Consider the following 49,541-nt stretch of genomic DNA (forward strand, 5'->3'; position numbering starts at 1 on the left):
CAAGCGCCCAAATGCCTTTCGGCAATTTGCGGTAAAAGCCCTTGTTGGAACTTATCGATTCAGGATTACTTGGTTGTAATGAGGTCACAAGTGTCATTTCCTATGTTGCCCAATCGCCGCGGATCAGTCGCGAGCGAGTTGACAAGCTTGCTTGTCTGGCTCGTGTAGCCGACTGCAGCCGCGCCAACAACCGACGGGGAAATCAGCAAACGTTCTCGCGGTCTGGTTAACCGTCTGATTGGGCAGTGGCTTATGCTGTTATCTCAGTCCTGTGTCAAAACCTGATCCTTTATCTTTTCGCTAAACGACATCATTTTTTCCTGCTATGTTATTTTGAATAATGCTTCTTACCGCAATACGTCCGGAACTGAGAGCAAAACTGCTTGCAGAACCTTCCGCAAGAAGGTCATATGTACTGTCATAAAGACCGCCTATATCTTGGCCGGTTACATACAAACCCGGAATAATGTTATCCTTGTTGTCAAGAGCTTGCATATTCGTGTTTATCTTGACTCCACCCAGAGTCAGGAAAAAAGCACGTAGGCCTTTCAGGGCGAAGTAAGGACCATTCAGAGTATCAAATCTGACTAGGTGATCTGGTTTTCGGCTGAAATCCGGATCATTTTTCTGGTCAGCATAGCGATTGACCTTTTCAATTGTTTCACGCAATTTCGTTGGTTCTATGTGTATTTTATTTGCTAAAGCTTCAATTGTATCGGCCTTGAAGGCAAAGCCTGATTCAATACCCTTCTGAATACCTATATCAAGTGCTGTCATTTTTTGTCCCGGAACAACAATGTCGTTAAATGGTGTAAGAGGGCCATTCTCGACCATATATTGTTTCATGTGGCCGTCAAAAATAGACCACATCAAACCACCGTTTGAAGTCATTGCATTGTAGACATCGCTAAAAACCGAACCGAAGGACTCATTGTAGAAACGATCACCATGTCTGTTCACCCATAGAAATGGCTGGCTCAACGCACAACGCATTTGCTTCATATGGTCCGGTCCTCTGAATTGTCGAATTGCCGGCTCATTGTCAAGATAAGGGCTATTTCCTGCAAGAGTTCCCATGCCGGCAAGCGCGGCATTGACGCTTAACGCCAGATTAATTCCGTCACCTTCCCTACCATCAATAGCTGGCCCACGATACATGAGTTTTGCCATTCCCGGAGTACTGACATCCGGTACATATTTCTTCAACATCTCCTTGTTGCTGACAAAACCGCCAGTTGCCATGATGACAGCCTTCGCAGTAACGGTTAGCGTCTTACCCGAAACGTTCTCAGCTACTATTCCGATAACGGCTCCATCATCATTGATCAGTAATTTTTTTACTGGCGTATTGGTTAATATCAGTCCACCCTTCTTTTTTATGTTCTCAGACATTATCTTCACAACTCGAGATCCTGAGCCCTTAAAAATGTGCCACACATTCAGGCTTTTTTCAGGCGGAAACATTGTTCTAATTCCCTTAATTTCGACCCCATAATCCGTTAACCAGTCGATTGTTTTGCCAGACTCGTTGAGAAGCGTGCGAATGACCGATGCATTGCAGCGCCAATGGTGAAATTCCATTACTTTGGCAAAAACCTCAGCAGTCGTTGTCTGAATCTCATTTTTTTTCTGGTACCGAGTGCCGATTCCAAGAGAACCTTCCGGGAAAATGCCGGCACCGCCGAGAAAAGGCAATTTTTCAAGAACAATTGCCTTTACGCCACTTTCAGCTGCAGTTAGTGCTGCCGAAAGCCCGCTTAGCCCGCCACCTGCGATAACAATATCAGTATCATACTTCAGATCTTCTGTGGACGATACCGGAGACTTCTTTATGGATATCATTTACAGCCTCTAATGATATTTTGGCCAACGGCCGGTTTCAGCGGGCGCATGGTCCTCGCGATCCGCTGAAAACCGAGGTTAGAAACCATTTTATTTAAAAGGAGTTTTCAATTTATATTTAATCGTTTTTCTACCAATAGTAATATTTGAAACGCCCAATATGTGGTGGCCGAAGCCTGGTATTTCATTCCCGTCAGTATCGTATGTTTTATGAGATCTTAACGAAAGATTCTCTATATCCTGAGATCCAATGTTCCACATACACGATCCTTCGACTTTTCGAATGGCAGGTATGCCGGTCTTTTCGTTTAAGGGAATCACATTTGACAGGTCATATATAATACTAAAATCAACCGCTATCAAACTCGGGTTCTCTGTAAGATATAGCGCAACTTTTTTACCAGACATTCCTTCAAAAAAGGCACCCTTTTTCTCTATTTCTTCGATCACTTTAGGATAAATATATTCACTTATTTTAGAGGTAATAATTTCTCTATTTATTGGAGGTAGACTTTGGCTTATTTCATCTAAAAATGTTTTCGTTTGATAATAAACATATACCTTGTTTTTCAGACTATCTAATTCAGATATTAGTTCCTGAGCAATTCCTCTATTTGGACTTGTCTCCTTAAAAAATCCCTTGTCTTCAGTAATGAAATGAACGTCGCTTTTTTCAGAAAGGAATAGGATAGATTCCCATATAAGAGAATCCTTATATTGTTGATTTTTCATTCCATTTGGAGGCGTTCCATTGATCACTCGAACTAAGGCGTTTTTATACATGGAGAGAGTAGTCGGTATAGAAAAGCAATTAAGACCTAATTCAGATAACCTCTCTGAGAAGCGGTTTTTAAAAGAAGTTTCATCAGGAACTTTATAATCGTCACGCTTGCCCATAAGGGTTTCAATAATTTTATAGTTATCGTCGATTTTTTCTACTGCTTCTAGCCCATGTTTGACAACGTGTTTTTGTACTTCACCATTAACGACCTCAGGGATTGCTATCACATAGCTATTTCGCTTTATAGCTGAAGCTAAAGCTGCGCCAAGAGGGGATGCCATGAGCTTAGTGCTATAAACCCAAACATTAGTGTCTAATATGATGATATCGTCCATTAAAATATATCTTTCAGCTTTCTAACGCATGAATTCAGCGGCGTTTTAGGCGACGCCTGTTTTTGCGGAAGCAAAAATAGGTGGCGGGTCAAACGTCCGCTGCAATGAATTGTTATGTTGCGCTGGAAAGAACATTGATCTTCTCAATTTTGACCTCTTCCCACAGCCTAAAATAGGCTGGGATAAGACTGTCATGACACCTAACTAGATAGTCCATGACATTCACTTCAGGTGCTGTTTTCTGAGTCCTGCAAAAACCACCCTGACTATCGAGAGAGACACCTTCATAGGTTATTTCTTCAAACTCGAGGCGTCTCCAATTATTCTTCACACGCAGCAGGGTTCTATGCTTCATGGCATTCGTATAGCCCCGCAGCAGCTGAAATTCTTCATTTACACAAAAACTTTTAAGCGCTCCACCAAAGGAAAAACCGCGATACTTCGCCATGAACTTCTTGTTCCACGTCACATCAGAACTTTCAGGATCAGTAACTGGAAAGAATAAATTGAGTACGTAAGGAAAGGAATCTAGTAATGCATGCAGGTTTTGAATAAATGCGAAGATATTTGCTTCATAGACAAAGCGGACAGCCACAGTGTCGCCTGATCTCCGATATACCCCTAATCGGTCTAAAACGAGATTCTTTTCCGATACTATCTCTTCTAGAACGGAATAGTGATACTCACAAAACTGCGCCCGATGATAAATCGACTGAGTACTCAACTCTAGGCGCTTGAGCACGTCATTTTCTTCGCCGCCTATTTCCTGCCGCTTCAGAGCGACAACTTCAGCAATATCCAATTTGGATTCAGGCATTTATCGTTATCCTTGCTTAGCAACATAACAAGTTATTCTATGGTTTCCTGATATCTACTCAAACCAGCTAATCTTGACAAAGAAATATCGGTTGTGTCTCTTGTTTTATAACCGGATATCATTCATTAATGAGCGATATACGTTGAAAGATATCTACTGCCAAACTATACTTTCCGGTCAATCAGCAACTTGAACTATATCGTAAAACCTTTTATCTTGCCACGTCGTGGCTATCTCTATCTGTTCCTGCATCAATAAATCAACCACGCGCAAACCAGACGGCATTCTACAGGTGTTTGCCTCCTGCCGGCGAAGTGTGTCGGTTAATTCCTGCCGGGCATACGGCCATGCACTGCCAGCAGTTATATTGAAAACCGATAAACCCGGCTTGGTACAGTTCGAGAAAAACGGGCTCCTTGAGCAGGTTTTTCTGCTCTTCAGGCGATGCACTGATAAATGAGTGCAGATACGAAAGGGTTGCGCCAATGCCATACGGTTGGGAATTTTTCAGGCAACGCAGTTCGTGAAGCCATGGAGATGCGTTTATTAGGGCTTTCGACGGCGCCGTCATTTTCCCGATATCCGGTAACCACCAGGGACTGCACATCGGGCATGATGTTCTGCGGCGCCGGGGAGAGCGGCGAGTTGTAATCGGCAATAGCGGCAAATCCCACCACATCCGCACCGACATCCATGGCGTATTGGCGAATAAGTTCCTTACTCATACGGCATCTCATGGCATCCATAGTATTCTGGTAGTTGGCCTTGGTTCTCATTGGCCAAGATGGTAATTGTATTGTCTTATCCTGACATTATTTCTTTTTGCAGCAGCCTGACCTCCGGGGCATCAGGGTGGTGCTTCTGCAGTATCCCGAAGACGTTGCGGGCTTCTGAGTGCAGCCCCAGGTCCATCAACAGGCGGATTCGCTGCTCGGCAGATTCAAAAAAGCCGGGATGTAATTCGCTGCTCTTTGCAAATGCTTCAATAGCTCTGTCAAACTCCTGCAGGACTTTGTGTGCCAGACCTAAATTGTACCATGCCCGAAAGTTGCCTTCGTCCAGTTCTTTGGCCGAACGAAAATCGGCTTTGGCGGCGTTGTTTTCGCCCAGGGCAAAATAAGCCATTCCGCGATGGTTCAGCAAAATCGAGCGGATGTGTATTTCGGCGGGAAGTTTAAGGGCCCGGGAGTAGAGGCGGATTGCCCGGCTGAAATCTTCCTCGGCATGGGCCGTGAGTGCCTTGAGGATGATTTTTCCCAAGTCCACTTTGTCATCATCCCCCTGGGGCTCGCTGCCCAACTGTTGACGCAACTCATGTGAGGAGAGGATGCCTGTCCGGGCATTCTGGATGCTGCGTCGTTTATCCTGTTTGAGCACAATCTCCTTCTGGAAGTCACGCAACTCCTGGAAAATGATGTCGCTGAGGGTGAGATTGGCATTCAGCGCCGCAAGTTTCCTTCTGATCTGATCCGTTGGGATGGACCAGTCGGACTTGTAAATCAAATCATGCTCCACTTCGGCCCAGGCATCCTGGAGAAGAGTCCGCAGCTGGATTTCGCAGACCCCATCCACCATCGGCAGCGGATGGGGGACGGTTTGTCCCTGCAGGTCCAGGAGCAGATGAATGGAGTCGTAGCCAAACTCTCTGAAAGACTGACGTTCTCCCTTATGATCCACTTCCCGGATGGGAAAGTGTTCGAGCAGCGTTTTTTCCACCACGGTGAGATCATCGAGGAAGGGACAGATAATGCGCATGCCAAGAAAGTCAGTTATGCCTGCGGTATCCGCCGTCGATTTGGTGGATATTTTTTTAAAATAGCTGCTGAAATCCTTCACCCGGGCTTTGATCTGGTATTTCAGCGGTAAAGGATTCAGCTGTTCACTCAGGTCTGCAGCAAGCTTCATAAGCAGGGTTTGGTATTCCGCCTGGGCGAATGAGTTGTATAAATCCTGCAGCTTGCGTGCATCAAAAGATGACATGATCCCAACTCAGTTAAGGTGCAACTGCCGAAACAGTATTGCCAGGTGTCTTGACCAAAGTGATCCCCAAGGTGGAGATATTGCAGCATAGGGCAAGGGCATCATTTTTTTTCTTCCCACCTGTCTGCCAGGGAGGTAAGGTCTTTGGGGGTATCGATGCCCTTGCTATGGTATTCGGTGGTGACAACCTGAATACGGTAGCCGTTCTCCAGCCAGCGCAGCTGCTCCAGCTTTTCCATTTCTTCCAAAATGCCAGGTCGTAACGCTGGCAGCTGCTGAAGAAAAGAGCGGTGGAAGCCGTAAATCCCCACATGCTGCCGGCAGCAGGGGTTGGGGAATTTCAAATCTTTCCCGGCGAGATCCCGATGGTGGGGGATTGCCGAGCGGGAGAAGTAGAGGGCACGGCCGGCTTGATCGGTAACGACTTTGACGACATGGGGGGAGAGAAAATCATCAAGACAGGTGATGGGGGTGCAGGCGGTGACAATGGTTTCGGCGCTGCTTTTCTGAAGTTCTTCGGCCAGCCGGTCAATAAGTGCTGGGGCGATATCCGGTTCATCCCCCTGGACGTTGATCAACCATGATACGTCCGGATGACGGCCGGCTACCTCGGCAATCCGATCAGTACCGCTGGCGTGATCAGCTTTGGTCAGTTCCGCCTCACCCCCCATCTCCCTGACGGTCTGGACTATTCTTTCATCATCGGTGGCAACCAGCACCCGATCAGCAAGTCGGGCCTGACGGCAGCGTTCCACTACCCATTGGATCATCGGCCTGCCTTTGAGCAGCGCCAATGGTTTTCCCGGGAAGCGGGATGACTGATAACGAGCCGGGATAATGATCATCAGCATACTTGTCAACACTCCTCTTTGAAGCTGTGCTCAGCCTTTCTCTCCAATTAGTATCTGGCAGAAAAATCTTGACAAAGCAACAATTAATCATTTAGCTATACACTACGATTAACGCAAACACCTGCAATAAGGATTTTCAGGTTAGTGGGGGAGGGGTCATGGAAGACAGCGCAGCTCAGACCGGGAAATCGGTACTGGGAAAAATCAGCTTTGAAACCGGTAAACTCTGTCGGGTTGCTACCCGGCAGGTCAAGTTAACTTCCATCCGCCGCCAGCGGAAACATTATTTTCAGAATTTAGGTGAACGGCTCTACATCTTCAAGATGCTCCAGAAAGAAGAAAACGTCTGGGACAAGGAGGAGATATCCCAATTGCTCCTGACGCTGTCTGACCTTGATCAGGAGCAGGAGCTGCTGATTCAGGAAATCAACGAGATTAAGGCGGAGATGATGCCCGGAGAGCCGGAAGTCGTCGTGGGCGAGCCTGAAGTGTCTGAGCCGACGGTTGAGAAGGCTGCCGCTTCTCCGGTTGAACCTGTTTCCGATCCGACTGGCCAGGAAAAGAAGGCATCGAAAAGAAAGCCGGCGGCGAAACCAAAGGCAAAGCCGGCTGCCGCCGGCAAAACCGCCAAGAGCGGAACTCCCAAGACCGCAGCAAAGAAGGTTGCCCCTGAAGCTGAAACCGGCGAATCCAAGCCAGCGACCGAAAACTGATCTTTTCTGAAAAAACGACGGGTTGCGGTTCGGCAGCCCGTCGTTTTCTATTTCCCCCCCTTTTTTTGCACTTTCCCGACTTTTTCAAGTGATCCGGTTGCCGGTCCGTCTGTGGTGCTGCCCTCAGATGTGGGTTTGCAGAATCCTTTTAACCAGCTTCTTCAATTCGGTCAGATCCCCCGATTTTACCACATAATAATCGGAAGCCATGGCAGAGACATCACGTTTGAAGGAGCTGTAGGCTGACAGGAGAATTACCGGCAGGTCATAATATCGGTCACGGATGGTACTCAGCAGTTCTATCCCGCTTAGATGCGGCATCTTGATATCCAGGATGATGATGTCCGGCTGCTGTTGGGCGATGATCTCCATCGCCTGCAACGGATCGCCGAGACTGATGACCTCATAGCCCTCCTCCTCCAGTTCGCAGGCCAGCAGCAGCCGGATATTTTCCTCGTCGTCTATACAGAGAATTTTTTTCTGTTTTTCCATGGTTTTCTCCATTTCCTTCGATATTATTGCTGCTGCCAGCGCTCCAGCAGGTATGGTTTGCTGTCTTCAAAAACCTCGCAGAGCTTTTCCACCACCTCTTCCGCCTGGTAGTCATCGAGATTTTCAGTTTCATGAACGAAAGATGAGATGAAGCCGTAATACAACGGAATCAGCGACTCCAGCAGGGCGGCGCGCTCGGTGGTCGATTGGTAGAAAACGGCAAAATCATAGATAATCCTGACCCATAATGTTTTCGGAAAATCGATTGTTCTGCCGGCCATCTCAGCAACTTCGAGCAGCTTTGCAAAGGTTTCCGGGGTGAGGACCCGGCGGTAGAGATCTGTATGGGCCGAGACGCCGTCGGTAAATTTTGCCATCATGCGGGAGACGTTCACCTGCAGGGGGCGGGGAGCGGTTTCCGACTGGAAGCCGAGAATAGCGGTCGGGCGGCTGCCGATGACTTCCTGCCAGCGGGCTTTGTTGGCCGCCATGAGGGAGAAAATGGTTCCCACCACCTGGATGAACATCGGGCCGAGATCAGCACCCGGATCTTTGACATCATGGATTTTAGCGCCCATAAATGACTGGCAGATTTTAGTGTTTTCAACGATGGCAGTGGTCGTCATCCAGATATCGATGCCGAACCGGGTGACGTCGGTTTCCCACACATCCTGCTGCAGATAGAGGTCAATCAGGCTGCCGGCGAAACCGAAATCACCGCCAATTGGCTGACGCACCCGCCGGCCGTACAGAGCCCTGGTCAAGGGGTAGGCAATGCTGTTGGTAATGGTACCATCGTATTTGTAGCGCCGGTAAAAGGGGCAGACATAGCCATAGTCTTTGTGTAAGACGGGAGCCAGAAGCAGTTGGATCCACTCGGGAGTTACGCTGCGCAGGTCAGAATCCAAAACGGCACATGCCTTGACCTTGAGGAGCCGGGCGGCTTCGAAAATAGCCTTGAATGCGGATCCTTTGCCGGGGGAGCCGATGTAGGGAGTCGAAATGGCTGCCAGGGGGGTGTGTGGTTCGCTGACAAAGAACGTATCATAGGAATTGGTCTTGGCAACCCGTTCGAAGATGATGCTGGTCTGGTCGCTCGAACCGCCGTCGGAATTGAAAAGCACCGCCTTGGCGTCAGGATAGTATTTAGCCAATCCCAGCTTTGCTGCTTCGGCAACGTGACCGATGGTTTCCTCATTATTGTAGCTGGGAATGCCCACCAGGATGTCAGCATTTTTTATGGTTGCCACAGCCTTGCCGGCCTGATCATTGAGCGCGCTGGTTTTCATTATCCATGACCTCCTCTGTTTGGCGGCGCTTTTTGCTATAGACTAATCCTTGGCGCTGCAACTGTCAATAGGGTGGGGGATGCTTTTCAGGTAAGGATGAGAAGAAAGAAGAATAACGTCATCATAAAGTAGTGGCGTTGCAGAAAATAATAAAACGTTTTTTTATAAAAAATCACTGCCGGCAAAGGTGGCTGTGGCTCAGCATTCGTTATTGATTATTGTCAGTGACTATGGTATGGATGCCTACTGATTTTTCCGGTGCCAGCCGGTTTTTCACCGGATATTTTTACCGTGTGGTCGCTGGTATCTTGTTTGAAGCTTGCGGTTGGGAAAAAGGAAAGGGATTGACTGACAATGGCAAAGGGTCGCATTACGGTCAGGCGGGAATTGCGCCAGCCTGACGGTTTCATGAAAACCGCCACCATGGCGCTTGGTTATGTTAAGGGACACCGGCGGTCCGTCATCGTTGGTGCTGTGGTGCTGGCGATTTCTCTGGCGGGCGTTGTCGGCGTCTCCAGCTATTTCAACTATCAAAACCGCCGGGCATCGCAGGTGCTGACCACTGGTTTGCAGGCGTATGCCACAGCAGCCGGCAGCAGCAGTCAGGTTCAGGAGATGCTTGCGGAACTGAAAGCCGGGGCTGAAAATGCGCCACTGGCGGCATCATATCCTCTTTTATGTTATCTTCGCGGGAACGGCTACTATGACCTGCAGGACTATGACCAAGCCCGTCATGCTTATGAGGAGGCTTTGGTCAAAGCGGACGGCTATGTTGCTGATTTGTGCCGGCTTGGCCTTGCCTATGTTGCCTTTGCTGAGCAGGCATACGCCAAGAGTATAGAGATTCTCGAGGCGCTGCAGGCTGATAAAACATCGTTCCGCGAAGATGTGTACCTGCTCATGGGGATGAGTTTTGAACAACTGAACAAGGTCGATGATGCAGTGGCGGCCTATGAGAACATGATTCAGTTCGTACCCGATTCTCAATTGCTGCCATGGGTTGAAGGCCGGCTGGAGCGCCTGAAATTGATCGGCAGTTAATGCTTTTTATGAAAGCGCCAGATTTTGTGAATATGCTCATCTTTTCAGTTGCGGGTCATCAGTTATGAGCCGTGCGGTTACCTTGGGTGTGCTGGTCTGGCTCGTGCTGCTGTTCGGCTGTGCTGGCACCGGGGCTGATAAACCGTCCGCCCCCTCCCTGCCGGATGATGTTTATGAGGAGATTCTCCATCACTTCAGCAGCGGGAATTATGATCTTGTTAAACAGTATATCCAGCGTACCCACGACCGTGGTATCCGGGATAAGCGGCTCTATTTTTTAACCGGGGTGATGGCCTGGCAGGTGCAGGACTATGCCCAGGCAGAAACAGCCTTCCGCCAGGCCACCGAGCTTGATCCGGAGTATTCTGATGCCCATAATAATCTGGGGACCCTCTATCTTTTGTCCGGTGATGATGCCAAAGCGGAGGAGTCGTTCCGCACTGCATTGAAAAATCCCCTATACCGCACCCCGGAACTGGCTTTTAACAACTTGGGCAAGGTTTTGGAAAAACGGGGTGAGCGTCAGGGTGCCGAACAGTGCTATCGTCGGGCAATCTCCCTGAAACAGAACTTCCCCCTCGCCTATTACAACCTGGGGTTGCTGCTCTATCAGGATGGCAGATTTGATGATGCGCGGGTATGCCTTGAGAAGACAACAACATTGTCGCCCCGTCAGGTTGATGCCTGGTGGTGGTACGGCATGGCATCTGTCCAGCTTGGTGACCATGAGAAGGCCAGGGAAGCTTTTTCCCAGGTGCTGACCATGGGACAGGGAACGGAATGGGCCGAACAGGCCAGCGAACAATTGCAGCGGCTTGATGATGCCGGACTGCCTAAGGCAGGGACCCTTCATTAAACGATGCAACGAAATGGTTGCGGTTGAGTTGCCGCTTTTGACGGTTTATGTACCGGTGACTGCTGAGAAGGAAATAATGGTGATAACCTGATGGGGATTACGCAGGAAAAACAGACGTTGCGGGATCAGCGACTCGAAAAGATTGAAAAGCTCCAGGCTTTGGGGGTTAATCCCTTTGCGAATGATTTCATTCCCGGAGATACAGCCGCCGCCGTTCTCGGCCGCTATGGCGATGTTGATGACAAAGAGCTGGGAGAATTTCCGCCCCGGGCTTCCGTGGCTGGCCGGCTCATGTCGCTGCGTTTTTTTGGCAAGGCGGCATTCGGTCATCTGAAAGATCGAACGGGCAGGATTCAGGTGTACGTCCGCAAAGATAAAATTGGTGATGATTTCTTTGAGGTTTTTAAACTGTTTGATATCGGTGATTTTATCGGTGTGGAGGGGGAGGTTTTTCGCACCCGGACCGGAGAATTGACCATTCTGGCCAACCGGGTCTGCCTGTTGACCAAAGCCATCCGGCCTTTGCCGGAAAAATGGCACGGGCTGAAGGATGTTGAAACCCGCTACCGGCAGCGCTATGTCGATTTGCTGGCTAATGATCAAGTGGCGGAAACGTTTGTGAAGCGGGTAAAAATCATCGACGGCATGCGTGATTTTTTTAAACAGCGTGAGTTCCTTGAGGTTGAGACGCCGATGATGCAGCCGGTTGCCGGCGGCGCAACCGCTCGGCCATTCACCACCCATCACAACGCCTTGAATATGGAGCTTTTTCTCCGGGTTGCCCCGGAACTCTACCTGAAGCGCCTGGTGGTCGGCGGATTTGAACGGGTGTTTGAAATCAACCGGAATTTTCGCAATGAGGGCATCTCCATCCAGCATAATCCTGAGTTTACCATGCTGGAGTTTTATCAGGCCTATGCCACCTATCTTGACCTTATGCAACTTACGGAGGAGTTGTTTGCCCACCTGGCCGTATTGGTATGTGGTGACACCAGGATCATCTACCAGGGTCAGGATATCGATCTGACCCCCCCGTGGGATCATCTGACGGTAGTTGAGGCAATTGAAAAATATGGTAACATCCCGCAGGCGCAGCTCCTGGATTTCGCATCGGTCCGGCAAGTGGCGGATGAACAGCACATCGAGGTGGCTGAAGCGGACAGCAGCTACGGCAAGCTGTTACTGAAAATTTTTGATGAGAAGGTTGAACATCAGCTGATTCAGCCGACGTTTATTACCGATTATCCTGTCGAAGTCTCTCCCCTTTCCCGGAGAAATGAGACCAACCCCGCAGTTACCGATCGCTTCGAACTGTTTATCGGCGGTCGTGAAATGGCTAATGCTTTTTCCGAGTTGAACGATCCCCTTGACCAGCGGGAGCGCTTCATTCAGCAGGTAAAGGAGAAAGCCGCCGGTGATGAGGAAGCGCATCAGTATGATGCCGATTACATCAGAGCACTGGAATACGGTCTGCCCCCGACGGCCGGAGAGGGAATCGGTATCGACCGCCTGGTTATGCTGCTGACCGATTCGCCCTCCATCCGTGATGTCATCTTTTTTCCGTTGTTGAAGCCCGAGCAAAAAGAGTCCTGAGGTGTTTCTTGAGTTTTTCATTGCTTTTCGGTATTTGGTTGCCAAGCGAAAGCAGATATTCATCTCCCTGATAACCTTTATTTCCATTGGCGGGGTTGCCGTTGGCGTGGCCGCCCTGATTGTGGTGATGGCGGTTATGAGCGGTTTTGAAAGTGAGCTGAAAAGCAGGATTTTGGGGAATAATGCCCACGTGGTGGTCATGCGTTATGGCGGGGCGGTGGCCAACTATCACCAGGTCATGGCGCAGGCAGCCACCGTTGCCGGGGTTCAGGATGTTGCCCCGTTTATTCTCAATCAGGTGATGATCGCCCACGGCCGAACGGTAAGCGGGGTGGTTTTCAGGGGGATTGACCCTGATCGGGACCCCATGGGCATGTCATTGCGATCGCATCTGACTGCCGGTTCCTTCCTGGATGGCGGCAATGATGCCGCTGCATCCGCAAAAGCCTATCCTGCCATTGTTGTCGGGGTGGAACTGGCTAAGAATCTTGGCGTTTCGGTGGGCGGCCTGGTCAGGGTAATCTCTCCTGTCGGTTCGCCAACCCCGCTGGGGATGGTGCCGCGGATGAAGCTGTTCCAGGTTGAGGGAATTTTCTCATCCGGGATGTACGAATATGATACATCGCTGGTTTATGTCGAACTGGCTGCCGCTCAGCGACTGTTTGGACTGGAGGATAAGGTATCAGGTATTGCCGTTCAGGTTGATAATGTGTATCAGGCCCGGGCTGTCGGTGAACAGATTCAGCAGCTCCTTGGTTACCCTTTCTGGTCACGCGACTGGATGGACATGAATCGCAACCTGTTCTCGGCCCTCAAACTTGAGCGGGTGACGATGTTTGTCATTCTCATGCTTATTATTCTGGTAGCTGCATTCAATATTATTTCTACTCTCTTCATGGTGGTCATGGAGAAACATAAGGATATTGCCATTCTCAAGGCCCTCGGGATGCCTTCCCGCCGGATCATGAGAATATTTATCTGGGAGGGGATGATTGTCGGTCTGGTGGGTACCTCCATGGGTCTGCTGGCCGGCATCGGTATCTGCTACCTGTTGAAAACCTATCATTTTATCAATCTCCCCAGTGACATATACTACATCACCACCTTGCCGGTTAATCTGAAGCCGTTTTATGTGTTTCTGATCTGTCTGGTCTCTCTGGTGATTTCGTTTTTAGCAACTATTTTTCCATCATACAGGGCATCCAAGATGCTGCCCGCTGAAGCCTTACGATATGAGTAGCTTATGAGTGCCATGTTTTTTGCAAAAAAGGACAGGGGAGAAAATCTCTCTACTCGCATTCGCCGCCTGCAGGATCAACTCCAGAAGAATCCCGACAGCTTTCATCTGCGGGTAAAACTGGCTGAGGCCTATATCCAGAGCGGCGACCAGGATACCGGCATCTCCCAGCTGATGAAAATAGCTGAAAGGGATTCCCGTGAAGGGTCGGTTGATAAAGCTATCGCCGTCTATAAGCTAATTCTTCGATATGACCCAGGGAACCTCAAAGTCAAGGATGTACTCTCGACGGTCTACAGTTATAAAGGGCTTAGTGCCGAAGCGGCTGAGCTTGGTGATCTGCTGAAAAATGAGATTGAGCCGGAGCCTATTGATGCCGGTTTTCTGCCACAGATTTCGGTGGCTGAACTGGAGCGTTTAAGCGCCATCTCAACCCTCCTGCCGGTCAAAACCGGAGATGCCATTATCACCCAGGGCGAATATGGCGATACCCTCTATATCATTCTTGAAGGGGAGGTCGAGGTCTACAGTCCTGATTCTGATAACCAGGACTATGAGGCGATGCACCTCAAGGCGGGAAATTTCTTCGGCGAAATGAGTGTCCTGGGTGGCGGACCCCGGGTTGCAACGGTTCGGGCCGTATCCGACTGCCGGCTGCTGGCGATTAAAAAAGAGCAGTTCAGTGTGATTGAAGAGCAGTTTCCCCAGTTGCAGCAGCAGATTATTGAAGGATACCACCAGCGAATGATTGATGTGGTGCTTGCCTCCTTGATCTTTTTTCAGCGCATTCCTGCCCAGCGGCGCAAAGAGATTGTGTCGCGGCTCCATATCCGGCCGATGGTCAAGGGTGACACTATCGTCAGAGAAGGGCAGCAGAACAAATCTCTCTATATTATTCTTGTCGGCGAGGTGGAGGTCTATTTGCACTCCAATGAGCATGCTGTCCATCTGGCTGATCTCGGCAGGGGTAATTTTTTTGGCGAAATATCAATGATTACCGGGCGTCTGGCAATTGCCAGTGTGGTGGCTAAAAGTGATGGTCTGCTGGCGGCGATGGACAGAACCCTGCTGGATGAAATTGCCATGCAGTTTCCCCATTTTCTGCGTAAAGTTATGGATCGTCTCAAACAGCGCAATCAGGATACCATGATCCGGATGATAGAGCATTATCATCATTGATGTTCAGCGCAATAGTGTGTTTTCCGGTGAACATCCTTACCGGGCAGTGGACGGTCAGCGATCAGGTGGAGCGTCAGGGCCTTCTCAAGGCTTCGTGCGATCTTCTTCAGCCAATCACCTGTCTGCTGATGCCTGAGAGAAATTGTGGGGATCATGGCTGATAATCTGCTGAGAGTTGAAAAGCTTACCAAAGAATTTGTTTTGGACGGCGCTCTTGTCCCCGTACTCCGGGGGGTTGATATCGGTGTCGCTCCCGGAGAGCGGCTGGCCATTTGCGGCGAATCAGGGGCTGGCAAAACGACCCTTCTGCAGATCATGGGCACCCTGGATCATCCCAGTAGCGGTCAGGTGTACTTTGACGGCCATGATGTGTTTTCCTGGACGGCGGAGAAGCTTGCCTCCTGGCGTAATGCCAAAATCGGTTTTGTCTTTCAATTTCATCATCTTTTGCCGGAATTTACCGCTTTGGAGAATGTTATGGTTCCGCCCTTGGTACAGGGGGTGTCGCGAAAATCGGCGACAACCATGGCCGGTGATATGCTTGCCCGGGTGGGCCTGACTCCGCGCCTGCACCATAAGCCGGGGGAACTATCTGGTGGTGAACAGCAGCGGGTGGCCCTGGCCCGGGCATTGGTGTTGCGCCCAGTCCTGGTTCTGGCAGATGAGCCGACCGGTAACCTGGATTTGAGGAATAGCCTGGAAGTGGAAAAGCTTCTTTTGGAACTTAACGATGAGTTTGGCATGGCGCTGGTGGTGGTGACCCACAGCCGGCGCCTGGCAGAATCTATGAGTCGGACTGTCTATCTAGAAGACGGGTTGGTGAGAAAGGATGCAACTCAGTGATTCGTCGATCCCTGTTGTTCACGTGTGTCAGTTTGTTTTGTTTTTTTGCTTTTCTGCTGATTCCGGGTGTCACTGGTGCTGCCGATGTTGACTATAATGGTCTGGTGGTCGCCGATGTCGTGGTCTTGGGGAATCAGAAAGTTGCCAAAAATACCATCCTTGACAAGATGAAAACCCGTCCCGGAGAGCAGTTCTCCGATGCTCAGCTCGATGCGGATTTGAAAGTCATCTATGCGCTTGGTTTTTTTGACAATATTATCATGAATCTGAAGCCGGTCAACGGCCGGGTTGAAGTAGCTGTCGTCGTCGTGGAAAAACCTTCGGTTGCCTCAATTGATATCAACGGCAACCGGAAGATCAAACGCAAGGACCTGCTGAAAGAGATAACCGTCCGCACCTTCGCCATCTTAAGCCAGGAGAGAATCAGTGAAAGTGAGGAGAAAATTCGCACCTTCTACCATGACAAGGGCTTTTACTCGGTCACTGTGCGTTCGAAAACGGTTGCTGCCGGCAAGAATCGGGTAAAGGTTGTTTTTACCATCAACGAGGGGCGTAAAAGTTATATCAAAAAAATCAGGTTTAATGGCAATGATGCTTTCAGCGACTGGCGGTTGCGGCGCGAGATCCAGACAAAAACCTATTCATTCTTTTTAACCTGGGCTACTGACTCCGGTATTTTGAAGCAGGAAATGCTGGACCAGGATGTCCGGATGTTGAAATCCTATTATTTGAGCAAAGGCTATGTTCAGGCAAAAATAAGCAAGCCGAAAATCACCCTGAGCGACAATAAAAAATGGATCTATCTTGATTTTGATGTCGAGGAAGGGAAAATCTTCACCCTCGGTGCCATTGATATCGATGACGCTGATCTCGCCCAGGAGATGAAGGAGAAAATTCTCAAGGTTCTCAAGGGAAAACAAGGGGAGGTTTTCAGCAACCTCAATCTGCATGATGATATCGAAACGCTGACTACCTATTATGCTGATCAGGGATATGCTTTTGTCGATGTCAACCCGCTGACCAAGGTTGACGGTGAAAGCCGTAAGGTGGATATTACCTATGCCATCGACCGGGGTAAACAGTTTCGTTTCGGCCGGATTGAGATCAACGGCAATGACAAAACCAGGGATAAAGTGATTCGTCGGGAATTGCGCTTTGCCGAAGGAGAGCTGTTCAGTTCATCCCGGTTGAAACGAAGCCGTGAGCGGTTGACCAATACCCAGTTTTTTTCCGAGGCGGATATCAAGACCGAGCCGGCCGACAATGATTTGATGGATGTGGAGGTCAGTGTTATCGAGGGGCAGACCGGCTCCTTCAGTGTTGGTCTTGGTTACAGCACGGTCGACTCAATCATCGGCATGGCCGGCATCACCAAGAAAAATTTTCTTGGCAAAGGCTGGGACATGGCGTTCAATATGGAAATTGCCGGCAGTCGAAGCCGTTATAGCATCAGTCTGACAGATCCCTACTTCCTTGATATTCCTCTCCAGGCCGGATTCTCGATCTACAACGAGGAGATTGAGTATGATGCCTATGATACCAAGCAGCAGGGGATGAGTGTTCATTTCGGCAAACCCATTGATGAGTATACCAGCTGGAGCGCCGGCTACCGCTGGGAAAAGGTGGATATCTTTAACATCAATTATTATGCTTCTGATTATATCCGCGACGAGGAGGGGAAGACGACCACCAGCCAGGTCTTTTTGAGCCTTATTCGTGACAAGCGTGACAACTATTTCTTTCCCCGACGCGGCTACCGGTTGAAAGGTACTGCAGTATTGGCCGGAGGGCCGCTGGGCTTTGACAACCAGTATTATAAGTTTATTCTTGAAGCGCATAAGTTCTTTCCCCTCCATTGGGACAGTGCCCTGCACCTGCGCAGCATTCTGGGCTATGCTGATGGTTACGGCGGCGAAGACCTGCCCCTTTATGAACGATTTTATGTCGGCGGCATGAATTCGGTTCGGGGGTTTGATTTCGGTGAAGCGGGACCTGAGGACAGGCTGGGAGATGTGATTGGCGGCACCAAGGAGCTGATTCTCGGGGTTGAATGGATTTTCCCTCTGGTTAAAAGTATGGGGTTGAATGGCTTGATTTTTTATGATGCCGGCAAAGCCTATGACGATAATGAGATGTATGATTTTGATTTGCGCCATAGTGTCGGGTTTGGGATTCGCTGGAAATCTCCCATGGGACCGCTGCGCATCGAGTGGGGTTTCAACCTGAGTCCTGAAGATGATGAAAAGGATCATGTCTGGGATTTTTCAGTGGGGGCGTTCTTCTAAAGGTTTCAGCTTGGCTGAAACATAATCAAGGTGGTTTTTTTATCAACAGGGGAGTTGAAAGGAGTAGGTAGATGGTGCGTCATAAGATATTGACAGTGATGCTGGTAGTGGGCTTTATCCTGACTGTTTGTCCTTTCGTCGGTGCTACTGATAATGAGCATGTGACGAAAATAGCCTATATTGATCTGCAGAAGGTTATGGCTTTGTCTGAAGAGGGGAAGCAGGCCCGGGAATCGCTGGAGAAAAAGCGGGCGGAGATGGGCAAGTTGATTCAAGAGAAAAAAAATCAGCTTGATCAGGTGAAGGAAGAACTTGAACGCCAGGGAATGATGCTCAGCAAGGAAGCCCGGGCAGAGAAAGAGGCTGAGTACCAGAAAGAGGTGCGGGATTTTAAACGGTATGTCGCCGACTCTGAGGAAGAGCTGAAGAAGACCTATGAAGAGCTGACCAAGGCAATTCTCCAGGATCTGGAAAAGGTTGTGGTCCAGGTGGGTCAGGAAGGCAAGTATACCATGATCCTTGGCCGGCAGGAGAGTGCAATTTTCTATGCTGACAAAAAGGTTGATATTTCCCAGCAGGTTATTGATGCCTACAATGCCTGGAAACAGCAGCCTGCACCGAAAAAATAGGAAGATGACGTGCCGGCAAAGCAAACAAACTTTTCCGTTACCCTGGCTGAACTCGCTGCCCATGTCGACGGGGAACTGCTGTCTGCCGACCCCGGTTGGCGGGTTACCGGTATTGCCCCGCTGCAGGAGGCCGGGCCGCAGGATGTAACGTTTTTCCACGACCGCAAGCTGGCTGCGTTGCTGCCGGCATGCCGGGCCGGGGTGGTTATTGTTGCGGAACAGTGCCCTGCGTGCGGGCGGCCGCAGATCATTGTTCCCCGCCCTGATCTGACCATGATCTGCATTCTTGAACTGTTTTACCCCCCCAAGGTCTACGGTTCAGGGGTAGCCAGGGGAGCTTTTGTTGCCGCCAGTGCCAAACTGGGGGAACAGGTATTCGTAGCTCCGGGGGCATATGTCGGTGAGGGAACAATTATTCATGACGGCGTCGTTCTCTGCCCAGGTGTGGTGGTTGGTGATCGCTGTGTTGTCGGTGCCGGCTCCATTCTCTATCCCAATGTGACCATGTATGACGGCTGCCGCATCGGCCAACGGTGCCGGATTCATGCCGGTACTGTCATTGGCAGTGATGGCTATGCTTTTACCCGTGATGGCGAACAGCACCGTAAAATTCCCCAGGTGGGGATTGTGGAAATCGGCGATGATGTGGAACTCGGGGCTAATAATACCATTGACCGGGCGGCGTTGACGGTAACCCGCATCGCCAACGGTGTGAAGACGGACAACCTGGTCCATATTGCCCATAATGTGGAGATCGGCGAACACTCCCTGTTGGTTGCCCAGGTGGGCATTGCCGGCAGCACCAAGATTGGCAGAAGTGTTATTCTGGCCGGCCAGGCCGGGATAACCGGGCATGTTACCATTGGCGATAGTGCCATCGTTGGTCCCCAGGCCGGAGTCAGCCGGGATATTGCCCCCGGAGAGGTGGTTTCCGGGTCGCCGCAGATGCCGCACCGCGATTGGCTGAAAGCCGCAGGATTGTATGCCAAACTGCCGGAGATGCGAAAAAAAATGCGTCAACTCGAGCACGAAATGGCCGTATTGAAACAACGGCTATCCCTGATGGATGGTGATGACAATGATTGATATTGTAAAGATCATGAGCTACCTGCCGCACCGTTACCCTTTTTTGCTCATTGACCGGGTTTTGGAGATGGTGCCGGATAAAACCATAACCGCCTTGAAAAATGTAACCATCAATGAGCCGTTTTTCGTCGGTCATTTTCCCGGCAACCCGGTGATGCCCGGGGTGTTGATTGTTGAGGCCATGGCCCAGGCCGGCGGTCTGCTGGCGTTGTACAGTGAGGGAATAGAGTTGGGCAGCGACACGGATGCCAAAGTCTATTTTCTCGGTATTGATAAGGCGCGCTTTCGCAAGCCGGTAACTCCCGGTGATTCTCTCAGACTGGAAATAAGGATTCTCCAGCACCGGGGTAAAATCTGGAAAATTCATGGTGAAGCCAAGGTTGGGGAAACACTGATGGCCGAAGCTGAGATGATTGCCAGTATTGCCTAAAAACAGCTTCATTGTTCTCATATTTTGTGTAAGGAGTTTTTGTGGCTACAATTCATCCCACGGCCATCATCTCACCGGCGGCATCCCTTGCCGATGATGTGACCGTCGGACCGTATACCGTTATTGACGGTGAAGTGGTCATCGGTCAAGGTACGGTTGTTGACCATCACGTTACCATCGCCGGCCAAACGACCATCGGCAGCGGGTGTCGGATATACCCCTATGCCCTGGTAGGTACCGATCCCCAGGATCTTAAGTACCGGGGTGGTGACAGTGCGTTGACCATTGGTGACCAGACAGTCATCCGGGAGTATGTGACCGTCAGTCGGGGAACACCAACCGGTGGTGGAATTACCAGGGTTGGGAGTAACACTTTTTTTATGGCCTACTGTCATGTGGCCCATGACTGCCAAATCGGCAACCAGGTTATTATGGCCAACGGGGCGACCCTGGCGGGCCATATTCTGATTGAAGACCAGGCGATCATCGGCGGCTTGGCTGCTATTCATCAGTTTTGTCGCATTGGTTGTCATGCGATGATTGCCGGTATGGCCGGGGTCAGTCAGGATGTGCCGCCTTATTGTATGGCTTCCGGCAACCACTCCCGCCTCTATGGTTTAAATCTCATCGGCCTGCGGCGCCAGGGTTTTTCCCGCGAAACCATTTCAGCCTTGAAAAAAACCTTTCGCATTCTTTTCCGGACGTCGGGGTTGAATCTGAACAAAGCGATGGCGCAGGTGGAAAGCGAACTGCCTCCCTTGCCGGAGATTACCCATATGTTGGACTTTATTCGTGGTACTGAACGGGGTATTTGTCGAAAGTCATAATGTGCCGGCGTGGAAAGGGAAAATGACCGATAGCGAAAAAATTGTCAAAGTCGGCGTTGTTGGTGTTGGCCACCTGGGTCGTTACCATGTGCAGAAATATGCTGCTCTGCCGGGTGCTGAGCTGGTTGGCATCAGTGATCTCGATCAGCCGCGGGCCGCGGAGCTGGCCGGCCAGTATCATGCCAGGGTGTTTGCGGATCTGGATGAGTTGTGTTCCCAGGTTGATGCGGTATCGGTGGTGGTGCCGACCGTTGATCATTGCCGGGTGGCTTCCCGGTTTTTAGCTGCCGGTGTCCACGTGCTGCTGGAAAAACCCATTGCTGCTACGCTAGCTGAAGCCAGGGAACTCGTTGCCATGGCTGACAGCCGGCGGGTGGTTCTGCAGGTCGGTCATCTGGAGCGCTTCAACCCGGTGTTCACCGCCGCAGCAAAAAAGATTACCGCTCCCCGTTTTCTTGAAGTTCATCGATTGTCACCTTTTACCTTCCGCAGTGTTGATATTGATGTCATCCTTGACCTGATGATCCATGATATTGATCTGGTTCTCAGTCTGGTCAAAAGCCCCATTCGTGATATTTATGCCGTTGGCGTTCCCGTGTTGTCCCACCAGGTGGATATTGCCAACGTCAGAATCCATTTCGCCAATGGTGCAGTCTGTAATCTTACCGCCAGCCGGGTATCGGTGCAGCGGGAACGGAAAATCAGGCTGTTCCAGCAGGATACCTACTTTTCACTTGATTTGGGAAATTTTTCCCTCATTGAGTGTGCGAAAAAGGAGTTTGATTATTCTGCTCCCATTCCGGCTATTGATCTCCATAAGGAGGAGTTCCCCGACTCTGACTCCCTGATGCTGGAAATAGAATCATTTCTGCACGCAGTACGCCATCATGAGCAACCGGTAGTTTCCGGCAGGGATGGCCTGGCGGCACTGGAAGTGGCCTTTCTGGTGAAGGAGGCGATTGCCGGGCAGACTGCCGGTTCATGGCCGGGGTGAACACGATTTTACCAGGGGGCGGCAAGTAGGTATGAACCGCAATCCAGCAGTGAAAATATGTATCATTTCCGGCGAAGATTCAGGCGATTTTCATGGCGCCAGGCTGGCCAGGGCGATCAGGGAACTCCTTCCCGATGTACAACTGGACGGGGTCGGTGGTGCACAAATGGCTGCCGCCGGCGTTTCCCTGATATTTCCCTCTTCCCGGCTGGCTGTCGTCGGCATCACCGAGGTTATTGCCCGCTTGCCGGCTGTCTATGAAGGCTGGCGGGCGATAAAAACCTATCTGGCTCAGGAACGGCCAAATCTGGTTGTTCTGATTGACTTTCCCGACTTCAACCTCCAGCTTATCGCCCCGCAGGTGAAAAAGCTTCATCTTCCTCTGGTCTACTATATCAGCCCCCAAGTCTGGGCGTGGCGCCGGGGGCGGGTGAAGAAAATCCAGTCGCTGGTTGACCGGATGCTGGTTATTCTCCCCTTTGAAGAGGAATTTTACCGGCGCTACGGGGTGGAGGTGACCTATGTGGGTCATCCGTTGGTGGATGAATTTGCCCATTTTCAGCTCCTGCCCCGTCGCCAAAGGCCCTTTATTGCCTTGTTGCCCGGTAGTCGAACCACGGAAGTACGCCGCCTGCTGCCGGAGATGCTGGAAGCGGCACGGGTGATCCGAAGAACCCACTCCGGACAGCAGTTTATCCTTCCCCTGGCGCCATCAATGGATAAAAAACTGGTTGCCGCCCTGCTGCCGCCAGATGCTGATACATGGTTGACCTTGGTTCGTGAACCGCTGTCGACCTGCCTGCAGCATGTTTTTTTTGCCGTGGTTACTTCGGGAACTGCAACCCTGGAAACTGCCCTTGCCGGGGTGCCAATGGTGGTTGTCTACCGGGTTGGCAGGCTTTCGTACGAGATAGGTAAGCGGTTGATCTCTGTACCGCATATCAGTTTGGTGAATTTGGTAGCCGGCAATGAAGTGGTTCCGGAGCTGATTCAATCTGAGGTTCTGGGGCAGACGATCGCTGGCACCGCACTGGCAATTATTGATGATCCGGAGCGTTATGAGCAGATGGCCATGGCGTTGGCGAGCGTCCGGCAGAAACTTGGCGCTGCCGGTGGCAGCAGGAAGGCGGCAACTGAGGTTATTCGCTGCCTGCCTTCGGGGGCTCACTAGGAGATTACGTTATATGGTGCTGCCGGCGTCGGTAGCGGCTGGCTCAGGAGGCCAGCGAACCGGGTTGCCAATCGCTGATCCTGGGATGTGGTTTCCCATGGGGTATGCTTCTGCCGGATATGGCTGCCACATCTGCAAAGGTATCCCATGGCCTGTATAGTGTTTCTCTTTACCAGCTTTGTCCTGCTGGTGTTTGTCTTCCGTCTGTTTGCCTATCTGGTTCGCTGGCTGGAAATCAGCAACCGGCCAGACTTTCAGCTTCCTTGCCGGTCACCATCCGCCTGGCTGCCGGCCTCTCTTTCCGCTGCCCAGATTTTGGCCTTGGTGATGGAGTTGGCCAGCAGCTTTTACATGGTTGTTGCCTGGCTGATCGGCTTTCCCAAAAATTTCTGGCTGAAAAGCAGAAAACCCTGCCATTCCCTACTGCGCAAGAAGGAATCGCCTGTGGTGGTCCTGGTTCCCGGCTACCTGATGAATGGGACGACCTTGTGGGTACTCTCGCAGCGGTTGAAACGTGATGGTTTCCAGGTGCTGGTTTTTGAACCAGGAAACATCATGCACTCCATTGACCGGCATGCGCGGGATCTCGGTGATTTTGTCAAGGCAGTCGTGCCCAGAAATGGGTTGCTGGTGCTTATTGGCCACAGTATGGGGGGCTTGATCTGCCGCCAGTATGCCGCCCGGTATGCTGAAGATTACACTGTAACAAGCATCATCACCCTGGGCACTCCCCATCGGGGAACGATGCTCTGGTCGCTTGGTATTGGTGCTGCAGCTCATGATCTGCGTCCAGGTTCTACGTTTTTAAAGCAATTGAACTCACTTGGCAGTCCTGAACATCCCCGGCAATGGGTTTCCCTGGCTTCCGACTTTGATGAACTGGTGATTCCCAATGAATATGCCGATTTCCCCGGGGGTGAGCAGCTGCACGTTTCCCTGATTGGCCATTTCAGGCTGGTATTGAGTGCCGGTGTCTACCGCATTATCCGTGGCTATCTTCCCTGATGATCAATGATCAGTCAATTATCATTATGGTGCCTTTATTCCGCTGCTGGCTGACGACCGGGTCATTTTTATGACTTGCAATTTGCGTTTTGCCGGTTATAATTATGGTGATGGTGAAAAGCTCATTAATGCTTTTCTCATAGAAGGGGTGGAAGGATGAAGATTGGGGTTATCAGTGATACGCATGGCTCAGCATCTGCCTGGCAGCAAGCGGTGAACGGCCCTTTTAATGATGTTGATTTTGTTTTTCATGCCGGAGATGTCCTTTATCATGGCTCACGCAACCCGTTTCCTTTCGGCTATCAGACCAGTGAACTTGCCGATCTGCTGAACAGCAGTCCGGTGCCCATGCTCATAGCCAAGGGAAATTGTGATTCTGATGTGGATCAGACAGTGCTTAATTATCCTTTGCAGCCGGTTGTATTCGCCCAGCTGGAAGGGGTGAGGTTTTGTGTTATGCATGGGGATTCAGGGGGGCTGGCTGATTTGTTGCGCCAGGGACATCGATTCCAGGCGGATTTCCTGATTACCGGCCACTCCCACATCCGCCGGTTGGCAAAAGAAAATTCCCTGATCCATATCAACCCCGGTTCCGCAGCCCTGCCCAAGGACCATATCAACGGTTCGGTGGCAGTGGTGGACAGCCTGCAGCGTACCGTTGCCATTATTGACCTGGAAACCGGAGAATCGTTACAGCACCTTACCTTTTCCCCCCGCTGAATTTTTTTTGTTGCTTCCTGCAGCTTCCACCCTTGGATGTTTCTTCCGCTTGACTTTCCGTTTCAGCAGCTGTTGGTCATACAAGGGGGGCTCCCCTTCAGGCCGGCGCTTAAAGCGTCGATGGACCCAGAAATACTGTTCCGGCATCAGGCGAATGCCCTCTTCAATGGTTTGATTCATCAAGGTGGTGTCAGCCAGCAGGTCACCGGTGGGGAACGGATTAAGCGGTGGGCCAAAAATGATTTCCAATCCCCGGCCATAGGGCATAAATCTGGTGAAGCAGGGGATGACCACCGCGTCAGCCAGTTGGGCAAAACGACTGAGCATGGGGAAGGTCGCGGTCGGAATGCCGAAAAACGGCACAAAGAGTCCCTGGCCGCCGGGGCTCTGGTCCGGCAGATAATAAAAGGGCAACCCCTGGCGCAAAAGGCGAATCAAGGGTCGTAAAGGGGCGTTGCGCTCAAGCAATACGCCGCCGAAATGGGTACGTCCCCGGCGTACCAGGTGGTCAACCACCGGGTTGTGCAGTTTTTTATACAGACTGAGCGCTTCCCTTTCCATGCCGATGGCCAGCCCCCCGAGTTCAAGGCCGAGAAAATGGGGTGCCAGGAGGATGATGTTGCGTTTTTCAGCCAACGCCTGGTCATAATAACTGCGGTTGTAAAAGTGGACCAGTTTTTTGAGACGCCGGCGGGAGATTCCCCAGTTCATGCCGGTGGTTAACAACCCCAGTCCGAGACAGGAGAAGTGTTTTTTTGTCAGCTGGTCGATCTCTTTGGCTGAAAGTTCGGGAAAGCACAGCTCGATGTTCCGCCGGGCGATGCGCCGCCGACTGCCGGCCAGGTGATAGGCCAGGCGTCCCAATGCAGTTCCCAGGCCCCAGAGCACCGGCAAAGGCAGCAGCCCTGATGCCAGAATGCAGGGTACGGCGAACCAGATGGGCCAATAGCGAGGTTGGAAGAGCCGGTGGTCAGACATGACGGAGCGGCAGCAGGGTGATGATCATTGGTATGGAAACCCTCGGATTGTAGTAATGGTAGAGATATTCTATCAAAAAAAGTATTTACTGCGGGGGGAAAGTTCTTCTCCGGTCAGGGTGAGATACTCTCGATCAACCCGGTTGATCAGCTTGATGATCTGGTAGCGCATGGCATTTTTTGCCTCATCCAGCCGCCGCAATCCAGCTTCCCGGCATCGCCGACAGGCATCGACAGGAATTTCAATGCCAAGACAGCGCTGGTTTGCCGCTGCCTGTGATTCAATGAGCAGCAGGCCGGCACAGGAAGAACAGACCATTACCTTTTCCGTCTGTTCTTCAGAAATTCCGTCAGTATCATAGTAAATCGATTTGTGGCGGGCATCAAACTGACCATCCCTGCCGGTGGTTTGGTGTGATTGGCGGTAGCTGGTCATAATATCCCGGCAGAGATTTTTGATGTAGTTGTCGATCTGGGGTGATTGCCGCAGCTGTTCGGGGTTGTAGCCGGGCTCGCGTACATGGGAATAATCCGTCCCGGCCATGGCCAGCACAATACCCAGATTGACATAGGGCAGTGCCCCTTGGATGGCGTAACCCCCCTCAAGGACGGCAATATCCGGATTGAGCTTTTCATTCAATCGGGCATAGCCTTGGGCGGAAAAGTTCATATTGGTAATGGGATCGCTATAGTGGTTGTCCTGCCCGGCTGAATTGATGATTAAGTCCGGTTTGAAGTCCTCGAGTATCGGCAGGACAACCTCGTCAATGACGGTTAAAAAACCGGCATCAGAAGTTTGCGGCGGCAGGGGAATATTTATGGTTCTGCCGACGGCATTGGGGCCGCCCCGTTCGTGAATAAAGCCGGAACCGGGATAGAGGGTACGGCCATCCTGATGCAGAGAAATGAACAAGGTGTTGGGATCATGCCAGTAGATGTCCTGGGTGCCATCCCCATGGTGGCAGTCGGTGTCGACGATGGCAATTTTTTTTTGGCCATACTGTTCGCGGATAAACTCGATCATGACCGCTTCATTGTTGATGTTGCAGAAACCCCGGTTGCCGTGGACTACCTTCATGGCATGGTGCCCCGGCGGTCGTACCATGGCAAAGGCTTTGCTGACCTCGCCCTCCATCACCAGCTGGGCAGCCTTGATCGCGCCGCCGGCGGCAATCAGGTGGGATTCGGTGGTTACCGCGGCGACTGAGGGGAAGCAGAAATGGGTCCGTTCAATGGCTGCCGGTTTGGCAATTTCCGGCTTGTATTCCCTGACCCCCGGAAGGTCAAAAACTCCCTCCTCCCGCAGCTGATCCTGGGTGTAGAGCAATCTTTCTTCCCTTTCGGGGTGGGTGGCATCAATGGCCCAATCATAAGCCGGGAAAAAAATAATTCCCAATTTGTTGGCAGGTTCGCTCATCGGTTCCGCAGTCCCTCCCCGTATCCAGGTTGAATGCCCGGTTTCAACTGACAGCTGACCCGGATATTCTTCCCGACGGTAAAGTAGTTGCTGATCATGTTGAATGAATCGGCCTCGACGATATCGATATCATCTTTATGAACATCGGTAATCGCACATTGTTCGAGGAAATTTCCCAAATAGTTTTTACAGTCAGTCAGTGCTTCATCCAGTGAATACTGGAAAGGGATCTGTTTGACGATGTTAAGGTTGGGGAGCAGGAGGGTTTTCTTTTCCGTATCGGCAAACAGTTCAACCTCCATGGTGGTTCTGGTTAAAGCCGCGCCGATGGCGTTGGCGATCGAGTATTCTTCCGGAATAGTCGTCTCAAGATCAAAGGCCTTTGCCAGGGTGCATCCCAGAACCTTGGCCGGCCCGCCCATGATATAGAGATGTTCAGGAACCAGTTTCCTGGCTGCCAGCAGCTCATGGATAGTATAAACCGGCTGGTTGTTTAAATCGCTGATCAGTTTTCCGGCGGCTTCACAGATCTCTCCGACCGCATAGTCAATCGCCTGTTTGGCAACATCCGTCACGCCGGTTCCCCAACGCCCGGCCAGGTCAGCCATCCCGCTCATCGATGCCGATACCTCTCCCGCTTGGCAGAGATTCATGACATTGCAGGCATCAACCAGGGTTGGCTGCCGGCCGCCAAAAGCCATGGCCGGTCCCTGTCGCCGGGGGCCTACCTGGATATTCCCGGCTGTTTGATGAATCAGGGAATCGCCACCAATGCCGATGGACCTGGTGATGATTGCCCGTACCAGGGTTGGGCGACCGTCAATGGCAATGCCGTCATTTTCCAGTAATGGCGCCCCGGCGGCAAAAATGGCGATGTCGGTGGTTGTACCGCCAATGTCAAGAATGACCGCGTCCTCGCTAATGTTGCACAGGGCAACAATGCCCATGACGCTGGCCGCCGGACCGGAAAGAATTGACTGTACCGGAGAAAATCGTGAGGCGGCAAACGGCATAGTGCCGCCATCGGCTTTCAAAATATCAATGCGGGCCTTGAGGCCGAATTCAGCGATGCTGTGTTCTATGGCATCGGCAAAACAGTTGTATGATTGCCAGATGGCCGAATTGTAGAATGCCGTTGCAACCCGCCGGGGGAAATTAAGTCGACCCGACAGGCGATGGCCGATGCTGATGAAATCGGCCTGTGGTTCAAGCAGTTTGCTTAAGGCTATTTCGTGATCCGGGTTGCGGGGGGAAAACTTAGTGACAACGGCGTAGGCTCTGACATTATTATCGCGGCAATGCCGAGCGAACCCCGCAACCGCTGCCGGGTCAAAAGGTTGCTGCTCTTTGCCCCGGTGATCAATGGAACCGCTGCCGGTAAAAAAATAGCTGCCTACCCGGCAACGTTGCGGGTTGATCCCCGGACCGGCCAGCACCACCATGCCCACCGGATCCAGTTGCTGTTCGACAATGGCATTGGTGGTCAAGGTTGTACTCAGGTTTATTTTTTTGATCAACTCCGGGTTGGTGCCCTGCAGTACCTCCCGGAGTACCAGCTTCACTGAGCCGAGCAGGTGGTCATGATCGGTAGCCACTTTGGCGGCTTTGACAACCCCCTGGCGGTCAATGATTACCGCATCGGTATGGGTGCCGCCTACATCAATTCCCAGTAGCATCTTTTCTCCTCGGGCGTTGCCGCCAAGCTTGTTCTTTGCCTGGCGGTCGGCTTTTCTGCCAGCTGCCCTCTCTGCGGGAATGTATCATGGTGGTTTTGTCGTCGTCCAGCAAAAATCATCCGAAACCTGCTAGCCTGAAGTGATTTCCGCCCATATTTGTACCCGGCTCAAGTGGTCGCTTCAGGCCAGTCAGCATATAAAGCTGGCGGCTTCCTTCGGATATTAAACGTTAGACAACTTGAGGTGTAAGGGGTCCAGGCATGGATGTAATCGGGTTTGCCTCTGCTGTTATCTGTCACTTAGCCTCTGAGCTATAGCCGGTTTCTTTTCATGGTGTCAAGTGAGGGAATTTTTATCCAGACGGTCAAGATAATAATAAATTTTTTTATCAACGTGCCGAAAACGCAGATAATGTCATAGGTATGGAGGGGCGTGTGCAGAAAAAAATTCAGCAGTTAATTGATGAATTGTCAGAAACAATAGTTATCATGGAACCGGGTGATTTGTCCGGTTGCGGTCGGATGCTTAATATTATTGATCTCCTTGAGGGGCAGGAGATCCGTAATTCGTATGACTACCTTGGTAGTGAACTGCAAAAGATCAGAGAGATTCTGGTGGAAATTATTTATAATGAAACCGCTGATTCCACTAAAGATATCCCGGTTCTGACCGCAGCAGTTACCCGACTTCAGGAGCGTTTTATCAACGGTCCGGAGGTCCGAGAGCCAGATGGCGACGATGATGAGCATGGTGATCTGTTTTTTCAATTGGCGACCGGAGAAGAAGAGTCTGTGAGCGAAGCGCGTTCATCCCCGCCCGATACTGCTGCCCCGGAGATGACTGATGGTGAGGAAGAGTTGTTTGCCGGAGTTGATTTTTCCCAGGATCAGGATCTTTTTGAAGGCTTTATTGCCGAATCCCATGAACATCTGGATTCCATAGAAAACAATATTTTGAACCTCGAGCAGGATCAAGGCAATAGTGATACTATTAATTCCATCTTCCGCCCTTTTCACACCATAAAAGGGGTCTCCGGGTTTATGAACCTAAAGCAGATGAATGTTGTTGCCCATCATCTGGAAAATCTGTTGGATGATGCCAGGAACGGCAAGCTTGAACTGACAGGCATGGCAACGGATCTCATCCTTGACGGGGTTGATTTTATCAAGGGCATGCTTGATCAGGTACTGAATGCCCTCCAGGGGCAGCCAATGGAACCAATGCCGGTACATGCCTTTGTGTCAAGGATTGACCAGGTCCATGATCGTCTGCTGGCCGGGGAAGATGATGCGGAAGAACATGCTGCCGATGATTTCCAGGCAAAGCATGATAAAATTGGTGAAATTCTGCTTGAAGAACAGTTGATCAGTGAGGCGGACCTCCAGGAAGCTCTGAAAGAGCAGGCGCTGGCAAAAGCTGCCGGGGAATCAAAGAAGCTGGGGGAGGTCCTGCTTCACGACAAGAAAGTTAATCCGAAAAGCATGGTCCAAGCTTTGCGGCAGCAATCTGCTGCTAGGCTGAAAGAACCAGGCACTTCGGCAATCAAGGTTAATACGGAAAAGCTTGATAATCTCATTGATATGGTCGGGGAGCTGGTTATTGTCCAGGCAATGATCAGCCAGGATCCCGACATCACCGGCCTGAGCAGCAGAAAGCTGATCCAGAATCTTGCCCAGTTCAGCCGTATCACTTCGTCGCTGCAGAATATTGGCCTTTCCCTGCGGATGGTTGAAATCAAGCAGACATTCAATAAAATGGTTCGCCTGGTTCGGGATCTGGCTAAAAAAAGCGGTAAAGAGGTTGATCTGCAGATGTCTGGCGAAGAGACAGAAGTAGACAAGAATATGGTCGATCTTCTCTATGATCCCCTGGTACACATGATTCGCAATTCAGTCGATCATGGCATCGGTACCCCGGCTGAACGGCAGGCGGCAGGCAAGCCGGCAACCGGTACTGTTCAGTTGAAGGCCTATCATCGTGGCGGCAATATTATTATCGAGATCATTGATGACGGGAAGGGGCTTGACGCTGAAAAAATCAGACGTAAAGCTATTGAACGTGGCGTCATCAGCCAGGATGACCATCTTTCAGAACAGGAAATCTTTGCCCTTATTCTCCTGCCTGGTTTTTCCACTGCTGATCAAATTACTGATGTATCTGGCCGTGGGGTGGGGATGGATGTAGTCAAAAAATCCATCGAAAAACTCCGCGGGGTGATTGAACTGGATTCAGTGGCTGGCCAGAAGACGGTGGTGAGCATCAGAGTTCCGCTGACGCTGGCGATTATCGATGGCATGGTGGTGAATGTTCATAATGAACGCTATATCATTCCGACACTGAATGTGGTTGAGTCCTTGCGTCCTGCCAGGGAGCAATGTTTTACCGTCCAGCAGCAGGGCGAAGTTATCAAGGTCAGGAACCGGCTGGTACCTCTGGTGCGTCTGCATAAAGTTTTTTCCCTTTCCGATACGGGACCTCAGCCTTGGGAGTCGCTGGTCGTTGTAGTCGAGAACGAGGGGGAGCAGCGTTGTCTTCTGGTTGATGAGCTGGTGGGCAAACAGGAAATTGTTATCAAGAGTTTAGGTGAACAGTTGAAAAATATTCCCGGCCTTGCCGGTGGAGCAATTATGGGTGATGGTCGGGTTGGCCTGATTTTGGATGTTGCCGGTATGGTTGCCCACTGACGGCTGTTGCCTGGCTTATGGGTTTGCAGGTGGGCGGCAAGTGAACTCTTGGCATGTTCTAATGTGAATGAGGAGAAAATGTAATGAATGATGTGAATCAGGAAATTCAGCAAACAACATCCAGGGAGGGCAAGTATCTGACCTTTGTCCTGGCTGGCGAAGAGTACGGACTGGAGATCCTTAAAGTCAAAGAAATTATCGGCATGTTGGATGTTACGGCCATCCCCCGTACTCCCGATTATGTTAAAGGTGTGATCAACCTGCGGGGCAAGGTTATTCCCGTTATTGATTTGCGTTTGCGATTTGGGCTGCCGGCGCAGGACTATGATGAGCGTACCTGCATTGTGGTCATGGAAATTGCCGGCGAGGATAGCCAAATGTTGATGGGTATCGTGGTGGATGCTATCCATGAGGTTCTCAACATATCCGCTGATGAAATTGAACCGACTCCGGCTTTTGGGACGCAGGTGAAAACGGACTATATCCTCGGTATGGGAAAGATAAAGGATACGGTTAAAATTCTTCTGGACATCGACCGGGTGCTGACTTCGGAAGAGTTGCAGCTGGTAAGTTCAACCACATAATACCAGAGGGCGCAGGTTTTGAGCCAGGAGCTGGGCGGGACCATATCAACCAAGGATTTTCGACGCTTTTGTCAGTTTATCTACGGGCGATGCGGGATTAATCTTCATGAGGGCAAACGTGATCTGGTCCGTTCGCGACTGGCGAGGCGTTTGCGAGCGCTTGGCTTGTCATCCTATAAAGACTATTTCGATCGTGTTTTTGAGGATGATAATGATCAGGAGATAGTCTATCTGCTGGACGCCATTTCCACCAATGTCACCTATTTTTTTCGTGAGGAGAAACATTTTGACTTTCTGACGCAGGAAGTTTTGCCCGCACTGGTTGGCAAGCCCCGAACCGGTGCCAATGACTGCATCAAGGCCTGGTCGGCTGGTTGTTCCTCGGGAGAGGAACCCTATTCTCTGGCTATTACCCTGAGTGAATTCCTTGAGCCTCACAGCCAGGGGTGCAAGTTGCTGGGAACCGATCTTTCCACCAGTGTGCTGCAGAAAGCAAAACAGGGAGTCTATGAGGCCGGCAAACTGGAGAATATACCCCGGCCGCTGCTGCGCAAATACTTTAATCCTCATGGTGATGGTGTCTTCTATCAGGTCGCTCCCCGGGTGAAAAGCCTCCTCAGGTTTGCCCGACTCAATCTGATGCATACGTTTCCCTTCAAAGGCCGCTTTGATATTATTTTCTGCCGCAATGTTATGATCTATTTTGACAAGCCGACCCAGGAAACTTTGGTGAACAAGTTCAGCCATGTTCTCAACCCTGGCGGCTATCTGATGATTGGTCATTCTGAGAGTCTAACCAGTATCAAACACGATCTGCAATATATTCAGCCAGCGATTTACAGGAAGAAACGATAGTGGGTAACATCACCGTAGGCATCGCAGATATGAAAATCAGTGCTACTTCCACTGATACTTTGGTGACCTATTCCCTTGGATCATGTATCGGGGTGGCCATTTATGATCCGGTAGTCAAAGTTGGCGGTATGCTTCACTATATGTTGCCGGACGCCTCGATCAATAAGGATAAAGGGGTGAAAAATCCTTATATGTTTGCCAATACGGGCATTCCTTTGTTGTTTAAAACCTGCTATCAGCACGGTGCTGAAAAAAAACGGCTGGTGGTCAAGGTTGCCGGTGGCGGTCAGATTATGGATGAGAGCGGTGTTTTTAATATAGGCAAGCGGAATTATGCTATTCTGCGAAAGATGTTTTGGAAAAATAATATCTTGATAGATTCGGAAGATATTGGCGGCATGGTGAACAGGACCATGTATCTGCGACTGTCTGATGGTCAGCTAATGCTGAAGGTGTCAAAGAAAGGGCTGGTGGAGCTATGAAACATATGGATGAAATTCTTGCCAGCATCCAGGAAATTCCTCCCTTTCCCCAGGTTGTCCTGAAAGCAATGGATATTATCAGTGATCCTGAATACAGTGTGGAAAACCTGACTCGGGTGATCAGCCTTGATCAGGCAATTACCGCAAACGTGTTGAAAATTTGTAATTCTGCCTATTTTGGTTTATCCCGCGAGGTAGGATCTCTGAAAGAAGCCGTTGTTTATCTGGGGGCAACACAGTTGCGGCAGTTGCTACTGGCTGGCGGGGCTAAAAAAGTTTATGATCAACCACATGAAGGCTATACGTTTTTTGCCGGCGAATTGTGGCAGCATGCGGTAGCCTGTGCGGTTATGGCTCAGGTTGTTGTCGGGCATTTTAAAAAAAGTTCGCTTGATTCCCAGATGGTATTCACTGCGGCCCTGCTTCATGATGTGGGCAAGGTGGTGCTCAGTACCTATGTACAGCAGGAATTTGCCCATATAGAAGCGATGGTGGCCGGCAATAAATGTTCCTTTCAGGAAGCTGAGCGGGAAATCCTTGGCTATGATCATGCCGAAATCGGTGGTAAACTTACCGAGTTCTGGCAGTTTCCTGAACCTATTGTGGCGGCAATCCGCCACCACCATCAGCCTGAACAGGCCCCCAAAACCCATCGCTTGCTAACAGAACTGGTATCCTTTGCCGACAGCCTGGTAATTTTGGTCGGTTATGGTACCGCTGCTGATGGCCTTGCCTATCACATGCCCCATGCCTTGGCTGATAAAGCCAGTCTGCAAACTGTTGATGTTGAAATCCTGCTTGCAGAATTTCAACAGGAGATGGTGAAAACATCAGGGATGATTGGGGTTCAGGAGGAATAGGGATAGTGAAAATCCTGGACAACAGCTTGAGGAGGGAAGAGACTAATGGCGTTTAATCTGTTGGTTGTGGATGATTCGGTTTCCATGAGGCAGATCATCAAGCGGGTTATCTCACTATCCGGTTTTGATGTGGGGACTGTTTTTGAGGCTGGAAACGGCAAGGAAGCTCTCGCTGTTTTAGATGATCACTGGGTGGACATCATTGTCACTGATATTCATATGCCTGAGATGAATGGTATTGCGTTGCTTGAACAGGTAAAAAGTGATCAGTTGCTGCAAGCTATTCCGGTAGTCATGGTAACTACCGAAGCCCGCGAGCAGATTGTTGACCGGGCGACCGAACTTGGTGCTTCAGGGTATCTGAAGAAACCGTTTCATCCTGAAGAAATAAAACAGCTGCTACTGTCAGTGTTAGGAGTGGAAAATGTTGATGTCAGTAACGCAGAATCTGACGAATGTGATTTCTAATGTTCTGGAAAACATGTTTTTTACTTTTGTCAGGCCGGTTTCCTGTGCCGAGTGTGCTCAGTCTTTGGTCGGGGTTTTTTTCCACAAGGTGCAGGTCAGCCTGGCTGACCGTGATCATCGCTTGGATGTTGCCATTTTTTTTGCCAGTGATTTGGCGGAGCAGATGACTGCCAGCTTTCTTGGCGAGGAAAGAGGGCAGGTGTCCCTGAGTCAAATCAGCGATGTTCTTAAGGAAGCGGTGAACATGATTGGTGGCGGGTTGATCAATATATGTGACCCTGAGGGCATAATGGTCCTTGGAATTCCCGAAACTTTCGGGGTTGGTGAGGCGACGATCTCCGACGGGATGGTCTGCTATGATACTGACGGCAGTTATCTGCTGGTGGGCTGGACAGAAACATAATGTGTTCCGCATCCAGGGAGTACTACCTGAAACCCGGCTATATCTACTGTTCGCGCGAACCGGTAGTGGTGTATACCGTTTTGGGATCATGCGTTGCGGTAACCCTCTGGGATAGCAGGGGTCGTTTCAGTGCCATAAATCATTATTTGCTGCCCTCCTGTCCTGAGGGTGAAGCGCCTACGGCCCGATATGGTGAGGTTGCCATGTTTGCCTTGTATAAAATGATGCGGGAGCAGGGAGCAAAACCACATACGATGACCGCCCAGATTTTTGGCGGCGGTGATTTGCGCGGCAGCCGGATTGGCTCGGATAATATTGCTGTGGCCAGAGAATTTCTGCAGGCCAAGAAGGTCTACGTGTCTTCTGAGGATGTGGGAGGGACCCTGGGTCGTAAAGTTGTTTACCATGCCCACACCAATGAGACGGTGGTGCTGAAAGTCGAAAAACTCCGACGCTCGGACTGGTATCCTTATGAGTAACGGGAGGCAGAAGGATGCGCGGGAAAAACAGCCCATGGCTGACTGGGTGAAACGGATAGCGTAGGTTTATGTGCAGAATGGAATGTCGAGAAGGATAGCCGCCCATGATTAAAGTATTAATTGTCGATGACTCGGCTATTGTCCGCCAGATATTTTCCCGGGTTCTTGCCAAGGAGCCGGGGATTGAAGTGGTTGGCACTGCTCCTGATCCCTATGTTGCCAGGGATAAAATTGTCGCCCTGAAGCCGGATGTTATTACTCTGGATATAGAGATGCCGCGCATGGATGGTCTGACGTTTCTCCGGAAGCTGATGAAATACTATCCCATTCCAGTGATTATTGTCAGTTCACTGACCCAGCAGGGCAGCAGAATAGCCTTGGAGGCCATGGAGTCAGGCGCCCTTGAGGTGCTGGCCAAACCGGGCGAAGCGTATACCGTTGGTGATATGGGTCAGCAGCTGGCCCAGAAGATCAGGGCTGTGGCTGCCGTTGATATGAAACAGAGGGCCAGGTCGGTAAGTTATGTCGAATCAGGCCCTAAACAATTTAAAGCCCTGACCGCATCAACCAATAAGGTTATTGCCATTGGTTCTTCAACCGGCGGCACCGAAGCGCTGAAAGTTCTGCTGGCGCCGATGCCCCTTGACACTCCAGGGATTGTCATTGTTCAGCATATGCCGGCAAATTTTACCAAAGCCTTTGCCAACCGTCTTAATGATATTTGTCGTATCGATGTCAAGGAAGCAGAAGATGGTGACTCCATTCGGCCGGGCTTGGCATTGCTGTGTCCGGGGAATTTTCACATGCTGGTCAAACGAAGCGGGGCCCGCTACTATGTTACGGTCAAAGACGGTCCTTTGGTTCATCACCAGCGCCCGGCAGTGGATCCCTTGTTTCGCTCGGTAGCCCGTTACATTGGTCCCAATGCGGTTGGTGTGATTCTCACGGGCATGGGGGCTGATGGTGCCAAGGGAATGTTGGAGATGAAAGAGCAGGGGGCGACCACCTTTGCCCAGGATGAAGAGAGCTGCGTTGTTTTCGGCATGCCCAAAGAAGCAATTAAAGCAGGAGGGGTGGATCACATTGTGCCGCTTTCCCGGATGACCGAAAAAATTATTCACTATTTGAACTAAAGTTTTCTCTATTTTTGACGATAACCTATTGAAATAAAAAGCTAAAAATAGCCTTGCACCCAGGCGGGTGTGTCATTGTTGCAAATGGGGGGTGCGAGGCGGCCGGGAGATTTATACGATGATGAAGGGGATGGTTTTACCGTCTAGTGATGATCTTTCTGTGGGTGCCAGCATGTCATCTTTGCCGTTGTTGGCTAAGCTTGACAGCCACCTGAAAACAATGAATGACCGGGTTGAGCAACTGACAGCTTTGCTTAACCTGTATATGGAGTTTGAAGAGGTCGTTCGTAGTTTTATTCTCGATGACAACCCGAGTCTGGAGAAACAGCTGGAGGCCATAGAAGAATGCAAGGGAGAGACCGATCCAGAGGGTGCAGGGGAGGACTTAGCCTCCCTAGTTGAAGAATCGGTAAGCGTTATTGAACAGCTTAAAGTATTGCAGCAATAGTTCTTTGCTGTTGGTATGATGCTGAATAAATAAGGCGGCCTTTGGCCGCCTTATTTATTCGAGAAATGAAAATTCAACCGAAAAGCCGCCATAATCAGTGACAAAAGGCAGCACAATGATTGGTGATGACGTGATGTGGCGGACAGTGTGGTTGGTGCCGGCGATGATGGTTGGAATGCCGGCTTTCAAGTTGATGTTCACTGATTCGAGCTTGTTGCGGGCCTGGCCACAGATCATGTTGGTCAGCTCGCCCACCGCGTCGTTCACTTCCTCGTTAAGCTCGTCATGGATCTCACCCAGCATGTTTTCCAGGATGCCTTTGATGCAGGAAAAGGAGAAGGAGATCGACAGTGATCCTTCACGGTCACCGGACAGACCAATGATGCCCGTAATGTCTCCTGTTGCTGTTTGATCTTTTTTAACAAAGGGTTTTCCAGGCGTTGAGGTCACGAAGGCCATGGTTTTGAGAACATGAATGGTAGCCTCCAGAAAAGGGTTTATATAGCGAACATCCACAGAAATCTCCCACTCTGCTTCTTGGTTTCAGGTTGATTGTTCCAGTACTAACCATGCTTCAGATATCAAATCAAATGCCAATGTTCAAGTATTTTCTAGATTTTTTTCATTGTTATTGGTAGAGTAATCGACATATTTCATAATCGCTAGGTTTATGGATCTTTATGGTCGTCTGATCGCCATAGCCATAAACAAGCCCCTGGTCCACTGGAGAGTGCCTGTTGTCTTAACCGTCATTGTTCAGTGGCGTCAGGCTGATATTTTGATGACCGTATCGGTTTTGCCGGGCATGTCCAAGAGATAGATCGACAATGTTGTTGCTTTTTTTCCGCCGTTGCAGGCCGGCCGTCTGTCTGTTGACAACCGTACTGGTTGCTATGCTCATTGTTTTCCAAGGGTATGCCGCCCAGGATTCCCATGGCTTATTGCCCATGGATGGGCTGATTAACCGTTTGCAGGCCGAAAAGGATATTGATTCCCGACTCATTCATAAGTATCTGGTTGTCAACCCGGTTGTACTGGATCACGCTATTATCGCCAAAAATCTTAAACAGGTGGAAAAAAAGGCTTCCTACGACTATTTTCTTACCGACAAGCCCCTGCAGCTGGCGCGAAACTTTCTCGACCAGAACCATGATTGGCTGACCAAGATGGAGACCGGTTCACCGGTTCCCAAGGAGCTGGTGGTGGCTATTTTCCTGCTGGAGTCCCATTTTGGCCGGTATGACGGCCGTTATCCTCTGCTGCAGGTTTTTGCCTCGCTTTCTCTTTGCGACCAGGAACCTGTGTTGCAGCAAACCTATGACTTGCTGTGCCAATCCTATCCCCAACTTGATTACCAATGGCTGGTTAAGCGGGCCACCAGGAAATCTTCCTGGGCCTACGGCCAGTTGAAGGCCTTGCTGCAGATGGGGGAGAAGGTGGATGTCGCCGAGCTGAAAGGGTCATGGGCCGGTGCTTTCGGGATTCCTCAGTTTATTCCTGCCAGTCTGCTCTCATATGGCGTCGATGGCAACGGGGACGGTCGGATAGACCTGTATGATTATCATGATGCCGCTGCCAGTGTGGTCAATTATCTTGAACGCCACGGGTGGCAGCCGCACATGACTGCCGACCAGGAGGAAAAAATTATCTGGTCCTATAACCACAGTGCCTTGTATGTGAAAACTATTCTGGCAATTCGTAACCACTTGATCCAGCAGTAAATTATTTGCTGATAACATGCTGATTTCGTGATAGCCATCGGTCTGCTGCGCGGGTGGTTTTTTCATGTTTCTCTGGCAGGGAGGGGAAGATCCCTCCCTTGCTTGTTTGACCGACAGCTAAGGGAGAGCGGTTCTCCTGCTTTGCCGCGCATTTCCTGCCTTTTGCAACGCCTGAGTGTTGTAGCAGCGGTAATCGCCTGAGATGAGGTTGCCCCATGGAGCAACAAGACCCTGGAGTACTGATTTCCTTTGAAGGGATTGAAGGGTGTGGCAAGTCCACCCAGATAACGCTAGCGGCCGACTATCTGCAAGGGCAAGGGGTTGATGTGCTCCTGACCCGGGAGCCGGGGGCTTCAGTGATTGGAGCCGAAATCCGCCGTCTTCTCCTGTCTCCGGAATTTTCTCCCGAAGTCATGACCGAACTGTTTCTCTATCTGGCCGATCGCCGGGAGCATGTGATGAAGGTGGTCAGACCTCATTTGGAGCGCGGCGGTCTGGTGCTGATTGACCGCTACATTGATTCCACGTGGGTGTATCAGGGCTATGCCCGCAGTGGAGATTGTGACCTGATTGAAAAACTTAATGGCCTGGTTACTGAAGGCCTCGAACCACAATGCACCATCCTCTTCGATTGCCCGCCGGAAATGGGGATGCAGCGGGCCAGAGAGCGTAACCGGGTTGCCGGGATACAAGGGGCGGAGGATCGTTTTGACCAGTTGGCATTGGATTTTCATCAACGGGTGCGGGCCGGATTCATGGTGCTGGCCCGCCGGCATGCCGATCGTTTCAGGATCCTTGATGGCAGTCGGCCGATTCGGGATCTTCATCTCCGGGTGAAAACTATCCTGCAGGAGTTCCATGTCTTTTCGTGATGTTTTAGGCCAGTCTCTGGCTGTCTCCCGGTTGCAGGGTATGATCATGGCCGGTACTCTGCCGGCTGCCCTGCTGCTGACCGGAATGGAGGGGGTCGGTAAATGTTTCACCGCTTTCCAGGTGGCCAAGGCATTGAACTGCAGCCATGGTCACGGAGATGCCTGTGATGCTTGTGCCGATTGCGGCCAGATCAGCCGTCGGGTACATCCTGATGTCATGCTGGTGGCGGCGGAAAAAAATCAGATTAAAATCGACCAGATTCGGGAACTGCAGGGTTATCTCGGCTATGCTCCTTTAAGCGGCAGCTGGAAGGTGGCTATCATTGAAGATGTCCATTTGCTGAATACTGCCGCTGCCAACGCTCTCCTGAAAACCCTTGAGGAACCGCCTGATCAGAGCCTGATCATGCTGGTAACCCATCTGCCGCAGGTTTTGCTGCCCACCGTCCTTTCGCGTTGTGTGGTGATTCCTTTTCTGCCATTGTCAGCCAAAGATCTTGGACATATTGTGCAGCGTCTGGTGGGTGATGCTCTGAGTGGACCACAACAGTTGGCACAGGCCATTGCTTTAGGCGGCGGCAGCGTCTCCCGTTCCCTTTTTTTCCTTGAGGACAACCGGCTTCAGTGGCGTGATGAACTGCTTTTCCGCTTATGTTCTTTAACGCCGGAACGGCTGGATGAACTGTTTTCCTTGGCCGAGGAGCTGAGCCAGAAATCGGCCGAAGCCGAGCATGCCTGGTATGTGATCGATACCTTTATTCGCGACGCTTTACTGTTGGCTGCCTGCCGTTCAGCTGCCGATCTTTTCCATGTCGGGCATGAAAAGGCCATGAAAGACCTGCTTCAAAAGATTAAACCTGATGACTTGCTTGCCTGGCGGGACGAGCTTATTCGCTTGCAAAGCAACCGCCTTTTCAATATAAATGTCAGACTGGCTTGGGAGGCATTGCTGCTGCAGTTTGTTGGGCAGCAGGTTTCAGGCTGCGTGTGAAAACTATAAACCCTGTTATGCCAGCGTGGCTGGTGCTGTCGGGGATGACGAACGAGGGATAGTGTGAAACGGTTTGCCGGTATAAGTATTCGCGGTTCGAGGAAAATTTATTATTTTGAAGCTGGTGCGCTTCACCTTGAGATTGGCAATGATGTTATTGTTGAAACCGAACGGGGTGTCAATATTGGCAAGGTGATGGTTCTGCCGATCCATACGCTGCCTAAAAAAGCCATGGGCCACAAGGGTGAGGTGAAAAAGGTGATCCGGCTAGCCCGGGAGGATGATTTTGAAAAACTGGCCGAGCACCAGTTGAAAGAAAAAGCAGCCCTTGCTCTCTGTAATGAGTTTGTTAAAGAGCATGACCTGGAAATGAAACTGGTGCGGGTTGAATATCTCCATGATGGCAGTAAAGCGATTTTTTATTTTACGGCGGAAAATCGGGTTGATTTCCGGGAACTGGTAAAAAATCTCGCCCATCAGCTTCATATCCGCATTGAAATGCGGCAGATCGGGATCAGAGATGCATCCGGCATGCTTGGCGGCTTGGGCGTCTGCGGCCGGGAGCTCTGCTGTGCCTCTTTTCTCAACAGTTTTGAGCCGGTAACCGTTAAAATGGCCAAAGAACAAGGTTTGGCGCTCAATCCGGTAAAAATTTCAGGCCTGTGCGGCCGTTTAATGTGTTGTCTTGGATATGAGTATGAGAATTACATTAAAATGAGAAAAGACAAACGGCAGGTCGGAAAACAGCGCAAAGGGGACAAGAAAGAATGACCGATAAACCAAAATCCGTCTATTATATAACCACGCCCATCTATTACGTTAATGATGTTCCCCATATCGGCCATGCCTACACCACGGTGGCGGCTGATGTCATGGCCAGATACCAGCGTCTGTTGGGCCGGGAGGTTTTCTTCCTCACCGGAACTGATGAACATGGGGTGAAAATTGAAAAAACAGCCCAGCAGAAGGGCGTGACCCCCCGGGAATTGGTTGACCAGGTGGTGAAACGTTTTATCTATCTCTGGGAGGTGCTCAATATTTCCCATGATGACTTTATCCGCACGACCGAGGATCGCCACAGTCGGGCGGTGTTGACTTTTTTCAAGGCGGTCCAGGAGAACCAGGATATTTATCTGGGATCGTATGAAGACTGGTACTGTGTTCCTTGTGAAACTTTCTGGACAGATAAGCAGCTGGATAATGGAAATTGTCCGGAATGCGGCCGGCCGGCTGAGCGTCTTAAGGAGGAGAGCTATTTTTTCCGCATGTCCAAATATCAGCAGCGGCTGCTTGAGCATCTGGATGAACATCCCGATTTTATTCTACCACCGGCAAAACGCAATGAGATTTTAAGCTTTGTCAGGGAGGAATTGCGTGATTTAAGTATCAGTCGGACCAGCTTTACCTGGGGTATCCCGGTTCCCGACCATGAAAAGCACGTTATCTATGTCTGGTTCGATGCCCTGATCAACTATCTGACCGCCGCCGGTTATCCTGATGATCCCGAACGGTTTGCCCGCCTCTGGCCTGCTGATGTGCATCTTATCGGTAAGGATATCCTCCGCTTCCATGCGGTGTATTGGCCGACGTTCCTGTTTGCCGCCGGCCTTCCCCTGCCGAAAAAGGTGTTTGCCCACGGCTGGTGGACGGTTGAGGGGGAGAAGATGTCCAAGTCGCTGGGCAATGTGATTGATCCGGTGCAGGTGGCAGAAGAATATGGGGTTGATGCTTTTCGCTATTTTCTCCTGCGTGAGGTGCCTTTTGGCCTGGATGGTGATTTTTCTCAGGCGGCCATGAAAGGCCGTCTGAACAGTGAACTGGCCAACGATCTCGGCAACCTGTTCAGCCGTTCAATCTCCATGATCAGTAAATACCGCCAGGGGGTTATCCCCGTTCCTCAACCGGAGGATCAGCGATACAGAGAGTTTGCCGCACTGGCTGATGAGGTGTTTCACGAAGTTGCCGCCGGCATGGATGATCTGGCCTTTTCCCGGGTCTTGCAGTCCATCTGGAAGCTGGTGGTCAGGGGAAACAAGTTTATTGACCAGCAGGCTCCCTGGCAGCTGGCTAAAGATGAAAGCCAGTCAGCCTCCCTGGATCAGGTGCTGTATTGTATTGCCGAAGTTCTGCGCCTGCTGTCAGTGTATCTGTTGCCGTTTATGCCGGATAAAGCTGCCGCGATGGCTCGCCAGCTTGGGGTGACGGATCAGCCTGATCAGTGTGGCCCACAGTTGTTTTCCTGGGGACGCCTGGCAGCGGGGGTGGTGGTGGAGCCCGGGCAGGTTCTTTTTCCGCGTCTTGATTGATGGGGGAGAAAGTCACGATGGCAGCTGATAACCGCCAACGTGCGGGATGGAGCGGGATGGTCGGCGATCTGCTGCCCGGGGTTCTTGATCGCTATAAGTTGCGCAAAAAAATGGCTGTCTACCAGCTTTTTTCCCGCTGGCAGGAGGTGGTGGGCCCCCAACTGATGGAAAAATGTCAACCGTTGTTTATCCGGGGTAGAACCCTGCATATCAAGGTGGTTAACCACGGCTGGATGCACCAGCTGTATTTTTTTCAGGATAGGATTATTGAACGTTTCAATGCCTTGAGCAGACACAAGCCGGTGGTTACCCACCTTCATTTTGAACTTGGCGAACTTGCAGCTGAGCGATTGATGCCCTCTGCACCCCGGCGTCACTCTTCAGTGGAACTTATCAGTGATCGTGAAAAGCGGCAGATCAAAAAAGATATCTGCCGCTATGTAAAAGATCCAGAGCTTGCTGATATTATCTATACCGTGCGCCTCAAAGATCGGGTTCGCCAGCTGGTCAGTGATTAGTGATGGCTGCCCCTCCCGGAACCCTCTATATCATTCCCACGCCGATCGGCAATCTTGGCGACCTTACCCTGCGGGCCTTGGAGGTGCTGAAAGAGGTGGATCTGGTGGCTGCCGAAGATACCCGGACGGCGCGCAAACTTTTTTCCCGCTTTGCCATTTCCACTCCCCTTCTCTCCTTCCATGATCACAGCCCTGATCATAGAATAGAGCGCCTCCTTCAGGATTTGCTTGATGGTCTCAGTATCGGCCTGATCAGTGAAGCGGGCACTCCCGGCATTTCCGATCCCGGTTATCCCCTGATCAGGAAAGTTATCGATGCCGGGCTACCGCTGGTATCCTTGCCCGGTGCCTGTGCTGCGATCACCGCCCTGGCTGGTTCCGGGCTGCCTCTACATGAATATTATTTTGTCGGTTTCCTGCCGGTCAGGAAAGCTGCCCGGGAGAACCGCCTTCTAGCATTGCGGCAGATTCCAGCGACCCTGGTTTTTTATGAATCACCCCGCCGCCTGCCGGCGACGTTGGCAGCACTTGAAAAAGTTTTCGGCAACCGCCGCATCTGCATTGGCCGGGAATTGACCAAGATCCATGAAGAATATCTCCGTGGGCATCTTCGGGAGCTTATTGCCGCCAACGAGGATCGACACTGGCGCGGTGAAATTACCTTGATGGTTGAGGGGGCGACCGAGAAGGCTGATGCTCCTGCCGATGTCGGAATGGTGGGGGAGCGGCTACGTCAACTGCAGGATGAGGGTGTGCTTTCTGTGCGGGATATGGTGAACCAGCTTGCTGAAGAGTTTCCTGAATGGCGCAGAAAAGATATCTATGCCCTGGTTCTCCAAACAGGCTGACAGCAGGTGCCTGGATTTTGAAAAAGAGATGCCGCTTTTTAAAGCGGCATCTCTCGTTGGGGGAATCATCCTGCCTGACTATCTCTTAAGCGCATTCCGAATATCCGCAGGCGTGGCAGACCATGCAGCCGCCTTCATGCTCAACAACCCCGCCGCATTCTGGACAGGCACCAAACCCCGGATTCTCACTGTTGAGGGATTCATCCCTGCAGCCGTTGCATTGTTCCAGGTGCAGGCGGATCGCCTGGGCGATGGCGTCAGCGCAGGAGGTGACCTTGTTGTCACCGAACCCGAAAGGTTTATGACAGCTGATGCCGATCAGCTGTTTGACCATCGATTCCGCCGATAAGCCGCTGCGCCAGGCCAGAGACACCAGTCGACCGATGGCTTCACACTGGCTGGCGGCACAGCCGCCGGCCTTGCCGATGGTATTGAACAATTCAAACTGGCAGCCTTGCTCGTCAACATTGATGGTGACGTAGAGGGGGCCGCAGCCGGTGGTCATCTGGTAGGTATGGCCGGTCAAGACTCGTGGCCGATCCCGTTTGATGGGCGTCTCCGCCACTGGCATGACGGCTTGTTTGCGGTCGGTTTTGCCAATGTTGAGAACCTGGTTCTCGCGGCAGCCATCCCGGTAGATGGTTACCCCCTTGCAGCCCATTTTGTATGCCTGGATAAAGGCTTCCTCCACCTCTTCCACCGTGGCGTCATGGGCAAAATTGATCGTTTTGCTGACCGCATTGTTCGTGTACTTCTGGAACGCAGCCTGGGTGGCTATATGATCTTTCGGGCTGATATCATGGGCAGTTTCAAAAATTTGCCGGTATTTCACTGGCACGTCATCAATGCCATGGACACTGCCGTTGTGGGCGATTTTTTTAAGTATTTCCGGAGTATAAAAATTATGTTCTTTAGCCATCCGGGCAAAGATGGGGTTGACTTCAAAAAACTCGTCGTCATCCATAACCCGGCGGATAAAGGCAACGGCAAACAGCGGCTCAACGCCGCTGGAACAGCCGGCTATAATGCTGATGGTGCCGGTGGGGGCAATGGTTGTTCTGGTGGCGTTGCGTACCGGTACGGCGGGGTTGCGCTGTCCATAGATGCTTTCGGGGAAGTTGGGGAATGCACCGCGTTCTTCAGCCAGACGGATGGAGGCGGCCAACGCCCGTTCATCAATGAAAGCCATCAGCTGTTCCGCCGTCTGGCGGGCTTCCAGGGAGGAGTAGGGCAGCTCAAGTTGTAGGAGCAGGTCGGCATAACCCATGACTCCCAGGCCGATTTTTCGATTGTCCTTGGTGTTTTTTTCAATTTCCGGCAGGGGGTAGCAGTTGATATCCACCACATTATCAAGAAAATGTACTGCCAGGTCAACAGTTTTCCCCAGTTTCTCATAATCAATAGCACCGTCGGTGACCATATGAGCCAGGTTGATGGAGCCCAGGTTGCATGATTCATAGGGCAACAGGGGTTGTTCGCCGCAGGGGTTGGTGCTCTCAATCATGCCGACTTTTGGGGTGGGGTTGTCGGCATTGATCCGGTCAAGAAAAACAATACCCGGCTCGCCGGAAAGCCAGGCCTGTTTGACCAGCTGCCGAAAAATTTTCAACGCATTTTGCTTCCTGATGATTTGACCATCACGGGGATTCAGCAGATTGTAGTCGCTGTCGGTTTCCACCGCCTGCATGAACTCTTCCGTTATGGCCACCGAAAGATTAAAATTATGCAGCACAGACAAATCAGACTTAACTTTGATAAAGTCCATGATGTCGGGATGGTCAACCCGTAAAATGGCCATATTGGCCCCCCGGCGGGTGCCACCCTGCTTAATGGTTTCCGTGGCGCTGTCAAAGACGGTCATGAACGAGATGGGGCCGCTTGAAATACCTTTGGTGGAGTGGACCACATCGTTTTTAGGGCGGATGCGGGAGAAGGAAAAGCCAGTGCCGCCGCCGCTTTTATGAATCAGGGCGGTATGCTTTACGGCCTCAAAAATACTTTCCATGGAGTCATCAACCGGCAGCACAAAACAGGCGGAAAGCTGGCCAAGTTCACGGCCGGCATTCATCAGGGTAGGGGAGTTGGGGAGGAAATCCAGGTTGGCCATCAACTCATAAAAGGCCTTGGCCAGGGTATCGACATCAGCGGCTGGATTATATGTGCGCTCTCCGGCGGCGATCGTCCGGGCAACGCGCCAGAGCATGTCAGCCGCTTTCTCCAGGACTTTACCCTGATCGTCTTTTTTTAAATAGCGTCGTTCAAGAACTGTTTGGGCATTGTCGGCAAGCGTTGGCATGGTGGCCCCAGCCGGCAGGACAGTGCTGTTCGGTGAATTCTTTCTTGCCATGTGGTCTCCTGATCAGGTTAAGATGTTGAAATTATTGAAAGTTGATAAGATACTATATGTAGTGGTTGATAGTCATAAAGACACAACATGTAGTGCATGTCAAGGGGAAATTGTCTGGAAATGACCTGCTGTGGAATTTTTTATGAAACGCTAATAGTTCAGCGAAGTTAGCCTTACCTGATGTTGGTCATGCATGCTGCGGGGAATTGTCTCCAAAGCATTTATCTCGTCCATGGGGCTGCTGGTTGCCAGCCCGATAATTTTTCAGGCGTTCATGGGTGAACCACTGCAGCTTGGAGACACCTTTTTGGTCGGGAAGGTATGGATTGGGATTCCAGGCATTTTTCTGTCCTGGGTTCTTTGGCTGCTAAATAGTGAAGGCCGGCTTCTACGCCGGCCTTCACTATTAGAGGGGGAGAAATGGAAGTTTAAAAATCATCAAAATTTTCCTGGTCATCATCAAAAGGGATGATCTCTTCCGGGGTGATTGTTTTTGCTGTTTGATTATGAGCCCTGGGTGCCGGCGGCTGACTGTTCCCGGTTGTTGCCTGAAGACGTGGTTTGGATGATGGTTTTTTCTTGTTGAACAACATGGTGTCCGTCGAGGCCATGGTGCCGCTACTGCCGGTGACAATGACATCCAGAGTCTGGACAATACCTTTCATCTTATCAGCCTGGGCGTTCATCTCTTCAGCGGCCGCGGCCATCTCTTCAGAGTTTGCCGCGCTTTGCTGGGTGACCTTGTCAATTTCGGTAATGGCTTTATTAATCTGATCTATGCCTTCGGTCTGTTCTTTCGAGGCAGCGGAAATTTCAGCGATCAGGTTGCCTACCTTTGTGGTGCTTGTTGCCACCTGGATAAAAGCTTTGCTGGTCGTCGTGACCAGATTGGAACCCTGATGGATTTTGGTCACTGTATCGTCAATCAGTTCAGCCGTGTTTTTCGCCGCATCGGCGCTTCTTTTGGCCAGGTTCCTGACCTCTTCGGCGACCACAGCGAAACCGGCGCCGGCTTCTCCTGCCCGGGCGGCCTCCACCGCGGCATTGAGGGCCAGCAGGTTGGTCTGAAAGGCGATTTCATCAATAGTTTTGATGATTTTCTGCGTCTCTTCGCTTGATGATGAAATGTCCTCCATCGATTTTGTCAAATCGTTCATCGAAATATTGGCAGAATCCACCAGTTTGATGGCATCGCTGACCAGATTGTTGGCCTGCTGCGTATTATCGTTATTCTGCTTGGTCATGGCTGAAATTTCTTCAAAGGAGGCCGAGGTTTCCTCCAGTGACGATGCCTGGCTGGATGCCCCCTCAGCCTGACTTTGACTGGAGGCCGATACTTCGGAGGCTGCGGAGGCTACCTGATGCGCGCCTTCATTGAGCATCTGGGTTAATTTTTTCACCGGCTTGATGACAATGGTTGCAATCAGGAAGTAGAAAATCACAATGGCCAGCAGAATCCCCAGGCAACCGGTGCCAATATTGTTCAGGCGGGCGCTGCTGATGGCGGCATAGACATCGGAGACTTCATGCCTGACCAGCATGCCGCCGAGGACCTGACGGCTTTGACCATGACAGTGCCGGCAGCCGGGTTCATTATTGATGGGACAGATGATCGAAAGGTTTGGTTTGTCGTTGATCGTCTCCTCGTAAATTCTTTCCGTGTTCTGGCTGGTCAGCAGGGCTTTGATGCCGTTGTTGAGGTCGACTGAAGCGGAAATACTTTTTATTGCTGAACCCACTTTACTTTTTTCAGAAGCATATGTGACGCGCTCATCAGCATCAAAGATATAGACCTCCACTCCTTCCATATGTTCCTGAATGTCCTGCATCTGGCTCAAAATAGTTGCGGTATCATTGATGGCCATGGGATGACGGATGCCGTTCAACAGGGTGTCAGCGAGAATGGCGGAGGCGTGTTCAACCTAATGGAGAATATTTTTTTTCAGGTTAACCACATTAAGCGTGGTAAGACAGCCAAGAATGATAACGAAAAGAATGGCGAGACTGCAGGTGATTTTGAACTGTAATCCTTTTCCGTGGGTATTCATTAGTGCGCCCCTCCGTAAATCATTGGCTTATAGTCAAAAGTGGCAACCCGCTCGGCGTTATGGCAGGTTTCGCAGTCGGCTACCGAGAGCTTGCCCTTGATGTCATCGGGATCTTCACTTTCGATATGGACACTGCCGGGACCGTGGCAGGCCTCGCAGCCCAGGTTTTTTAACTGGGGTGTCTGGGCCAGCGAAACAAATCCGCCTGGCTGGCCATAGCCGGTGGTGTGGCAGGTGAAGCAGCCTTGAAACTCGGTTTCAGTCAAGCCTTTCTTCATCCTGGAGATGTTGTCATAGGAATGGCGTTTTTTGGCATAGGTGGTGAAACTCTGATAGACTTCCTGGTGGCAGTCGCGGCAGGCCTCGGAGCCAACGTAACGCTTTTCGGCCAGGACGGTCCCGGGAAGAATCAGGCTGCAAACCAGCCA

General features: G+C 51.0%; 48 protein-coding genes. 33 read left to right on the forward strand and 15 right to left on the reverse strand.

Translation table 11 applies throughout. From position 1 onward, the window contains the following. Positions 1-300: 300 nt before the first annotated feature. From JXO50_00205 to kdsB, 6 genes are all read right to left on the reverse strand, one after another. Positions 301-1,842 carry an FAD-dependent oxidoreductase gene (locus tag JXO50_00205; GenBank protein MBN2331506.1) on the reverse strand — a complete coding sequence of 514 codons (1,542 nt, stop codon included), beginning with the start codon at positions 1,840-1,842 and terminating at the stop codon, positions 301-303. A 90-nt stretch (positions 1,843-1,932) separates the two neighbouring features. Further along, on the reverse strand, positions 1,933-2,958 hold the full coding sequence (locus tag JXO50_00210; protein MBN2331507.1) for a DUF4935 domain-containing protein: 1,026 nt from the start codon (positions 2,956-2,958) through the stop codon (positions 1,933-1,935). Between the two features lie 112 nt (positions 2,959-3,070). After that, complete coding sequence (locus JXO50_00215) at positions 3,071-3,775, reverse strand: hypothetical protein (protein ID MBN2331508.1); 705 nt, start codon at positions 3,773-3,775, stop codon at positions 3,071-3,073. 437 nt (positions 3,776-4,212) lie between these two features. Then, on the reverse strand, positions 4,213-4,500 hold the full coding sequence (locus tag JXO50_00220; GenBank protein MBN2331509.1) for a hypothetical protein: 288 nt from the start codon (positions 4,498-4,500) through the stop codon (positions 4,213-4,215). Positions 4,501-4,576: 76 nt separating this feature from the next. Next, positions 4,577-5,755, reverse strand: coding sequence for a tetratricopeptide repeat protein (locus JXO50_00225; protein ID MBN2331510.1), 1,179 nt, complete (start codon positions 5,753-5,755; stop codon positions 4,577-4,579). Between the two features lie 101 nt (positions 5,756-5,856). After that, the gene (gene kdsB / locus JXO50_00230; protein ID MBN2331511.1) at positions 5,857-6,606 is read right to left on the reverse strand and encodes a 3-deoxy-manno-octulosonate cytidylyltransferase; all 750 of its coding nucleotides are present in this window, start codon (positions 6,604-6,606) and stop codon (positions 5,857-5,859) included. A 158-nt stretch (positions 6,607-6,764) separates the two neighbouring features. On the opposite strand from kdsB, the gene JXO50_00235 reads away from it, so the two are divergent. Continuing rightward, positions 6,765-7,319 carry a hypothetical protein gene (locus tag JXO50_00235; protein ID MBN2331512.1) on the forward strand — a complete coding sequence of 185 codons (555 nt, stop codon included), beginning with the start codon at positions 6,765-6,767 and terminating at the stop codon, positions 7,317-7,319. 123 nt (positions 7,320-7,442) lie between these two features. Here JXO50_00235 and JXO50_00240 read toward each other — a convergent pair whose 3' ends face one another. Next, entirely contained in the window at positions 7,443-7,811 is a 369-nt protein-coding gene (locus tag JXO50_00240) for a response regulator (protein ID MBN2331513.1), read from the reverse strand. Between the two features lie 23 nt (positions 7,812-7,834). Then, complete coding sequence (locus JXO50_00245; protein MBN2331514.1) at positions 7,835-9,100, reverse strand: glycosyl transferase family 2; 1,266 nt, start codon at positions 9,098-9,100, stop codon at positions 7,835-7,837. 354 nt (positions 9,101-9,454) lie between these two features. Between JXO50_00245 and JXO50_00250 the strand changes: the two genes are divergently transcribed. The 15 genes from JXO50_00250 (at position 9,455) to yfcE (ending at position 24,996) form a co-directional block, all read left to right on the forward strand. Further along, entirely contained in the window at positions 9,455-10,141 is a 687-nt protein-coding gene (locus JXO50_00250; protein ID MBN2331515.1) for a tetratricopeptide repeat protein, read from the forward strand. A gap of 64 nt (positions 10,142-10,205) precedes the next feature. Then, positions 10,206-10,997 (forward strand): tetratricopeptide repeat protein, encoded by a 792-nt coding sequence (locus tag JXO50_00255; protein ID MBN2331516.1) that lies wholly within the window; start codon positions 10,206-10,208, stop codon positions 10,995-10,997. 90 nt (positions 10,998-11,087) lie between these two features. After that, a complete protein-coding gene (gene lysS, locus JXO50_00260) occupies positions 11,088-12,590 on the forward strand; it encodes a lysine--tRNA ligase (protein MBN2331517.1) in 1,503 nt (500 codons plus the stop codon). A gap of 1 nt (position 12,591) precedes the next feature. Beyond that, positions 12,592-13,830 carry a lipoprotein-releasing ABC transporter permease subunit gene (locus JXO50_00265; protein ID MBN2331518.1) on the forward strand — a complete coding sequence of 413 codons (1,239 nt, stop codon included), beginning with the start codon at positions 12,592-12,594 and terminating at the stop codon, positions 13,828-13,830. Positions 13,831-13,833: 3 nt separating this feature from the next. Then, on the forward strand, positions 13,834-15,006 hold the full coding sequence (locus JXO50_00270) for a tetratricopeptide repeat protein (GenBank protein ID MBN2331519.1): 1,173 nt from the start codon (positions 13,834-13,836) through the stop codon (positions 15,004-15,006). 153 nt (positions 15,007-15,159) lie between these two features. Further along, positions 15,160-15,849, forward strand: coding sequence for an ABC transporter ATP-binding protein (locus tag JXO50_00275; protein MBN2331520.1), 690 nt, complete (start codon positions 15,160-15,162; stop codon positions 15,847-15,849). Beyond that, positions 15,846-18,134: an outer membrane protein assembly factor BamA gene (gene bamA / locus JXO50_00280; protein ID MBN2331521.1), complete on the forward strand. Its 2,289-nt coding sequence runs from the start codon at positions 15,846-15,848 to the stop codon at positions 18,132-18,134. The genes JXO50_00275 and bamA overlap by 4 nt, the downstream gene beginning before the upstream one ends. Before the next feature lie 71 nt (positions 18,135-18,205). Continuing rightward, positions 18,206-18,763, forward strand: a complete 558-nt coding sequence (locus tag JXO50_00285) for an OmpH family outer membrane protein (protein ID MBN2331522.1) — start codon at positions 18,206-18,208, stop codon at positions 18,761-18,763. Between the two features lie 9 nt (positions 18,764-18,772). After that, positions 18,773-19,849, forward strand: coding sequence for a UDP-3-O-(3-hydroxymyristoyl)glucosamine N-acyltransferase (lpxD, locus tag JXO50_00290; GenBank protein ID MBN2331523.1), 1,077 nt, complete (start codon positions 18,773-18,775; stop codon positions 19,847-19,849). Then, positions 19,842-20,279 carry a 3-hydroxyacyl-ACP dehydratase FabZ gene (fabZ, locus tag JXO50_00295; protein MBN2331524.1) on the forward strand — a complete coding sequence of 146 codons (438 nt, stop codon included), beginning with the start codon at positions 19,842-19,844 and terminating at the stop codon, positions 20,277-20,279. The genes lpxD and fabZ overlap by 8 nt, the downstream gene beginning before the upstream one ends. 41 nt (positions 20,280-20,320) lie before the next feature. Next, positions 20,321-21,106, forward strand: coding sequence for an acyl-ACP--UDP-N-acetylglucosamine O-acyltransferase (gene lpxA, locus JXO50_00300; GenBank protein MBN2331525.1), 786 nt, complete (start codon positions 20,321-20,323; stop codon positions 21,104-21,106). Positions 21,107-21,128: 22 nt separating this feature from the next. Next, positions 21,129-22,100, forward strand: a complete 972-nt coding sequence (locus tag JXO50_00305; protein ID MBN2331526.1) for a Gfo/Idh/MocA family oxidoreductase — start codon at positions 21,129-21,131, stop codon at positions 22,098-22,100. Beyond that, on the forward strand, positions 22,066-23,271 hold the full coding sequence (lpxB, locus tag JXO50_00310) for a lipid-A-disaccharide synthase (GenBank protein MBN2331527.1): 1,206 nt from the start codon (positions 22,066-22,068) through the stop codon (positions 23,269-23,271). Before JXO50_00305 ends, lpxB begins: the two co-directional genes overlap by 35 nt. Before the next feature lie 147 nt (positions 23,272-23,418). After that, positions 23,419-24,276 (forward strand): alpha/beta fold hydrolase, encoded by an 858-nt coding sequence (locus tag JXO50_00315; GenBank protein ID MBN2331528.1) that lies wholly within the window; start codon positions 23,419-23,421, stop codon positions 24,274-24,276. 156 nt (positions 24,277-24,432) lie between these two features. Next, complete coding sequence (gene yfcE, locus JXO50_00320; protein ID MBN2331529.1) at positions 24,433-24,996, forward strand: phosphodiesterase; 564 nt, start codon at positions 24,433-24,435, stop codon at positions 24,994-24,996. Here the strand turns inward: yfcE and JXO50_00325 are convergent. The 3 genes from JXO50_00325 to JXO50_00335 form a co-directional block, all read right to left on the reverse strand. Continuing rightward, positions 24,967-25,974, reverse strand: a complete 1,008-nt coding sequence (locus JXO50_00325) for a lysophospholipid acyltransferase family protein (GenBank protein ID MBN2331530.1) — start codon at positions 25,972-25,974, stop codon at positions 24,967-24,969. The genes yfcE and JXO50_00325 overlap by 30 nt on opposite strands. Positions 25,975-26,046: 72 nt before the next feature. After that, positions 26,047-27,390, reverse strand: a complete 1,344-nt coding sequence (locus tag JXO50_00330) for a histone deacetylase (GenBank protein MBN2331531.1) — start codon at positions 27,388-27,390, stop codon at positions 26,047-26,049. Next, positions 27,387-29,066, reverse strand: a complete 1,680-nt coding sequence (locus JXO50_00335; GenBank protein ID MBN2331532.1) for a hydantoinase/oxoprolinase family protein — start codon at positions 29,064-29,066, stop codon at positions 27,387-27,389. Before JXO50_00335 ends, JXO50_00330 begins: the two co-directional genes overlap by 4 nt. Positions 29,067-29,500: 434 nt before the next feature. On the opposite strand from JXO50_00335, the gene JXO50_00340 reads away from it, so the two are divergent. From JXO50_00340 to JXO50_00385, 10 genes are all read left to right on the forward strand, one after another. After that, complete coding sequence (locus JXO50_00340) at positions 29,501-31,750, forward strand: chemotaxis protein CheA (GenBank protein ID MBN2331533.1); 2,250 nt, start codon at positions 29,501-29,503, stop codon at positions 31,748-31,750. A gap of 83 nt (positions 31,751-31,833) precedes the next feature. Further along, positions 31,834-32,334, forward strand: coding sequence for a purine-binding chemotaxis protein CheW (locus JXO50_00345; GenBank protein MBN2331534.1), 501 nt, complete (start codon positions 31,834-31,836; stop codon positions 32,332-32,334). A gap of 30 nt (positions 32,335-32,364) precedes the next feature. Further along, positions 32,365-33,189, forward strand: a complete 825-nt coding sequence (locus tag JXO50_00350; GenBank protein MBN2331535.1) for a protein-glutamate O-methyltransferase — start codon at positions 32,365-32,367, stop codon at positions 33,187-33,189. Positions 33,190-33,218: 29 nt separating this feature from the next. Next, positions 33,219-33,671: a chemotaxis protein CheD gene (locus JXO50_00355; GenBank protein MBN2331536.1), complete on the forward strand. Its 453-nt coding sequence runs from the start codon at positions 33,219-33,221 to the stop codon at positions 33,669-33,671. Beyond that, complete coding sequence (locus JXO50_00360; GenBank protein ID MBN2331537.1) at positions 33,668-34,531, forward strand: HDOD domain-containing protein; 864 nt, start codon at positions 33,668-33,670, stop codon at positions 34,529-34,531. Before JXO50_00355 ends, JXO50_00360 begins: the two co-directional genes overlap by 4 nt. A gap of 45 nt (positions 34,532-34,576) precedes the next feature. Then, positions 34,577-34,999 (forward strand): response regulator, encoded by a 423-nt coding sequence (locus tag JXO50_00365; GenBank protein MBN2331538.1) that lies wholly within the window; start codon positions 34,577-34,579, stop codon positions 34,997-34,999. Then, positions 34,962-35,402: a hypothetical protein gene (locus JXO50_00370; GenBank protein MBN2331539.1), complete on the forward strand. Its 441-nt coding sequence runs from the start codon at positions 34,962-34,964 to the stop codon at positions 35,400-35,402. Before JXO50_00365 ends, JXO50_00370 begins: the two co-directional genes overlap by 38 nt. After that, positions 35,402-35,881 (forward strand): chemotaxis protein CheD, encoded by a 480-nt coding sequence (locus tag JXO50_00375; protein MBN2331540.1) that lies wholly within the window; start codon positions 35,402-35,404, stop codon positions 35,879-35,881. The genes JXO50_00370 and JXO50_00375 overlap by 1 nt, the downstream gene beginning before the upstream one ends. 104 nt (positions 35,882-35,985) lie before the next feature. Then, a complete protein-coding gene (locus tag JXO50_00380; protein ID MBN2331541.1) occupies positions 35,986-37,014 on the forward strand; it encodes a chemotaxis response regulator protein-glutamate methylesterase in 1,029 nt (342 codons plus the stop codon). A gap of 118 nt (positions 37,015-37,132) precedes the next feature. Beyond that, positions 37,133-37,462, forward strand: a complete 330-nt coding sequence (locus tag JXO50_00385; protein ID MBN2331542.1) for a hypothetical protein — start codon at positions 37,133-37,135, stop codon at positions 37,460-37,462. Between the two features lie 54 nt (positions 37,463-37,516). Here the strand turns inward: JXO50_00385 and JXO50_00390 are convergent, their stop codons facing one another. Next, positions 37,517-37,921, reverse strand: coding sequence for a chemotaxis protein CheX (locus JXO50_00390; GenBank protein MBN2331543.1), 405 nt, complete (start codon positions 37,919-37,921; stop codon positions 37,517-37,519). Positions 37,922-38,355: 434 nt separating this feature from the next. Between JXO50_00390 and JXO50_00395 the strand changes: the two genes are divergently transcribed. From JXO50_00395 to rsmI, 7 genes are all read left to right on the forward strand, one after another. Continuing rightward, positions 38,356-39,183, forward strand: coding sequence for a lytic murein transglycosylase (locus tag JXO50_00395; protein ID MBN2331544.1), 828 nt, complete (start codon positions 38,356-38,358; stop codon positions 39,181-39,183). Positions 39,184-39,398: 215 nt separating this feature from the next. Next, complete coding sequence (tmk, locus tag JXO50_00400) at positions 39,399-40,055, forward strand: dTMP kinase (protein MBN2331545.1); 657 nt, start codon at positions 39,399-39,401, stop codon at positions 40,053-40,055. Beyond that, positions 40,042-41,046 (forward strand): DNA polymerase III subunit delta', encoded by a 1,005-nt coding sequence (gene holB, locus JXO50_00405; GenBank protein ID MBN2331546.1) that lies wholly within the window; start codon positions 40,042-40,044, stop codon positions 41,044-41,046. The genes tmk and holB overlap by 14 nt, the downstream gene beginning before the upstream one ends. 195 nt (positions 41,047-41,241) lie before the next feature. Continuing rightward, positions 41,242-41,817 (forward strand): hypothetical protein, encoded by a 576-nt coding sequence (locus JXO50_00410; GenBank protein ID MBN2331547.1) that lies wholly within the window; start codon positions 41,242-41,244, stop codon positions 41,815-41,817. Beyond that, a complete protein-coding gene (gene metG / locus JXO50_00415) occupies positions 41,814-43,352 on the forward strand; it encodes a methionine--tRNA ligase (GenBank protein MBN2331548.1) in 1,539 nt (512 codons plus the stop codon). Before JXO50_00410 ends, metG begins: the two co-directional genes overlap by 4 nt. A gap of 17 nt (positions 43,353-43,369) precedes the next feature. Continuing rightward, entirely contained in the window at positions 43,370-43,870 is a 501-nt protein-coding gene (locus JXO50_00420; GenBank protein ID MBN2331549.1) for a DUF721 domain-containing protein, read from the forward strand. A gap of 2 nt (positions 43,871-43,872) precedes the next feature. Next, positions 43,873-44,718 carry a 16S rRNA (cytidine(1402)-2'-O)-methyltransferase gene (gene rsmI, locus JXO50_00425; GenBank protein ID MBN2331550.1) on the forward strand — a complete coding sequence of 282 codons (846 nt, stop codon included), beginning with the start codon at positions 43,873-43,875 and terminating at the stop codon, positions 44,716-44,718. An 85-nt stretch (positions 44,719-44,803) separates the two neighbouring features. On the opposite strand, the gene JXO50_00430 is transcribed toward rsmI, so the two are convergent. The 3 genes from JXO50_00430 to JXO50_00440 form a co-directional block, all read right to left on the reverse strand. Further along, positions 44,804-47,065 carry a vitamin B12-dependent ribonucleotide reductase gene (locus JXO50_00430; GenBank protein MBN2331551.1) on the reverse strand — a complete coding sequence of 754 codons (2,262 nt, stop codon included), beginning with the start codon at positions 47,063-47,065 and terminating at the stop codon, positions 44,804-44,806. 428 nt (positions 47,066-47,493) lie between these two features. Then, on the reverse strand, positions 47,494-48,930 hold the full coding sequence (locus tag JXO50_00435) for a hypothetical protein (GenBank protein MBN2331552.1): 1,437 nt from the start codon (positions 48,928-48,930) through the stop codon (positions 47,494-47,496). 182 nt (positions 48,931-49,112) lie between these two features. After that, on the reverse strand, positions 49,113-49,541 hold a 429-nt coding region (locus tag JXO50_00440; protein MBN2331553.1), incomplete at its 5' end, for a cytochrome c family protein.

This window comes from Candidatus Anaeroferrophillus wilburensis, from assembly GCA_016934315.1.
Classification (GTDB): Bacteria; Desulfobacterota; Anaeroferrophillalia; order Anaeroferrophillales; family Anaeroferrophillaceae; genus Anaeroferrophillus; species Anaeroferrophillus wilburensis.

Bases quoted from the DNA above. Each gene is read 5' to 3' on its own strand.
- JXO50_00205 (MBN2331506.1), bottom strand. From the start codon at position 1,842: ATGATATCCATAAAGAAGTCTCCGGTATCGTCCACAGAAGATCTGAAG.
- JXO50_00210 (MBN2331507.1), bottom strand. From the start codon at position 2,958: ATGGACGATATCATCATATTAGACACTAATGTTTGGGTTTATAGCACT.
- JXO50_00215 (MBN2331508.1), bottom strand. From the start codon at position 3,775: ATGCCTGAATCCAAATTGGATATTGCTGAAGTTGTCGCTCTGAAGCGG.
- JXO50_00220 (MBN2331509.1), bottom strand. From the start codon at position 4,500: ATGAGTAAGGAACTTATTCGCCAATACGCCATGGATGTCGGTGCGGAT.
- JXO50_00225 (MBN2331510.1), bottom strand. From the start codon at position 5,755: ATGTCATCTTTTGATGCACGCAAGCTGCAGGATTTATACAACTCATTC.
- kdsB (MBN2331511.1), bottom strand. From the start codon at position 6,606: ATGCTGATGATCATTATCCCGGCTCGTTATCAGTCATCCCGCTTCCCG.
- JXO50_00235 (MBN2331512.1), top strand. From the start codon at position 6,765: ATGGAAGACAGCGCAGCTCAGACCGGGAAATCGGTACTGGGAAAAATC.
- JXO50_00240 (MBN2331513.1), bottom strand. From the start codon at position 7,811: ATGGAAAAACAGAAAAAAATTCTCTGTATAGACGACGAGGAAAATATC.
- JXO50_00245 (MBN2331514.1), bottom strand. From the start codon at position 9,100: ATGAAAACCAGCGCGCTCAATGATCAGGCCGGCAAGGCTGTGGCAACC.
- JXO50_00250 (MBN2331515.1), top strand. From the start codon at position 9,455: ATGGCAAAGGGTCGCATTACGGTCAGGCGGGAATTGCGCCAGCCTGAC.
- JXO50_00255 (MBN2331516.1), top strand. From the start codon at position 10,206: ATGAGCCGTGCGGTTACCTTGGGTGTGCTGGTCTGGCTCGTGCTGCTG.
- lysS (MBN2331517.1), top strand. From the start codon at position 11,088: ATGGGGATTACGCAGGAAAAACAGACGTTGCGGGATCAGCGACTCGAA.
- JXO50_00270 (MBN2331519.1), top strand. From the start codon at position 13,834: ATGAGTGCCATGTTTTTTGCAAAAAAGGACAGGGGAGAAAATCTCTCT.
- JXO50_00275 (MBN2331520.1), top strand. From the start codon at position 15,160: ATGGCTGATAATCTGCTGAGAGTTGAAAAGCTTACCAAAGAATTTGTT.
- JXO50_00285 (MBN2331522.1), top strand. From the start codon at position 18,206: ATGGTGCGTCATAAGATATTGACAGTGATGCTGGTAGTGGGCTTTATC.
- fabZ (MBN2331524.1), top strand. From the start codon at position 19,842: ATGATTGATATTGTAAAGATCATGAGCTACCTGCCGCACCGTTACCCT.
- JXO50_00305 (MBN2331526.1), top strand. From the start codon at position 21,129: ATGACCGATAGCGAAAAAATTGTCAAAGTCGGCGTTGTTGGTGTTGGC.
- JXO50_00315 (MBN2331528.1), top strand. From the start codon at position 23,419: ATGGCCTGTATAGTGTTTCTCTTTACCAGCTTTGTCCTGCTGGTGTTT.
- yfcE (MBN2331529.1), top strand. From the start codon at position 24,433: ATGAAGATTGGGGTTATCAGTGATACGCATGGCTCAGCATCTGCCTGG.
- JXO50_00325 (MBN2331530.1), bottom strand. From the start codon at position 25,974: ATGTCTGACCACCGGCTCTTCCAACCTCGCTATTGGCCCATCTGGTTC.
- JXO50_00330 (MBN2331531.1), bottom strand. From the start codon at position 27,390: ATGAGCGAACCTGCCAACAAATTGGGAATTATTTTTTTCCCGGCTTAT.
- JXO50_00335 (MBN2331532.1), bottom strand. From the start codon at position 29,066: ATGCTACTGGGAATTGATGTAGGCGGCACCCATACCGATGCGGTAATC.
- JXO50_00345 (MBN2331534.1), top strand. From the start codon at position 31,834: ATGAATGATGTGAATCAGGAAATTCAGCAAACAACATCCAGGGAGGGC.
- JXO50_00355 (MBN2331536.1), top strand. From the start codon at position 33,219: ATGAAAATCAGTGCTACTTCCACTGATACTTTGGTGACCTATTCCCTT.
- JXO50_00360 (MBN2331537.1), top strand. From the start codon at position 33,668: ATGAAACATATGGATGAAATTCTTGCCAGCATCCAGGAAATTCCTCCC.
- JXO50_00365 (MBN2331538.1), top strand. From the start codon at position 34,577: ATGGCGTTTAATCTGTTGGTTGTGGATGATTCGGTTTCCATGAGGCAG.
- JXO50_00370 (MBN2331539.1), top strand. From the start codon at position 34,962: ATGTCAGTAACGCAGAATCTGACGAATGTGATTTCTAATGTTCTGGAA.
- JXO50_00375 (MBN2331540.1), top strand. From the start codon at position 35,402: ATGTGTTCCGCATCCAGGGAGTACTACCTGAAACCCGGCTATATCTAC.
- JXO50_00380 (MBN2331541.1), top strand. From the start codon at position 35,986: ATGATTAAAGTATTAATTGTCGATGACTCGGCTATTGTCCGCCAGATA.
- JXO50_00385 (MBN2331542.1), top strand. From the start codon at position 37,133: ATGATGAAGGGGATGGTTTTACCGTCTAGTGATGATCTTTCTGTGGGT.
- JXO50_00390 (MBN2331543.1), bottom strand. From the start codon at position 37,921: ATGGCCTTCGTGACCTCAACGCCTGGAAAACCCTTTGTTAAAAAAGAT.
- JXO50_00395 (MBN2331544.1), top strand. From the start codon at position 38,356: ATGCTCATTGTTTTCCAAGGGTATGCCGCCCAGGATTCCCATGGCTTA.
- tmk (MBN2331545.1), top strand. From the start codon at position 39,399: ATGGAGCAACAAGACCCTGGAGTACTGATTTCCTTTGAAGGGATTGAA.
- holB (MBN2331546.1), top strand. From the start codon at position 40,042: ATGTCTTTTCGTGATGTTTTAGGCCAGTCTCTGGCTGTCTCCCGGTTG.
- JXO50_00410 (MBN2331547.1), top strand. From the start codon at position 41,242: ATGGTTCTGCCGATCCATACGCTGCCTAAAAAAGCCATGGGCCACAAG.
- metG (MBN2331548.1), top strand. From the start codon at position 41,814: ATGACCGATAAACCAAAATCCGTCTATTATATAACCACGCCCATCTAT.
- JXO50_00420 (MBN2331549.1), top strand. From the start codon at position 43,370: ATGGCAGCTGATAACCGCCAACGTGCGGGATGGAGCGGGATGGTCGGC.
- rsmI (MBN2331550.1), top strand. From the start codon at position 43,873: ATGGCTGCCCCTCCCGGAACCCTCTATATCATTCCCACGCCGATCGGC.
- JXO50_00430 (MBN2331551.1), bottom strand. From the start codon at position 47,065: ATGGCAAGAAAGAATTCACCGAACAGCACTGTCCTGCCGGCTGGGGCC.
- JXO50_00435 (MBN2331552.1), bottom strand. From the start codon at position 48,930: ATGGCCATCAATGATACCGCAACTATTTTGAGCCAGATGCAGGACATT.